This is a genomic window from Bacteroides sp. L10-4, assembly GCF_013373675.1.
Taxonomy (GTDB): Bacteria; Bacteroidota; Bacteroidia; order Bacteroidales; family Bacteroidaceae; genus Bacteroides; species Bacteroides muris.
In genome coordinates this window covers 1-57,671 of the sequence record NZ_JABXJH010000022.1, presented here as the reverse complement: position 1 = coordinate 57,671, position 57,671 = coordinate 1, and the positions used below count along the sequence as shown (strand labels likewise).

The 57,671-nt window shown below is 47.0% G+C and carries 37 protein-coding genes and 1 pseudogene (1 of these 38 running past the window's edge); 32 read left to right on the top strand and 6 right to left on the bottom strand.

Annotation, left to right across the window (positions count from 1 at the left end):
- The 12 genes and pseudogenes from HU824_RS09070 to HU824_RS09015 all read left to right on the top strand — a co-directional run.
- Positions 1 to 288 carry the final stretch of a transglutaminase domain-containing protein gene (locus HU824_RS09070; RefSeq protein WP_176468665.1) on the top strand. It extends 1,248 nt beyond the left edge of the window, so 288 of the gene's 1,536 nt are visible here — the last part of the coding sequence; its start codon lies off the left edge, out of view; it ends in the stop codon at positions 286 to 288.
- Positions 289 to 296: 8 nt separating this feature from the next.
- On the top strand, positions 297 to 1,190 hold the full coding sequence (gene lepB, locus HU824_RS09065; protein WP_176468664.1) for a signal peptidase I: 894 nt from the start codon (positions 297 to 299) through the stop codon (positions 1,188 to 1,190).
- Positions 1,191 to 1,491: 301 nt separating this feature from the next.
- On the top strand, positions 1,492 to 1,731 hold the full coding sequence (locus HU824_RS09060) for an NVEALA domain-containing protein (RefSeq protein WP_176468663.1): 240 nt from the start codon (positions 1,492 to 1,494) through the stop codon (positions 1,729 to 1,731).
- 206 nt (positions 1,732 to 1,937) lie between these two features.
- Positions 1,938 to 3,005 (top strand): BF3164 family lipoprotein, encoded by a 1,068-nt coding sequence (locus HU824_RS09055; RefSeq protein WP_176468662.1) that lies wholly within the window; start codon positions 1,938 to 1,940, stop codon positions 3,003 to 3,005.
- Between the two features lie 157 nt (positions 3,006 to 3,162).
- Entirely contained in the window at positions 3,163 to 4,782 is a 1,620-nt protein-coding gene (locus HU824_RS09050) for an O-antigen ligase family protein (protein ID WP_176468661.1), read from the top strand.
- A gap of 158 nt (positions 4,783 to 4,940) precedes the next feature.
- Positions 4,941 to 6,020 (top strand): efflux RND transporter periplasmic adaptor subunit, encoded by a 1,080-nt coding sequence (locus HU824_RS09045; protein WP_136010068.1) that lies wholly within the window; start codon positions 4,941 to 4,943, stop codon positions 6,018 to 6,020.
- A 48-nt stretch (positions 6,021 to 6,068) separates the two neighbouring features.
- Positions 6,069 to 9,197, top strand: a complete 3,129-nt coding sequence (locus tag HU824_RS09040) for an efflux RND transporter permease subunit (RefSeq protein WP_176468660.1) — start codon at positions 6,069 to 6,071, stop codon at positions 9,195 to 9,197.
- A 2-nt stretch (positions 9,198 to 9,199) separates the two neighbouring features.
- Complete coding sequence (locus HU824_RS09035) at positions 9,200 to 10,675, top strand: TolC family protein (RefSeq protein WP_176468659.1); 1,476 nt, start codon at positions 9,200 to 9,202, stop codon at positions 10,673 to 10,675.
- Between the two features lie 25 nt (positions 10,676 to 10,700).
- Positions 10,701 to 13,901, top strand: a complete 3,201-nt coding sequence (locus HU824_RS09030; protein ID WP_176468658.1) for an efflux RND transporter permease subunit — start codon at positions 10,701 to 10,703, stop codon at positions 13,899 to 13,901.
- A gap of 570 nt (positions 13,902 to 14,471) precedes the next feature.
- The gene (locus tag HU824_RS09025) at positions 14,472 to 14,660 is read left to right on the top strand and encodes a hypothetical protein (protein ID WP_120139074.1); all 189 of its coding nucleotides are present in this window, start codon (positions 14,472 to 14,474) and stop codon (positions 14,658 to 14,660) included.
- Complete coding sequence (locus HU824_RS09020) at positions 14,657 to 15,376, top strand: hypothetical protein (protein ID WP_255260489.1); 720 nt, start codon at positions 14,657 to 14,659, stop codon at positions 15,374 to 15,376. The genes HU824_RS09025 and HU824_RS09020 overlap by 4 nt, the downstream gene beginning before the upstream one ends.
- Positions 15,377 to 15,588: 212 nt before the next feature.
- Positions 15,589 to 15,981 (top strand): annotated as a pseudogene (locus HU824_RS09015) (HlyD family efflux transporter periplasmic adaptor subunit); the annotation flags it as partial.
- A 5-nt stretch (positions 15,982 to 15,986) separates the two neighbouring features.
- Here HU824_RS09015 and HU824_RS09010 read toward each other — a convergent pair.
- From HU824_RS09010 to HU824_RS08995, 4 genes are all read right to left on the bottom strand, one after another.
- Positions 15,987 to 17,009 carry an AI-2E family transporter gene (locus tag HU824_RS09010; protein ID WP_136010079.1) on the bottom strand — a complete coding sequence of 341 codons (1,023 nt, stop codon included), beginning with the start codon at positions 17,007 to 17,009 and terminating at the stop codon, positions 15,987 to 15,989.
- Between the two features lie 77 nt (positions 17,010 to 17,086).
- Positions 17,087 to 17,701: an L-threonylcarbamoyladenylate synthase gene (locus HU824_RS09005; RefSeq protein WP_136010080.1), complete on the bottom strand. Its 615-nt coding sequence runs from the start codon at positions 17,699 to 17,701 to the stop codon at positions 17,087 to 17,089.
- A 63-nt stretch (positions 17,702 to 17,764) separates the two neighbouring features.
- A complete protein-coding gene (locus HU824_RS09000; RefSeq protein ID WP_136010081.1) occupies positions 17,765 to 19,507 on the bottom strand; it encodes an ATP-dependent RecD-like DNA helicase in 1,743 nt (580 codons plus the stop codon).
- Between the two features lie 37 nt (positions 19,508 to 19,544).
- Entirely contained in the window at positions 19,545 to 20,333 is a 789-nt protein-coding gene (locus tag HU824_RS08995) for a Cof-type HAD-IIB family hydrolase (protein ID WP_136010082.1), read from the bottom strand.
- 94 nt (positions 20,334 to 20,427) lie between these two features.
- On the opposite strand from HU824_RS08995, the gene HU824_RS08990 reads away from it, so the two are divergent.
- The 5 genes from HU824_RS08990 (at position 20,428) to HU824_RS08970 (ending at position 27,659) form a co-directional block, all read left to right on the top strand.
- Positions 20,428 to 21,321 carry a prenyltransferase gene (locus tag HU824_RS08990; protein ID WP_136010083.1) on the top strand — a complete coding sequence of 298 codons (894 nt, stop codon included), beginning with the start codon at positions 20,428 to 20,430 and terminating at the stop codon, positions 21,319 to 21,321.
- Positions 21,318 to 21,932 (top strand): CPBP family intramembrane glutamic endopeptidase, encoded by a 615-nt coding sequence (locus tag HU824_RS08985; RefSeq protein ID WP_176468657.1) that lies wholly within the window; start codon positions 21,318 to 21,320, stop codon positions 21,930 to 21,932. The genes HU824_RS08990 and HU824_RS08985 overlap by 4 nt, the downstream gene beginning before the upstream one ends.
- 230 nt (positions 21,933 to 22,162) lie before the next feature.
- Complete coding sequence (locus HU824_RS08980; RefSeq protein WP_176468656.1) at positions 22,163 to 23,332, top strand: MalY/PatB family protein; 1,170 nt, start codon at positions 22,163 to 22,165, stop codon at positions 23,330 to 23,332.
- 114 nt (positions 23,333 to 23,446) lie between these two features.
- Complete coding sequence (locus HU824_RS08975) at positions 23,447 to 25,081, top strand: hypothetical protein (protein WP_176468655.1); 1,635 nt, start codon at positions 23,447 to 23,449, stop codon at positions 25,079 to 25,081.
- A gap of 172 nt (positions 25,082 to 25,253) precedes the next feature.
- Positions 25,254 to 27,659, top strand: a complete 2,406-nt coding sequence (locus HU824_RS08970; RefSeq protein WP_176468654.1) for a TonB-dependent receptor domain-containing protein — start codon at positions 25,254 to 25,256, stop codon at positions 27,657 to 27,659.
- A gap of 60 nt (positions 27,660 to 27,719) precedes the next feature.
- Here HU824_RS08970 and HU824_RS08965 read toward each other — a convergent pair whose 3' ends face one another.
- Together HU824_RS08965 and HU824_RS08960 are read right to left on the bottom strand one after the other, a co-directional pair.
- Positions 27,720 to 29,273 carry a cellulase family glycosylhydrolase gene (locus tag HU824_RS08965; RefSeq protein WP_217994188.1) on the bottom strand — a complete coding sequence of 518 codons (1,554 nt, stop codon included), beginning with the start codon at positions 29,271 to 29,273 and terminating at the stop codon, positions 27,720 to 27,722.
- Positions 29,274 to 29,368: 95 nt separating this feature from the next.
- Positions 29,369 to 33,313 (bottom strand): hybrid sensor histidine kinase/response regulator transcription factor, encoded by a 3,945-nt coding sequence (locus HU824_RS08960; RefSeq protein ID WP_176468653.1) that lies wholly within the window; start codon positions 33,311 to 33,313, stop codon positions 29,369 to 29,371.
- A 234-nt stretch (positions 33,314 to 33,547) separates the two neighbouring features.
- On the opposite strand from HU824_RS08960, the gene HU824_RS08955 reads away from it, so the two are divergent.
- The 15 genes from HU824_RS08955 (at position 33,548) to ccsA (ending at position 57,267) form a co-directional block, all read left to right on the top strand.
- A complete protein-coding gene (locus HU824_RS08955; protein ID WP_176468652.1) occupies positions 33,548 to 36,733 on the top strand; it encodes a SusC/RagA family TonB-linked outer membrane protein in 3,186 nt (1,061 codons plus the stop codon).
- A 49-nt stretch (positions 36,734 to 36,782) separates the two neighbouring features.
- The gene (locus tag HU824_RS08950) at positions 36,783 to 38,462 is read left to right on the top strand and encodes a SusD/RagB family nutrient-binding outer membrane lipoprotein (protein WP_136010090.1); all 1,680 of its coding nucleotides are present in this window, start codon (positions 36,783 to 36,785) and stop codon (positions 38,460 to 38,462) included.
- Positions 38,463 to 38,492: 30 nt separating this feature from the next.
- Positions 38,493 to 39,743 carry a hypothetical protein gene (locus tag HU824_RS08945; protein ID WP_136010091.1) on the top strand — a complete coding sequence of 417 codons (1,251 nt, stop codon included), beginning with the start codon at positions 38,493 to 38,495 and terminating at the stop codon, positions 39,741 to 39,743.
- Between the two features lie 21 nt (positions 39,744 to 39,764).
- Positions 39,765 to 42,020, top strand: a complete 2,256-nt coding sequence (locus HU824_RS08940) for a glycoside hydrolase family 3 C-terminal domain-containing protein (RefSeq protein ID WP_176468651.1) — start codon at positions 39,765 to 39,767, stop codon at positions 42,018 to 42,020.
- 156 nt (positions 42,021 to 42,176) lie between these two features.
- Positions 42,177 to 44,771 (top strand): xylan 1,4-beta-xylosidase, encoded by a 2,595-nt coding sequence (gene xyl3A / locus HU824_RS08935; protein WP_176468668.1) that lies wholly within the window; start codon positions 42,177 to 42,179, stop codon positions 44,769 to 44,771.
- Between the two features lie 198 nt (positions 44,772 to 44,969).
- A complete protein-coding gene (locus tag HU824_RS08930; RefSeq protein ID WP_136010093.1) occupies positions 44,970 to 45,926 on the top strand; it encodes an SPFH domain-containing protein in 957 nt (318 codons plus the stop codon).
- A gap of 12 nt (positions 45,927 to 45,938) precedes the next feature.
- Positions 45,939 to 47,297: an alpha/beta fold hydrolase gene (locus HU824_RS08925; protein WP_176468650.1), complete on the top strand. Its 1,359-nt coding sequence runs from the start codon at positions 45,939 to 45,941 to the stop codon at positions 47,295 to 47,297.
- 59 nt (positions 47,298 to 47,356) lie between these two features.
- On the top strand, positions 47,357 to 47,566 hold the full coding sequence (locus HU824_RS08920; protein ID WP_005835322.1) for a hypothetical protein: 210 nt from the start codon (positions 47,357 to 47,359) through the stop codon (positions 47,564 to 47,566).
- 313 nt (positions 47,567 to 47,879) lie between these two features.
- Positions 47,880 to 49,262, top strand: coding sequence for a hypothetical protein (locus tag HU824_RS08915; protein ID WP_176468649.1), 1,383 nt, complete (start codon positions 47,880 to 47,882; stop codon positions 49,260 to 49,262).
- Positions 49,263 to 49,291: 29 nt separating this feature from the next.
- Positions 49,292 to 50,443, top strand: coding sequence for an imelysin family protein (locus HU824_RS08910; RefSeq protein WP_117703459.1), 1,152 nt, complete (start codon positions 49,292 to 49,294; stop codon positions 50,441 to 50,443).
- A gap of 110 nt (positions 50,444 to 50,553) precedes the next feature.
- On the top strand, positions 50,554 to 51,987 hold the full coding sequence (locus tag HU824_RS08905; RefSeq protein ID WP_176468667.1) for a di-heme oxidoredictase family protein: 1,434 nt from the start codon (positions 50,554 to 50,556) through the stop codon (positions 51,985 to 51,987).
- 29 nt (positions 51,988 to 52,016) lie between these two features.
- Positions 52,017 to 53,228, top strand: a complete 1,212-nt coding sequence (locus HU824_RS08900) for a porin (RefSeq protein ID WP_176468648.1) — start codon at positions 52,017 to 52,019, stop codon at positions 53,226 to 53,228.
- Between the two features lie 24 nt (positions 53,229 to 53,252).
- A complete protein-coding gene (locus tag HU824_RS08895) occupies positions 53,253 to 53,969 on the top strand; it encodes a hypothetical protein (protein ID WP_176468647.1) in 717 nt (238 codons plus the stop codon).
- A gap of 65 nt (positions 53,970 to 54,034) precedes the next feature.
- A complete protein-coding gene (locus HU824_RS08890) occupies positions 54,035 to 55,189 on the top strand; it encodes a Rid family hydrolase (protein WP_176468646.1) in 1,155 nt (384 codons plus the stop codon).
- A gap of 29 nt (positions 55,190 to 55,218) precedes the next feature.
- Positions 55,219 to 57,267, top strand: a complete 2,049-nt coding sequence (gene ccsA / locus HU824_RS08885) for a cytochrome c biogenesis protein CcsA (RefSeq protein ID WP_176468645.1) — start codon at positions 55,219 to 55,221, stop codon at positions 57,265 to 57,267.
- Positions 57,268 to 57,671 lie beyond the last annotated feature (404 nt).

The window sequence follows — 57,671 nt, the reverse complement described above, 5'->3', positions numbered from 1 at the left end:
GCGCACGGGCATATACGCAAGTTCATCCCCCGCCCGGACCGGCCACAGGCGTTTACGTTCCCGAAACGGAAAAGGCTGCTCAAGCGGCCTTACACGCTGCACTACTGGGATGTGGATGCGGCCGCGTTCTCGCCGTTGGAATACGGCGGCACCTCCGATTCCACCCAGAGCTATACGAACATACCGGAGAATGCGCTGTTGTGGTTCACCGTGCCCGACCGCATCGTCAACCAGCGGGTGTTCTTTCTGGAAAACGACAGTGTGATAACCATGAACCTGATAAGATAGGAGGAGAGATGGAGGAAGGGAAGAAGCAAGGATCCATGAGGACGTGGCTGGAGAGGCTGACGAACATCGCTTTCGGGGTTTGTGTGCTTGTGGTGGTCTATTGTGTGCTGCAAGTGTTTGTGGTGACCTCCTTCAAGATTCCCAGCGACTCGATGTCTCCCACCTTGCTGCCGGGCGATTATGTGCTGGTTGACAAGTGTTCGGCAGGCGCACGCCTGTTCGACGTGCTCGACGCGGTGGAAGGGAAAGAGGTGGACATACACCGTCTGCCGGGCTGGAGGAAGTTCCGCAGGGGCGATGTGCTGGTGTTCAACTTTCCTTATCGGTCGGGGCGCTGGGACAGCATCGCCTTTGATGTGATGCGCTATTATGTGAAGCGCTGCGTGGCCGTTCCGGGCGACACTTTGGCAATCAGGAAAGGCTATTACCGGGTTGCGGGCCACGAAGGAAACATCGGCTTTCTGCCTGCCCAGAAGTGCATCTCCATGCTGCCCGACAGCGGGGCTACGGGGGTACAGATGGAAACCTTTCCCTGGGACAAGCGTTTGGGGTGGACGGTGAAGGAGTTCGGTCCTTTTCCTGTTCCGGCCCGTGGGCAGACGGTCGGGATGGATTCCACTTCGTGGCGGCTTTACAGGCAATTGGTGGGCTGGGAACAGAAAAAGAGGTTGCGTATAGATGCGGAAGGTCATGTCTTTCTGGGTGACAGCCTGATACATGAATACCGCTTTCGGGAAAACTATTACTTCGTGGCAGGCGACAAGGCGGAGAATTCGCAGGACTCCCGTTACTGGGGGCTGCTGCCCGAACCGTTTATCGTGGGGCGTGCAGTGAGGATATGGAAATCGGTCGAACCGGATGAAGATACAAGATGGGATAGGATATGGAAAAAGATAGAATGAACAAGGTGAAGTAATGAACCGGAAGGAATCGTTTATGACACAGATATAAACAAAGATGAATCGATTATACGCTATCGAATAAAATAAAAGAGGAAAATATAAATGGGACTGGAGAGGAATGGAGGGATAACGTTTTGTTGGCACACTACGACCCGCTCGTTCCATAACCCACCCAAGAAAGGAGGTACAGGCAAAGATACAAAATTAGTTTAAACAAGCAATGTGTTTGCTTTTTCCGTTGAAAGGATAGATGCGGAAATTGGTAAAAATCAAAATTTTTACCAATTTAAAAGAAAGAATAATGAATGCGAAAATTATGAAAGCTGCATTTGTTGCAGCGATTGCAGTAGTTGCCAGTTATGGAGTTTATGCAAATTTGAAAGCAGATAATATGTCAGATTTGATGTTGGCTAATGTGGAAGCGTTGGCAAGTGGCGAAAGTGGTCAAAATGTATATTGCTGCGGTAATTATGGTGATTGTATGCTGATTCTAGGAGGGGGAGTGGTTAAAGGCATTAAATTCTTTAGTCCATGTCCTTAACTAGCATGATTCTTTTATAATCATTTCCTTTTATAAGCAAGTAAGAAATTCCTATTCTCTTTGGGAATAATAAGAATTAGTTCTGAATAAAACTAAAAATAGAGTGTATAGCTATTGTGAATGGTTACTTGCTAATATAAAACTTGTAATAAGCATGTTCGATAAGGCATGCTTATTACTCTGTAACTTTAAAATATTAATAATGTATGATGAAAAAAAACTTTTTATTTATGCTTTTGCTAATATGTATGTTAGGAGGGTGTAAAGATGAAAAACATGATTCAGTATTAAATCTGTTTTCTGAATCTCAACAATTATTTCAAGAGAAAGAGAATCTAATCAAAGATGAGTTTTTGGCTGTAATAGAGGGGATGACTTGTAATGAAGAATATTTGATTGTTTACGATCTTCATTCTGGTGATAGCTATACTCTTTTTGATAGAAAAACAGGTGCATATATTACTCGTTTTGGAACTATAGGACAAGGGCCGGGTGAAATACCTGCAGGCTGTTATGGCTATATGTTGAACAAATGCTTTTCTGTGTTTGATAATCAAACACGGGTAGTAATGAAGTATAAACTTGATGCTTTGCGCAGTGACAAAACGGATGGGGAAAATCCGGTTCGTTTAACGAAATATGACATTCCGGATAGTCAAATATCAAGACTTATTGCAATTGATGACAGTACTTTTTTGGGCGCTGGCACATACCAATCTCGTTATCAATACTTGTTGTTTAATAAAAATAGTGACGTATTAGATTATGGAGTAGACATTTATAATGCTTCTGATGAGCCCTTTAATCAATATACTAAATATTTATCTAATCAAGGGGATTTGGTTATGCAACCGGAGAAGAAGTTTTTTGCTTATTCTCTTAATTTCTCATCCAATTTGGATATTATAGAGAATATTAATGGAAAAATTAAGTTGAAAAAGTCATTAAGATTTGGTAATCCGATATACAAACCCGGGGCGGAAGCAGATGGCTTGTACCAAAGTGTGGATATGACAGAAGATACCCAAGTGGGGTATATCAATCTCTGTGCTACAACCAAGTATTTATATGCTTTATACTCTGATAAGAAAATATATGAAAATGGTCGTAAATCCAACCTTGTGTTGGTCTTTGATTGGGAAGGTAATGCTATAAGAAAATATCTATTGGATGCTGATGCTCATTATATTGCTGTTGATGAAATAGGGCAAAAAATTTTTGCTGCAGTGAAAAATACAGAAGGAGGTTGGAGTATAGCATCTTATGTGCTATGAATTAATGATTTGTTCTCTTTATATTCCTGCACAGGAAGGTGTTGAAACAAGTCTGCTGCCCGAACGGTTTATCGTGGGCGTGCAGTGAGGATACGGAGATTGGTCGACAGCCGAGGGAAGATACGCTGGGAAAGAGTATGGAAACAAGTGGAGTGAAATGGCGATAAGAAAATATGTAATAGGGTATGCGGGAGATGGTCTGCGCGTAGCAGCTGTGATAGCCGTGCTTTCTATGGTTTGCAGCGTTAGCACCGGACTGCCTGCGGATGAAACGATAGGGCAATGGGTGTGGTTCGACCGTGCCTCGTTAGGGGTGCTGCCTTGCATCTTGCTTTCGTTTCTTTGGAGACGTGGCGAAAAAGGCATGTCGTTTGGTACGGCCGTGGTATGGGCTTTGATGCTCTTGGGCGGTGTAGAGGCGGTGTGGGGGCTGTGTCAGCTCTATGGCTCAGTGGCTTCCAGGCACTCCTTGTATGCTTTGACCGGAAGTTTCTTCAATCCGGGTCCCTATTCGGGTTATTTGGCTATGACGCTTCCGGTATGTTTGCACCAATGGCTTGCAAGAAGCGGACCTGCAAAGAATGTAGCAGGAGGAGTGGCATTGCTTATCCTTTGTGTGCTTCCGGCGGGTATGAGCCGTTCGGCATGGTTGGCTGCGGGCTTCTCCTGCTTGTGGGTGTATGGCGGCGTGAAAGGGTGGAAAGAGCAAATGGCTGTTTGGTGGCGGCAGCACCGGAAGCATATACCGGTGGCTGTAGCTATCGGTCTGTGCTTGCTGTTGGTGGCGGGCTGGTGCCTATTTTCCTTGAAGCCCGATTCGGCACGCGGACGCCTGTTTATGTGGAAAATGGCTTGTCGTGCTATTGCAGAAAAACCTTTTGCCGGATATGGAATCGGCGGCTTCTCTTCGGCTTACGCTGATGCGCAGGAGGCCTATTTCGCCACGGGGGATTATGCCTTGTGGGAGGAATATGTGGCGGGAAGCCCCGAATATGCCTTCAACGAGTATCTGCAGGCGGCTGTGGAATTGGGAATTCCCTTGACGGCAGGATTATTGATTGTCGTTGCTTTCTGCCTCTGGATGGGTATGCGGAAAGGACGGTTGGGGCTTTGTGGCGCTTTGCTCTCGCTGATGATTTTCTCTTTCTCCTCCTATCCGTTGCAGCTTCCGGTGGGTATAGTAACGTTTCCGGTGTTGCTGTGGGCGTGTGTGGAGAGTGGAGGGCGTGGGGCATGGCTGTTGTTCGCCTTGTTGGCAGGAGGAACAGGGCTTTTCCGGTTGCAGGACGATAGGCAGATGGAACGGGCTTGTCGGGAATGGGCGAATGTGCGGGTGCTGTATCGTGCCGGTGCAAGCCGTCCGGTCACGGAAGGGTACGAAAAACTTTATCCTGTGCTGAAAGAGCGTGCTGCCTTCCTGTTTGAATACGGGCATGCGCTTCATAAGTCGAAGCAGTTTGAAGCGTCCAACCGCATCCTGCAAGAGGCGTTGCTGCATAGCAGCGACCCGATGATACTGAATATCATTGGCAAGAACCATCAGGAGATGGGGGATTACCCGTCTGCGGAAGCATGGCTTCTTCGCTCCACACACCGGCTTCCGGGACGCATCTATCCTTACTATCTGCTGGCAAAGCTCTATGCACTTCCAGCCTACCGACAGCCGGATAAGTTTGAAAAGATGAAACAGTTGGTGCTGACGAAAGAACCGAAGGTACATTCCACGGCGGTCAGGCAGATGAGGGAGGAAGTGAAAGGATTAAAGATTAAGGATTAGGGATTGGTTGGCAAGGAGGCAAAGCTGTGAGGAGGTAGATGTGGTTGTTCTCAGATAGATTTTCTTGAATATGATAAATAATCTGAATTAATCGATCTAAATGCCGTATTTGTTAAACAAAAGATTTATTTTAGCCTAATAGAAAAAATGATAGAAATATGAAAACACGAAATTACCGATACTTACTGTGCTTGGCGGTTGTTTTGCTGGCGGCTTGTTCTGATGCCGGCAAAGAGAAGAGCGCGGAAGAGGGGGTGACAACCGTATTGCCGCAGGACCATAATGAAGTGACGGTGCAGACCTTGAAGTATGAAATCTTTGAACATGAACTGGTGAGCAACGGGAAGACGTCGGCAGGAGCAATGGCCGATTTGAAATTTGAAACGACGGGCGTGGTGGCTCATATTTATGTGAAGAACGGCGACCGCGTGGTTAAAGGACAGAAGCTGGCCGAGCTGGATAAATTTCGTTTGAAGAACAAGACGGCACAGGCGGAAGATGCCCTTGAAAAGGCCAAACTGGAGTTGCAGGATGTGCTGATAGGACAGGGCTATCCGGCAGATGACCATTCGAAAGTGCCCGAGGACATCATGAAGTTGGCACGGGTGAAGAGTGGTTACGACCAAAGCCTTTCGCAATACGAACTGGCGTGTTATGAGGAGGAGCATGCCACGCTGACCGCACCGTTTGACGGGACTGTGGCGAATCTCTTCTCCAAACCTTTCAATGAACCGAGCGCCGCGGAACCATTCTGCACCATAGTAGGCTCGCAAGGCATGGAGGTGGACTTTACGGTACTGGAAAGTGAACTGCCGTTGATAAAGAGCGGTGACAAGGTAATCGTTACCCCTTATTCGGATGCCGGTTCCAAGCAGGAAGGGCGTATCACTCAAATCAATCCGCTGGTGGATGACAAGGGGATGGTGAAGGTAAAGGCATCCGTCAACGGCAAAGGACGGTTGTTCAGCGGGATGAATGTGCGGGTGAACGTACACCGCTCTCTGGGCGAGCGATTGGTAATCCCGAAGAGTGCCGTGGTGCTACGTTCGGGCAAGCAGGTGGTCTTCACTTTGAAAAAAGGAAAAGCACAGTGGAACTATGTGCAGACCGGACTGGAGAATGCAGAGAACTACAGTATGGCCGATGATGCCTTGAAAGAAGGCGATACGGTCATCGTGACGGGAAATGTGAACCTGGCTCATGAGGCACCGGTGAAGGTCGTTGGAAATGGAGAATAATAAGTGTTTCCTCACTTATAAATCATAAATCTTAAATCTGAAAATTTTGTGATAAAGTTCTTAATACATCGTCCCATTGCCGTATTGATGGCGTTTACGGCATGTTTCATTGTCGGGTTGGTGACTTATTTCACCCTGCCGGTGTCTTTGTTGCCCGATATTGCCATTCCGGAAATCACCGTGCAGGTGTCGGCGCAGAACACTTCGGCACGCGAATTGGAGAATACGGTGGTGAAGCCCCTTCGTCAGCAGCTTATCCAAGTGGCTAAACTGAAAGATATGAATAGCGAAACGCGCGACGGGGCAGGCATCATCCGCCTGAACTTTGACTATGGTACGAATACCGACCTTGCCTTCATAGAAGTGAACGAGAAGATTGACGCTGCCATGAACTATCTGCCCAAGGATACCGAACGGCCGAAGGTGATAAAAGCAAGTGCGACGGATATTCCGGTGTTCTATCTGAACCTGACTTTGAAGAATGATGCGGCGGGAATGCAACGTGAAGAAGTGGGAGGGGAGTATGAGGAGACTGGTGCGTTTCTTGATTTGTGCGAGTTTGCCGAGAGTGTGATAAAGCGCCGCATCGAGCAGCTGCCGGAGGTGGCAATGGTGGATGTTACCGGTCTGGTGGAGCGACAGTTACAGATTGTTCCCGACCCCGATAAACTGGCTGTATTGGGGCTTTCCATAGAAGACATAGAAAGAGTGTTGGCGCAGAACAATGTGGAACCGGGCAGCATGACCGTGCGCGATGGTTACTATGAATACAATATCAAGTTTTCCACCCTTCTGCGCACCGAAGAGGACGTGAGGGATATACTTCTGCGCAAAGAAGGACGTATCATCCGTTTGGGTGACTTTTGCGAGGTGGATGTTGTGCCGGCCAAGGAGAAAGGCGTTTCTGTGGCAGGCGGCAAGCGTGCCGTTACGTTGGCCGTCATCAAGCAGGCGGATGAAAACATGGATGATATGAAATCTGCCCTTAATCATACGATGGATTATTTCAAGGAGGTATATCCCGATATTGATTTCAGCATCAGCCGTAACCAGACGGAATTGCTGGACTATACTATCTCTAATTTGCAGCAGAACCTTTCGTTGGGTTTTCTCTTCATCTGCATCGTAGCGGTGCTTTTCTTGGGGGATGTCAAGTCGCCGTTTATCATCGGACTGAGCATGGTGGTGTCTATTGTGATTTGCTTCTTGTTTTTTTATCTGTTCAAGATGTCGCTCAATATCATTTCTTTGTCGGGGCTGATTCTGGCATTGGGTATGATGATTGACAGCAGCATCATTGTGACGGAGAATATCTCGCAGTATCGTGAACGGGGCTATTCGCTGAAGCGGGCTTGTGTGGCAGGCACGAGTGAGGTGGTGACACCGATGCTCAGCTCGTCGCTAACTACGGTTGCTGTATTTGTGCCGCTGATATTCATGAGCGGCATTGCAGGGGCCCTTTTCTACGACCAGGCATTTGCCGTCACGGTGGGGTTGCTGGTATCTTATTTTACAGGCATCATGCTGCTGCCGGTTCTTTATATGCTGGTCTATCGCATGGGGCTGCGCGGTAAGTTGCGCTTTTTCCGTATTCGCATCAACAATCCGTTGAAGGAGCATACGCTCGACCGTTTCTATGATGCCGGTGTCGACTGGATATTCGCTCATAAGACGATTAGTATGGTTTTCTGTGTGGTTTCCGTTCCATTGTGTGTCTTTCTATTTTATTTCATCGGCAAGGAACGTATGCCCGAGATAGACCAGAATGAACTGATAGCCCGTGTGGAGTGGAATGAAAACATTCATGTGGATGAAAACCGTCATCGGGTAGATGCACTGTTCGGGCAGTTGGAGGATGAAACGGTGGAACAGACGGCGTCCATCGGGCAGCAGGACTATTTGTTGAATCGTGAACAGGCGCTCTCGTCTTCGGAAGCGGAATTGTATTTCAAGACTGCCTTGTCGGCGGAGATTGCTCCTTTGCAGGAGAAAATCTACCGTTGGCTGAAACAGGCATATCCGTTGGCGGTGGTCTCTTTCTCTCCGCCCGAAACGGTATTCGAGAAGCTTTTCGTGACAGGAGAAGCGGATGTGGTGGCTGAACTTTATGCACGCAACAAGGAGAAGACTCCGGTGGCCGACGAACTGCGCGGTCTGGAACAGCGGTTTGCCGACCTGACCGGTGTGGCTCCTACTGGCATTGCGTTTGAAAATCAGTTGGATATAAGTGTCTTGCAGGAGAAATTGTTGCTCTACAATGTTTCCTATGAGGAACTTTACCGCACATTGAAGGCTGCGTTCAAGGAAAACAGCGTGGCAATGCTTCATTCCTACCAGCAGTATCTGCCTATCAGTATTGTAGGAGAGGAACAGACGGTGAGTGATGTCTTGCAGCAGACATTGATACAAACCCGTCCGGACTATAAAGGGAGAATAGAGTATGTTCCGTTGCGCGAGCTGATAAGGATTCGTCCTGCCGAAGACCTGAAGACCATTACGGCAGGGCGCAACGGTGAATATATCCCGTTCCGTTTCTATGATGTGGCCGATGCTCCGGAGTTGATGGAGAATGTGAAGCAGGAAGCGGACGCTACGCAAGACTGGGATACCACCTTTTCCGGAAGCTTCTTCTCCAACCGGAAGATGTTGGATGAGCTGGTGGTGATTCTTTTTGTTTCCATCCTGCTGATGTATTTTATCCTTGCAGCTCAGTTCGAGAGTTTTGTACAGCCGCTTATCGTGTTGCTGGAAATCCCGATAGATGTGGCGTTTGCCTTGTTGCTGTTGTGGGTATGCGGACATACGTTGAACCTGATGTCTGCCATCGGAATGATTGTAACGTGTGGTATCATCATCAATGATTCTATTCTGAAGCTGGATGCCATCAACGAATTGCGGAAAGGGGGAATGCCGCTGCTCGAGGCAATTCATGAGGCAGGACGAAGGAGGCTTCGTCCCATCATCATGACATCGCTTACCACTATATTTGCCATGGTTCCGTTGCTGTTCTCGTTCGACATGGGGTCGGAATTGCAGAAACCGCTTTCCATAGCCATGATTGGAGCGATGTTCATGGGGACATTGGTCAGTTTATTCATTATCCCGTTGATATATTGGTTTATATACCGACGTGCTGCCGGAGAGAAAATTTCCTGCGGCATAAAAGAAAGTAAATGATTATGAAGAAAGGAATACTTGTATTACTCGTGAGCTTGGGCATCACGACTTGCTTGGCACAACAGCAGATAACCCTTGACTTGCAACAGACCATTGCATTGGCAAACGATAGTTCGCTGGAAGCTTTTCGTACCAAGAACATGTATCTGGCCGGTTATTGGGAGTACCGCACTTATAAGGCGAACCGGCTTCCCAGTCTGACCTTGAACATGACGCCGGCCCAATACAACCGCGATATCACCAAGCGCTACGACTCCGAGCAGAATCTTGACATCTACCGCAGTCAGCAGTCTTTCTATGCTTACGGGAACCTTGCCATCAGGCAGAATTTTGATTTGACGGGAGGTACGTTCTATCTGGATACAGAACTGGGATATATGCGGAGTTTCGGCAATAACAAGTCCACTCAGTTCACCAGTGTGCCGGTGCGTGTGGGCTATTCTCAGAGTCTGGTCGGTTATAATCCTTTCCGTTGGGAGCGCAAGATTGAACCGTTGAAGTACGAGAAGGCGAAGAAAGAGTACCTTTATAATGCCGAACAGGTGTCCGAGCAGGCCACCACCTACTTCTTTGCCCTTGCCATGGCGCAGGCCGAATATGACTTGGCAAAGGAAAATGCAGTGTCTACTGATACGCTTTATCGCATCGGCATGCAGCGCCTGAAGATAGCTGCCATCAGTAGGGCAGATTTGCTGACGCTGAAACTTGATGTGGTGAATGCACGCAATACGTTGCAAAACGCTATCAGTTCCTTGAAGCGTGCCATGTTCTCGCTGGCATCTTTCCTGAATATGGAGAAAAATGCAAGTATCCGGGTGACGCTTCCGGGACGCCCGCAGACTTTGGTTATACCCGTGGATGAGGCGTTGCAGGCTGCGCAAGCCAACAATCCGCAATTTCTGGGACTCCGTCAGGGAGTGTTGGAGGCCGAACGGAATGTAGACAAGACCAGGAAGGAATCGCGTTTCAATGCCAGCATCAATGCCAGTGTAGGTTTCAACCAGGTGGCGGAGAAGTTCGGTGAGGCATACAAGCACCCCATGCAGCAGGAAATGGTGTCGGTCAGCATATCTGTTCCGTTGGTGGATTGGGGTGTGCGTAAGGGAAAATACAACATGGCGAAGAATAATCTGAACGTAGTGAAGACCTCTGCCCGACAGAACGAAATCGGCATCGAGGAAGAGGTCATTATGACGGTGAACGATTTCAATGTGCAGCAGGACCTAGTGGCAAGTGCCGAAGAAGCGCTCGACCTTGCCGTGCTGGCATACAATGAAACCCGCCAGCGCTTCATCATCGGCAAGGCAGACATCAACAGCCTGACTCTGTCGCTGAACCGCCAGCAGGAAGCTCAACGCAACTACATCTCAGCCTTGAAGGACTACTGGCTGAACTATTACAAAATCAGGAAGTTGACCTTGCACGACTTTGCATCGGGATTCTCACTTTCGGAGAAATTTGATTATAACCAATATTAACCACCTGTTCTTCACTAGTTGCTTAATGAAATCAGCCTCTTCTTTTACCCTTATTGTGGCTTTCGTCTGTCTGGCTTTGGTGGGCGTGGCGTTGATACCGCTGCTCCCCGTCAAGTTGAATCCGTCACGCAGCTTGCCCGGATTCACAGTGGGATTCAGTATGCCGGGCACTTCGTCACGGGTGGTGGAGATGGAGGTCACCAGCAAGTTGGAGTCCATGCTGGCACGTATTCGCGGAGTGAAGAATCTGAACTCTATTTCCGGTAATGGATTCGGTCGTATTACGGTGGAGCTGGACAAGCATGCCGATGTAGATGCGGTCCGCTTTGAGGCATCTACCATTATCCGGCAGACGTGGTCGCAACTGCCCGATGGGGTAAGCTATCCTACCATTCGGATGAAAGTGCCCGATGAAAACGCTTCACGTCCGTTCTTGTCCTTTACGCTGAATGCCCCTTCCACTCCGATATTGATTCAGCAGTATGCCGAGGAGCATATCAAGCCGCGGTTGGCATCTCTGCCGGGCATTTATAAGGTAGAGCTCAGTGGAGCCACTCCGATGGAATGGAGGCTGGAATACGACAGCGAGCAACTGCGCATGCTGGGTGTCACCTTGGCAGACATCAGCGAGGCTGTGCGGCGGCACTACCGGAAAGAGTTTCTGGGGACACACAATGTGGATACCGGCAAGGGTTGTGAGCAGTGGATACGTCTGGTATTGATTCCCGAAGATGATTCCGATGGATTCGACGCGGCTTCGGTCACGGTGACTGCTGCCGGAGGAAAGTTGCTCCGTCTGGACGAGTTGGTGTCGGTGGTGCGCATGGAAGAGTCTCCGCAGAGTTATTTCCGCATCAATGGGCTGAACTCTATTTACCTTTCCATTACTGCGCAAGAGTCTGCCAACCAGTTGCAGCTGAGCAGGGCGGTCATGGACGAGATGGATGAGATTCGCCGGGTGCTTCCCGTCGGCTATGAAATACATACCGGTTATGATGCTACCGAATACATCCGGGAGGAGCTGGACAAGATTTATTTCCGTACCGGGTTGACGGTGCTGATTCTGCTTGTGTTTGTATGGCTCATTACGCGCAAGTTGAAATATCTCTTTCTGATTGTCACCAGTCTGGCGGTGAACATTGCGGTGGCGCTTATTTTCTATTATCTTTTCGGATTGGAGATGCAGTTGTATTCGCTGGCTGGAATCACTGTTTCGCTGAATCTGATGATAGATAGTACGATTGTGATGACCGACCATATCCTGCACAGGCGCAACCTGAAGGCTTTTATGTCGGTATTGGCGGCTACGCTTACCACAATGGGGGCGTTGGTCATCATTTTCTTTTTGGATGAGAAGATACGGCTCAATTTGCAGGATTTCGCGGCAGTGGTGATTATCAATCTGGCAGTATCCTTGATGGTGGCGCTGTTCTTTGTTCCGGCCATGATTGAGAAGGTCAAGCTGACAAGGAAGGGGAGAGGAAGCAGGCGAGGCCGTAAGCGTTCGTTCCCTCGTCCCCTCGTTCTTTTGTTTTCTTTTCAGAAACGTTTTCCGGTCTATTTCGCGCGTTTCTATTCCGTCCTTATCCGGTTTCTTTGCCGTTGGCGTTGGGCGGTGTGCTTGTTGCTGCTTCTCGGCTTCGGTCTGCCGGTTTTCTTGTTGCCCGATAAACTGGAAGGAAAGGGCAGATGGGAAACGCTTTATAATGAGGTTTTCGGTTCTTCGACTTATAAGGAGTCTGTGAAACCTGTTGTAGACAAGGCTTTGGGAGGCAGTTTGCGCCTCTTTGTGCAGAAGGTGTACGAGGGCAGCTATTTCACCCGCAACGAAGAAGTGGTGCTTTACGCCAATGCCAATCTGCCCAATGGCAGCACGCTTGAACAGATGAATACGCTGATGAAGCGCATGGAAACCTATCTGAGCGGCTTTAAGGAAATCAAACAGTTTCATACCTCCATCTATAATTCGCGGCGGGCAAGCATCGCAGTCTATTTTAAGAAAGAAGCCCAGAACAGCGGGTTTCCCTATACGTTGAAATCCAATATGATAAGTAAGGCGCTTGAATTGGGTGGCGGTAGCTGGGGCATCTACGGATTGCAGGACCAGGGATTCAGCAATGATGTCCGCGAAAATGCGGGCTCCTATCGCATTAAGATGTACGGTTACAATTACGATGAATTGTATGAATGGGCAGAGAGGCTGAAAGCCAAGTTGCTGACGCATCGCCGCATCAAGGAAGTGCTTATCAATTCGGAATTCTCATGGTGGAAAGACGACTATCAGGAATTCTACTTCAACCTGAACAAAGAGCGCATGGCGCAGGAAGGCATTGCCGCACTGGATGTCTTTGCCGCAGTGCGTCCTATCTTTGGCAGGAATGTAGAGGTCGGTTCGGTGACGACGGAGCAGGGGACGGAAAAAATCAGGCTCTCTTCCCGCCAGTCGCAAGAGCGTGATATCTGGGCGATGCAGTTCTTCCCCTATAATGCAAGTAGCGACAAACACTACAAGCTTTCCGAACTGGCTACGGTGGAAAAGGGGCAGATGCCGCAAGAAATTTCCAAGGAAAACCAGCAGTATCGCCTCTGCATTCAGTACGAATATATCGGTTCCAATGAGATGGGGAATAAAATGCAGAAGCGGGATTTGGAGGAGTTCAACAAACTGCTGCCGATGGGCTATACTGCCGAGTCGGACAGTAACAACTGGGCGTGGGGCAAGAAGGACAATAAGCAATATTTGCTTCTGCTGGTGGTGATAGCTATCATTTTCTTTACTTCCAGTATCCTGTTCAACTCGCTGAAACAGCCGCTTGCCATCATCTTTGTAATTCCCGTTTCCTACATCGGCGTGTTCCTTACATTCTACTGGTTCCGGCTGAACTTCGACCAAGGCGGCTTTGCCTCGTTTGTCCTGTTGTGCGGTATCACGGTGAATGCCAGCATCTATATCCTGAACGAGTACAACAGCATCCGCCGCCGTTTTCCCCGTCTTTCCGCCCTGCGTGCCTACGTCAAGGCGTGGAATGCGAAGGTCGTTCCTATTTTCCTCACGGTAGTTTCTACCATTCTGGGATTTATCCCTTTCATGATAGGTGAGGACAAGGAGGCTTTCTGGTTTCCATTGGCGGCGGGTACCATTGGCGGACTGGTGATGTCCGTCATCGGTATCTTCTTTTTCCTGCCGGTGTTTGTGCTGAGGCGGCGTAATTTTCTTAGGAAATGATTACTTTTGCTCGATTTTGTTACCAGAATGGATTATTGCTTTTAAGGGAAAATAATCTCTGCCTAGTTTTATCATTTTTGCTTCCACAGCGGAAATGCGCCGAAAAGTAAGTTAATATCTTGTTTGTTAGTGTATTAATAGAATGTACAGCATTTTGCAAATATCTTGTTTACACGATAAGCGTTTCGTGTAAACACGGTATTAACTTCGTAAAAGACCGTTTACCGATAGACTGCAGCTGGGCTCATAATAGGAATAAGATAGGTGCACAGTATGGGGAAACTATGAGTATAATAGGTGTTCAACGGTTATGAAGCACCTTGTTGACGGTCGTTAGTCGAGTGGTTGACGGCCGTTGGCAGAGCGCATCACGGCTGATAGGCGCTGATAACTCCGTACAGAAAATGGAAAGGAAGCCTATGTAAGGGGAAACAAGCTCTGAGCTATTTGTTTTGTTTGTCACATTTATCTTGTTTCTGTACATTATTGAAGCGTTTTTTTGTATCTTTGAAGGGAGGGGCCGTAAAAAAGCTTGTTCTCATCCAAAGTTTAATTATATATACATGAATTATGAAGCGATGTATAGTGCTGTTCATAACATTCTGCTGTACAGTTATTTTTAATGCACAGGCAAATGGCATTGTGACTGATGGAGAAAAAGGATTGCCGTTGGCTGGTGTGAATATTTATCTCCAAAAGGATTCTGTGGGCATAGGAGTTATACGTAATGATAATCTGGTAAAGAACATGTTCATATGAAAAAACTGCTATATCTTGGACTTTTGTCCGTTTGCGTACTGTTAGGTTCTTGCGTAGAGAAGAACGTATCCAATGTTTTTGATAAGGTAGAGGGGTATATGGATGTATGTCCTGACAGTGCATTGCTGCTGTTGGAGCAAATCCCTCATTCGGAGGAGCTTCGTGGGAAGCAGCGGGCGGACTATGCACTGCTGCTGACGCAAGCGCGTGATAAGAACTATTTAGACAGCTTGCAGTCGGACTCGTTGATAAAAATTGCGGTAGATTATTATAAGAATGGGGAGGATAAGGTGAAAGCGGGGAAGGCATTGTTTTATTATGGTAAGGTGATGCATTTGCAAGATAATGATACATTGGCTATACAAGCTTATTTGAGCGCTTTGGCTAAATTGGAGAAGACGGAAGAATATAAGTTGCAGGGATTTGTACATGAATATATCGGTGTTTTGAATACGGACAGAAAGCTATATAAAGATGCTCTCGACAATTATCAAAGTTCAGCGTATTGTTTTCAAAAGGCTGTTGATACTTTAGGAGTTATATATGTTTATCGGGATATTGCTCGTATTTATTATGTAGAACAGAAATATGACAGTGTTTATACATTTATACAGCGGAAAATAAAAATTTCTTTAGAGAGTATGTCTACTTGGATATGCAAGATATATTGGCTGCCCCTATTGATAGAAAAACGATATTTAGGCATCGGACTTTGAATGATAATTTTTTCGGTAAGTTAACAATTTATCCTTCGGGAGAAGTCTATGCTAATGTGAATTGCAGTGTATTAGGAAATATACAAGATTTATCTTTAAAGGAACTTCTCTATAAAGAAATAACAGAAGGAAATGCTTGGCTTAGAATTAGAGGCAATGAAAAACCTTGTAACCAATGTGTTAATAGGGATTTATGTCCCTCTGTCATGATGGTTTGGAGTCGTAACCAGAATGTGAAAGCCGGTGAAACGGTTTTCACGATTCAGCCATCCGACAGTTCAAGGGTATTAGGTAAGGCTCTACTTCCTTTGCAGGGTTCGGGTAAGGTACATGTGGGACAGCGGGTGCATATACGTCTGAATAATTATCCCGACCAGGAGTTTGGCTATGTAAAAGGGCAGGTCGCAAGTATCTCTCCTGCTCCAACGGAAGAGGGAATGTATATAGTGGAAATATCTTTGCCTGACGGCATGCAGACCAACTACGGCAAACAGCTGCCTGTTTCGCGTGAGTTGAAAGGTACGGCAGACATTATCCTTGCTGACAAGAATGTACTGGAAAGGTTGTTGGTTCCGTTGAGGAAAGTGGTGGAATATGAAAAATGAAGTACTTATTCCGTCGTCTTCCCCCTTGCATCCAAATACCCTCTTTTAAACATATCCACGAACAGAAAGAATAGTGACAAGAGCAGTGGCCCGAAGATGATACCCATAAATCCGAAGAGGGACAAGCCGATTACAACTCCGAAGACAGTGATAAGCGGATGAATGTCTGCCATTTTCTTCTGGATGATGAAGCGTATCAGGTTGTCGAGCTGTGAAATGACTGCACCGCCATAGATGGCCAGCCCGATAGCTTGAACCCAGTTGCCTATCAATGCCATGTAGACAGCTATCGGAAACCATACCAGCGCTGTTCCTACCATTGGGATGATGCTGGCGAAGCAGGTCAGGAAACCGGCGAACAAGATGTTGGGAGCACCGAAAATCCAGTATCCTGTCATGGCCACACTGCCTTGTATGACGGCAAGTAATGGGATGCCGATGGCATTGGAACGGACAATCATGTTGATTTCGTGGATGACGTTTTGTGTATTGTCATCGTTGAACGGCAGTAGGTCGTTGACGTACTGTTCCATCTTTTTGCCCCCTATCAGCATGAAGTAGAGTACAAAGACCAGTACGAATATGTTGACGGCAAAACTGCTGATACCTTCCATGATGGCTTGCCCGATGCGGGGAAGAATTGAAATGACGTATGCCACCGTGTCTTTCCCCAAGATATAGTAGCCGGTTTTGGCTTTAATGATGTTGGCCGCTTCTTCGAAAGGAGTTATAATGGCTTGCGGGTCCAGATTGATGTTTTGCAGATTGATTACGGCCAGCCATACCACCAGTCCAAGCGGAACCAGAAAGCAGAGAACGGCCTCTGCTGTGATAAGGGTGGCGGCTATGCTGCGTTTCATTTTCCGTCTGTCCGACAGGTATATCATCTGTTTCCTTACCAGGATGTAGATGGTCAGTGCTCCCAGCAGGCCTCCCAGGAATGGAGCGATTTGTCGGAAAAGGATGATTCCCAGTCCGAGGATGATAGTTATTAGCGAATATTTCCAGTATAGTTCTTTTGTACTCATAATATTTATGCTTTGTCTGAATAAGAAACAAAAGAAGCATCGGAAAGGTTGGAAAGCAGTAGTCGGAAAGCAGAACTTTATCCTTCGTCCAGCCAGCCTGTCCCCTGACGTATAATTTCAGCTTTTCCGTTGGTGCAGTCCACTACAGTGGAACCTTCCGTCCCGCCAATACCGCCGTCGATTACCAAATCGACGATATTGTTGAACTTTTCTTCAATCAGTTCCGGATCTGTGCAGTATTCAATGTCTTCATTGTCATCATGTGGCAATGTCGTTGTCATGATGGGGGCATCCAGCAGGCGGGCTATTTCTTGAATGATGGAATTGTCGGGCATGCGGATGCCGACTTCTTTACGGTTGCGGAATATTTTGGGTAGCCGGGTGGTGCCGTTCAGGATAAAGGTGAAGGCCCCGGGTAGATTACGTTTCATTAGTTTGAAGGTGCTGTTGTCTACTTTGGCATATTCGCTTATTTTGCTTAGGTCGTAGCAGATGATGGAAAGATTGTTCTTCTTGGGGTCGATATCCTTGAGACGGCAGATGCGCTCGATGGCTCGCTCTTTCAGACCGTGGCAACCGATAGCATACATGGTGTCGGTGGGATAGATAATGATACCCCCGTCGTTCAGTAGATTGATTACTTGTTGCAAATCGGCAGGATTGTTGTTTTTCTCATAAAGTTTCAGAAGCATGGCGACAATGGATTTGAGTAATACATGCAAAAATACTAAATAATCGGCTTATAAACAAGAGAATCACCTTTTTAGCATCTCTTTTTCCAGTTTCTTTATTTTTTTCCAGGCCTCCTTGAATTTGGGACAGAGGGTGACGGCTTTTTCATAGTTTTTCATGGCCGCCTCCTTCATGTCATGTTTCAGGCATTCGTCACCCATAAGGATGTATTCGCGGGCATACTTCACGAGTGCTTTCTCTTTCTCCAATGCTGCTTGTTTCAGTGCACGGTTTTCCTCTCTCAGCCGGTTGATGATGTTCAGCTTCCGGCGGATGAGGCGCTGCACGTTGGGCTTCTCGATGTCGTAGCGGGAATGGATGGCTTTGAAAAATTCATCCAGGAAAGTGCCGAAGTCCCCTTTGTCGAAGGCTTTGGCGGCAGCAACGTATTGAACGTCTGCCTGTGCTTGCTTCAAGGCGCGGTCGATGGCGGTGCGGTTGTTGAAGCGTTCGGAGAAACTGACAATCTCCGGACGCACGAATACATCGGCACGGCTGATGGGCTTTTTCAGCTGGATGCCTTCCAGCGAGGTACAGCGGCTGAGGGCTACATATGCCTGCCCACCGGCAAACACGCCACCGGTAAAGTCGATGACTACCCGGCTGAAGGTCAGCCCCTGGCTTTTGTGGACGGTGATGGCCCATGCCAGGCGCACGGGATATTGTGTAAAGGTACCCAGCTCTTCCTCTTCAATCTGTTTCTTTTCTTCGTTGTATTTGTAGCGGATGTTTCGCCACGACTCTCGTTTGACGTCACATTCCTTGCCGTCGTCGGTGATGACGTAGAGGGTCTCTTCAATAGGGTCGAAGCCGCTGATGACGCCGATGGTGCCGTTCACCCAGCGGCGGTCGAAGTCATTCTTGATGAAGATGATCTGTGCGCCCGGTTTCAGTACCAGCTCTTGCGAGGTGGGGAGGCTGCTTTCGGGAAAGTCTCCCATGATTTCGCCGTAGAAGGTGACCGGTTCACCGGGAAGTTCCGCCAGTTTCTTGTCGTTGATGTAGTCCACATTGTCGCGGCGGGTGGCGAGGGTGATGTACATGTCGGCTTCCGATTGTTCTATTGAGGTACCATAGCGGGTGTTGAGCAGTTGAAGTTCGGTAGAGCCGACGGTATTGTTGCGGATGTGGTCCAGCACATGGATGAATTTGCTGTCCGTTTGCCGGTATACTTTTTGCAATTCGATGGAGACAAGGTCTATCTGACCGAATACCCTGGCAGAGAAGAAATAAGGAGTAGGATAGAAGCGGTTCAGTATTTCCCGCTCATCTCCTTTCACAACGGGTTCCAGCTGGAACACATCGCCTACCAATAGTATCTGTTTGCCGCCGAAGGGTTCGCGCAGGTTGCGGGAATAGACTCGCAGGATGCGGTCTACGGCATCGATGATGTCGGCACGTACCATGGAAATCTCGTCGATGATGACCAATTCCAGCTCTTCCAGCAGTTTGCGGTGGGGCTTGGTGTATTTGAAGAATTCGTGGATGCGTCCCCGTTGCAGACTGAAGTTCGGGTCGTCGGGCAGCAGGGGGTAGAAGGGCAGTTTGAAGAAACTGTGCAACGTGCTGCCTCCGGCATTGATGGCAGCTATTCCGGTAGGGGCAAGCACTACATGCTTTTTCTTCGTATTCGCGCAGATGTACTTCAGGAAGGTCGATTTGCCCGTACCTGCCTTGCCTGTCAGGAAAACAGATTGACGGGTGTACTGGATAAGTTTCAAGGCATCTTGAAACTCTTTGTTCTGTGTGTCTGGGACGAAGTTCAAAATTCAATAGCTTAAAGAACCGACAACTCGGGAATTCTCAAATTATGTGGAAATGTTTCAGCGCGTTGGCTATTCCATTCTCGTCCACACTGGTAGTGACGTAGTCGGCAACGGCTTTCACGTCATCGTTGGCATTACCCATGGCTACGCCGATACCGGCATGGCGCAACATGCTGATGTCGTTTCCTCCGTCGCCGAAGGCCATGGCTTCTTCCAGCTTGATGCCGAAGTGGCGGATAATCTGGTCGATACCGTTCTGTTTGGTGTTTCCTTTGGCTGTCACGTCTGCGAAGGCGGGATGCCAGCGGCCCATCTCGCAGTGGGGGACGGCGGGCAGGATGATTGCTTCTTCTTCGGCATTGATAAAGGGAGTCAGCTGGAAGAAGGCTTTGTCCGCATGGCTGTCGGTATAGGGTTTTGTCTCGATGGGGTCTACTTTCAGTTGGCGGTGGAAGATTTCCTCCACTGCTTCGTCGGGCTGGTTCACGCAGATGTCGTGCTCTCCCACCAGAATGCAGGGGATGCTGCGTTCGTGGCAGAAAGCTGTCAAGGCATCCACTTCCGCTGTCGGTATGGGGCTTTTGTAGATAACGGTATCTTCTACAAAGCAATAGGCGCCGTTCATCGTAATGTAGCCGTCTATCAGATTCCGTTCCTGCAAGGCGGACAAGTTGTTGATGATGACGCGCGGACGTCCGGTAGAAATGAAGATATGTATGCCTTTGGCCTTGGCGGCGGTCAGCGCTTCAATGGTGGAAACGGGAATTTCGTGGGTCTTGAAGCTGACCAAGGTTCCGTCGATGTCAAAAAACAGAGCTTTTATCATAAGAGTTTCTTTTATCTTGTATCTTGTGCGCGAAATTACTTAAAAAAGCGAAGATATTTCGTACTTTTGCGCGCAAATAAATGATAAATAACAAATGAAGAAACATTCTTTTAAAGATTGGATGATAGCGGTGCGTCCGTGGTCATTCCCCGCCTCCTCGATGCCGGTGGTGGTGACGTTGGCATATCTGTATTGGATGCGGCAGGACATAAACTGGGTGAACGGTCTCTGGGCATTGCTGAACATTATTGTGTTTCATGCTGCCGGGAATACCTGGAGTGATTACTTTGACTATAAACACAAGGTCGATGCAAAGGACACCTTCGGTGCCAAGACCCTGACCGACGAGATGTTTACGCCGCGCGAGATATACCGCTTGTCGATGGCATTGCTGGCAGTTGCCTTTGTTGCGGGTATCGGCCTGCTGTGGCGTACTGGGTTGCCGTTGCTGTACATCGGTATAGGCGGCGCGGCTTGCTCGTTGCTTTATCCGCCGCTCAAGTATCGTGCGTTGGGCGATGTCGTCATCTTTTTGGCGTATGCCTTGCTGCCGACGTTAGGCACCTGCTATGTGGCTACGGGAGCAGTTGACTGGAATGTCTTGTGGATAGCTCTGCCGGTGGGACTGATTACGGTGGCCATTCTGCATGCCAACAATACACGGGATATGCGTACCGATGCCCGTGCCAAGATTCAGACATTGGCGATGAAGCTGGGAGGAAAGGTGTCGATGTACGTTTATTGTGCCGAAGTCCTTTTCCCTTTCGGCTGGATAGCCGGACTGATAGCTGCGGGAATTCTTCCGCTATGGACACTGCTGGTGATGCTGGCACTGGTTCCTGCCATTGGCAATGTCAGGGTGGTATCCCGTTTTCCCGGAAAGGGGGAAGGTGCCATAGCCGGTCTGGATGAGATGACGGCAAAACTCCAGTTGCTGTTCGGTCTGCTCTTCACGTTGTCGTTCGTTGTGGCCGGTCTGCTGTCATGAAGAAACTGATTTTTACCATTCTGCTGGCTGCCGTGCTGTGGACGGTCATGTTCTCGCCTTGGACGGCTCCTTTCGTGAATTTCTGGTGGATGATGACCGGTTCTGCGCTCACGCTGTCCGTGTTTGCTACCTTGTTCAATCCCGGCTGGTGGCGGGAGGTGAAATGGAGTTTGCCGAATGCCTTGTTGGGAGTTGGCATTGCTGTTGCTTTGTGGGGTGTTTTCTGGTTGGGCGACAAGGTGTCATCTTGGATGTTCGATTTTGCCCGTCAGCAGGTGGACTCTATTTATGGGATGAAGGAGGGAGAATCTCCCTGGCTGCTGGCGGCATTACTGCTGTTGCTGATAGGGCCGGCGGAAGAGATTTTCTGGCGAGGCTATGTGCAGCGTATACTTTCCGAACGCTGGAATCCGAATGTGGGTTTTGTGGTAGCTACTTTAATTTATGCGTTGGTGCATGCCGGTTCCTGCAACTTCATGCTGGTCATGGCGGCTTTGGTGGTGGGAGCGGCATGGGGAGCGCTATACCGTTTTTTTCCGAATCGCTTTGCTGCTATCATCTTGTCTCATGCAGTGTGGGATGTGGCGGTATTTATATTTTTCCCGATATGATTATTGTTTACAAAAGATAAGGCAGCGGTAATGGGGTGCATACTGAGCCCTATTCAGTCGTATACTGAGCCTATTTCAGTCGTATACTGAATAGGGTTCAGTATACGACTGAAATAGGCTTTATTTATACATACTGATAATCAGGTAGTTGTAAATCTGCTTTCGGGTGGTATAAAAACAAAACAAATTGATTCGTTGAATTAGTGAAACTACAATAAAAAAACAAGCATATGACTTACAATTTTGATGAAGTAATAGAGCGCCGTGGTACCGACTCCGTGAAATGGGATGGCGTGAAGAATGTATGGGGGCGCGATGACCTCCTCCCCATGTGGGTGGCGGATATGGATTTCCGCACGCCTCCGTTTGTGATGGAAGCCTTGCGGAAGCGCCTTGAGCATGAGGTGCTGGGCTATACGTCTGCGTGCGAGGAGTGGTACACTTCCATTTGCGGTTGGCTCAGTCGTCGCCACGGTTGGAACGTCACTCGCGAGATGCTGACGTTTGTACCCGGCATTGTCCGCGGTCAAGCCTTCGCATTGCAATGTTTCACCAATCCCGGTGACCGGGTGATGGTGATGCCTCCCGTCTATCATCCCTTCTTCCTGGTGACGCAGCGCATGGGGCGTGAAGTGGTCTATTCTCCGCTTGACCTGAAAGACGGATATTATCAAATTGATTTCGACCGCTTCCGTAAGGATATACAAGGATGCAAAGTATTGATTCTCTGCAATCCCCATAACCCGGGCGGGCGTGTATGGACGGTGGAAGAACTGAAGCGGATAGCCGACATCTGTAAGGAAAGCAATACATTCGTCATTTCCGATGAGATACATGCCGACTTGACTTTACCGCCTTATAAGCATCATCCGTTTGCCACGGTTTCAGAAGCTGCGGCGCAGAACTCCCTCACCTTCATGGCCCCCAGCAAAGCATTCAATATGCCGGGATTGGGAAGTTCGTACGCCATTATCCTCAATGAAGACATCCGCCACCGTTTTCAAGGGTTCATGGAAGCAGGCGAGTTCTGCGAGGGACACATGTTGGCCTATATCGGTGCGGCGGCTGCCTATATGCATGGTGAGGAGTGGTTGGAACAGCTGTTGGACTATATAAAGGGTAATATCGACTTCACGGAGAACTACCTGCGCGAGCATATTCCGGGCATCGGCATGATACGTCCACAGGCTTCCTATCTGATTTATCTGGACTGCCGGGGATTAGGGCTGACTCAGGAGGAACTGGTGCGGCTGTTTGTGGACAAGGCGCATCTTGCACTGAATGACGGAACCATGTTCGGTGAACCGGGCAGGGGCTTTATGCGGTTGAATATCGGTTGCCCGCGTTCGGTACTGGAGCAGGCATTGAAGCAACTGGAAGCTGCGGTTGCAGGCAGATGACAACTGCGTTTGACGGATTGAATAAAGAATGATTTAGACAGAGGAACATAGGAACAAAAACATAAGAACAGAAGGAAAAAAATGTTCTTTTGTCTGAAAACACATCTCCTATATATGAATCGATTACCTTTCCTGGGACTGTTGTTTGCATTGCTGTGCCTCGTTTCCTGCCGGCAGATGAACGATGTGCGTCTGCTGTATCTGGCAGAAGAGCAAGTGGAAATGAATGTGGACAGCATTTCTGCGTTGCTGTCGCAGATAGAGAAACCCTCGCAGCTCTCGGGTGAAGAGCGGTTGTTGTATGGATGGCTGAATGCCTATGTGCACTGTAAGCGGAAAAACTCGATGACGGAAGATTCCCTGATATTGCCTGCTTCCGATTATTATGCTTTTTGCAACGACACAGCGAAGAACCTGCTCTCCTACCAACTGAAGGCCTGGTATTGGCATTGGCTGAAAAAGCACGGACAGTGTATGGCTGCCATTGACAGTGGCATAGCTCTTGCCAAAGCCTTGCAGGATACCGGAAGAATGGCTGATATGCTGAGTGATAAGGCATATTGGTATGTGTACGTCTGGAAAGATTATGAGAAAGCCATAGAAACTTTCCGTGCTGCCATAGCCCTGAATGCAAAGGCCGAGAACTTCTTCTCCATGGGTATTGCCCTGGGGCTGAATAAGAATGATTCTGCACCTTACTACATGGAGCGTAGCATAGGATTGGCAATGCAGTCGGGAGATACTAACCGGATAGTGCATTATTTGCGCAATTATGCCCAGTTGCAGGCCTATTCCTTTGATGAACCTTCGGGGGCGATAGCCACCATTCGCCGTATGGAACAGTATGTCGTCGATCCGGTGCAGTTGCGTATGGGAGATTTGGTAAAAGTGGAGGTGTTCTTGAAAGAAGGACTGATTGATTCGGCAGAATACTATTTGAATAAGGAGAGAGAACACAGTGAAGGCAGGAACAGGTTTCTGACGGAAGAGAATATGGTGGCAGTATACAGGGCATTGATAGATTATACACGTTACCGTACGTTTGATGTGCTGGATGTGGCTCGTTATAACGATTCTGTGGCCAATGCCCTTACCGCAGTGCAAAGCACAGTCCGGCGTAAGGATGAGTCGAAGGAGACGCTTTCGCAAGCCAACCTGATACTGACGGTGGAACGGAAGCAGGCACAGTTGAATTTGTTGCTGGCACTGTTGGTACTGGTACTTGCGGGTGGCGGTGCATTTCTTTATGTCCGTAACCGGCGCGATAGGCTGATTGAAGCGGAAGAACGGGCGGAAACACTGACCCGGCTGTTGGAAGATGCGACAAAGAGCCGGTCGAAGGAGGAGGACGGACAGTTTTTCCGGAAAATACTGTTGCAGCAATTAGGCATGATACGGCTGGTGGCTAAACAACCTACCTCACAGAATCAGGAGCTGCTTCGCCGCATTTCGGGTATTACCAGCCATGAACTGCCGGTAGAGAGTTTGCTGGTTTGGGAGGATTTGTACCCCATCATAGACCGGATTTATGATAACTTCTACACAAAAATGAACAGCCGTTTCGGTGATGTGCTCATCGACAAGGAGAAACAGCTTTGCTGTCTGCTTTGTGCGGACTTCTCGACGAAGGAGATTAGTGTGGTGACACAACAAAGCATTCCCACCATCTACCAACGGAAAACGACTATCCGCAAGAAGCTGGGGATGGGAGAGAAAGAGGGCATTGTAGAGTTTATGAAGAGCATATAGACCGGAAAAGGCCTGATATAGACTATTGCAAATTTAAAGTGCTTCTATACAGTGATTTGTAGTCTGAAAATATAGACTTTTTATTCCTCGATATAGACCGTTTGAGGCATGTTTTACCCCTACCTTTGCATCAGTGAAATACAAAAGGTGAAACATTAAAATCAAACGCATAATGAAAAAGAATCTACTGAACAACGTTAGAAAAAGAGTGATGGTATGGATGGCCTTGGCAAGTATGGCCACTTTCCTTTCCGCCCAGACTTATCGGCTTTCCGGTTGTGTGCAGGACGAGAACCGCCAACCGGTAGAGGTGGCGAATGTGCTGCTGAAGCAGGCAAAGGACAGCACCTATATTACCGGCATGCTGACCGACACACAAGGCTGTTTCTCTTTTGACCGGCCACGGGGAGAATACTTGCTGCATATCACCCTTATCGGGAGTGAAGACCTCTACCTGCCCGTTGTGTTGCGAGGAAACAAAAACGTTGGCGAATTGACATTGAAATCTTCTTCCGCCTCGCTGGACGAAGTGACCGTTACGGCCGCGCGTCCCGTTATCAAGCGTCTGGTGGATAGGGTAGTGTTCGATGCACATAATACCATAGCCTCTGCCGGAGGCAGTGCACTCGACCTTCTGCGTGAAGTGCCCGGTCTGCAGGTTGGACAAAACAGCATTGGTATTATAGGTAAAGGGGGGATTAGGGTTTATATCAACGACCGTGAGACGAAGCTGTCGGGAGATGAACTGATAGATTACCTCCGTTCCTATGACACCTCCCAGATACTGAAGGTGGAGGTGATTACCACGCCTCCGTCCAAGTACGATGCCGCCGGAAATGCAGGCATCATCAATATTCGCTTGAAGTCACGTCCCAAAGATTACGTGGGTGGTACGGCTTCCGCTTCCTACAGCGCTGGTGAAAAGGACAATTACGGATATGGAGGGGTAAGCCTGAACCTCAGCAAGGGGCGCGTGTCATCCTTCCTCAACGGGGGTACTACGCAGGGCAACTATGAGACGCGTGAGAAGAATTACCGCTATTTTCCGCAGAACATCTGGAACAGCCGTGCCGACTACACCAATTACATGAATAGCTTCTACCTTCAGGGAGGTGTGGATGTATCGTTGGAACGGGACTGGAGTGCAGGTATGCAGGCCATCTATAATCACAGTGCCCCCAAACCGGGCAACGCCCTTTCATGGACGGAAGTTTACGATGCCTCTACCGCCGTACTGGATTCTCTGCTGTACTCCAACAGTGACAAGGATACCGGTTCCGACCGCCTCAATCTGAACTTCCATACCGATAAGGTCTGGGATGACAAAGGCAAGAAAATGACTTGGGATGTGGATTACCTGCGTGACAACCGGGACGAAAATATGGGCTTTCTCTCGAAAACCCTCCTGCCTGACGGTACGGAGATTCCGGGTACAAACTTCGATTACAACTATCTGCAACATCGCAAGGTGGATGTAGTCTCCTCCGCTCTTGATTTCATCCTTCCTTTTGAAAAGTACAAGATAACGGCAGGTGCCAAGGTCTCCTTTACCAACACTCGCAACGATATCAATTACGATACGTCGGACCCTACGCTGGTGCAGGATGATTATTTCCGTTACAAGGAGCAAATCTATGCCTTATATGCTGATTATAGCCGTGAATATTCCGAACGTTTTTCCATGCAGTTGGGCTTGCGTATGGAGCACACCCGCACTACCGGTATTTCCGAAGCGAAGGATACGGAGGACAAGCACGACTATACGCGCTTGTTCCCTACTGTCTATCTGCTTTATTCGCCTACAGACGGGAATGCGCTGAACTTCAGTTTCTCCAACCGCATCTCCCGTCCGTCGCAGAATATGGTCAATCCTTTTCCGTTCTATCAGAACAAATATACGTATGCCTGCGGGCGTGAGGACTTGAAACCCAGCTACACTTACAATGCAGAACTGGGATATACGTTGAAGAACAATTTCAATGTTTCCGCTTATTATTCTTATTCGGACGATGTATTCTTCCAGGTTGTGGACTTGGATGCCGAAACGAATGTGACTTCTTTCCTTTGGGAGAATTTCATGAAGACGCATGCTTTCGGGCTTAACAATTCGTACACTTTCCGTACCAAATGGCTGCAAGCTTACGCCCAGCATGGAGTGAGCTATCGCCGGACTACCTCCAGCGCTGTCACCACCTCTCCCGAGGAGAAAGGATGGGCTTATGACGCCAGTCTGCGCAACACTTTCTTCTTCAATGAAAAGAAGACTCTTCTGGCTACGTTGTCCGGTTCCTATTCTTCCCGGCAGTATCGGGGCATCTATCTGATGAGCCCCACTTACAGCGTCAGTGCAGGTATGCTTTACCGGTTGTTGGACAATAAGCTCAACCTCAGCCTGAATGTAAACAATCTGTTTGTCAGCCATTCCAAATTGGAAACCATGTCCAACGGGCTGAAGATAATTGCCGACAATCAGTTTGCCTTTACCGGTTTCCGTATCGGTGTATCCTATACTTTCGGTGGTGATATACGTAGCAAGGGCCAGCGGAACAGTAACGAGGATATTCAGAGGAGGCTATAATGCGGAAAGGATGCTACCCGGTTTCTCCCTTTTGCTGCTAAGTAAGAGATTGTCGTACTTTCATTGTGGAGCGTTATTGTATAGGCTTTCTAATGTATATGAAGGGTCATTGGAGAAATACCCTTTGGTCATGACATCTATCACATCCTTTCCATTGTTGACATAAGTTCCTGTGGCGTGATTCATCAGCCCGGAACATTCCCGTCCGGCACCGGCATTGCCGTTATCCCAATAGAATACGGCCATGCCATTGGTGCGTGCAGCTTTGCATACATATTCCAGGTAGTATTTGCGGAATGCTTCAGAACGGTTGTTGTTGCGGTGTACGCACCCCATTTCTCCAATGTATACGGGAATCCCTTTTTCTACATAAGCGGTTCTTAGTGCTGCAAAGATTTTCTCAAGATGCTCTTCGTCTCCCCATTTCTCTTTTTTGCTGAGGGCGCCGGTGTGTCCCCACTCTGCAAATTTATCTTCCAATGCGAAGGTGGCAGGGTCGTAGTAGTGTACCGATATTAACAGACGGTCTTTTGTCGGGTCTGTTGGGAGCTGCAGGTGTTTTATGGTAAGATCAGGGTTTGTGCAATAGCCGCTGATACCTAAGTAGCGGGTTGCATTGTTGCCGCCGGTGGCACGGACGGCATCTACAAAAACTTGTTGCCATTCATTGAGTATGGCATATTGTTTGCCTCCATCGGTGGTGTTGGTGCCGGTACCCCATCTTCCGTCATGAATCTCATTGAGGCCTTCGAAAATTAGGAATTCGCCTTTGTTCTCGAAACGTTGGGCTATTTGTGTCCACATGGATTTGAGTTGCTCTTTGATGGCGTTATTTACGTCTTTGTTTCGTGCTGCTTCTACGATATCAAGCCAGCGGTGCTCATCAAAACCGTCTTCGTGGATGTGGCGGTGTCCGTCGTGATGGATGTTGATAATGGCTTTCAGCCCGGCTCTTTCAGCATATTCCACCACTTCTGCCACGCGGTTCAGCCGGTCTGCGTCAATATGATAGTGCGGGGCTTCGCCTACTTTTCCCAACCAGGTAACGGGGATGCGGACTGATGTAAATCCGGCTTGTTTTACTTTCAAGAGTGTCTCTTGTGTAACTTTGCCGTTACCCCATGAAGTCTCGTCGGCTATTTCGTTTACATGAGCGTCAAGCTGGTTACCCAGATTCCATCCGAGCCCCAGCTCCCTTGCCACTTTTACGGCAGGCAGATTTTCGTCTATGGCAGGTTTGTTCTCTTGTTCATTATTTGCAGCTTGGGTGATGATGATGACGGTTTCCTTTTCACCGGCCGTGATAGTTATGCCGGCTTTACGCGCATTCCCTTTATTGGCTTCTGCTGTAAATGTAAATGACATAAGGTTATCGGAAGAAGTCTTTGATTTCGGTGTCATCCACTCGGCATTGGATTGGGCTGTTGCGACGGGATAGGATGAAACACGGATGGTTATTTCTCCACCGGCAGCTGCGAGGTTCTGAGGGTATACACTTTTCACTGTGAGATAGGGCAACTCCTCTATGGAGGAATTGGAGCTGGAACAGGACAAAATGTTTATGGACAATAGTATTGCCATTACATTCTTCAAGAAGATGAACTTTGTGCTCATAAAATCAGTTTTATAGGTTTATGGCGACAAAGTTAGCGGTAATGGGGTTATGTATAGTTTGAAATTCTGCATATAGAGGTTTGAAATCCTACAAATCAGCCTATATTCATTCTTTGCCCGGTGTATCGGCTGGGTTGGACACCGAAATATTTCTTGAATAGGGTGCTGAAATATTTGGAGTTCACAAAGCCCGTTTGTATGGAAACATCGGTCACCGGTATTCCTTGTTGCAGTAGGGCGGCAGCCTGCTCAAGGCGGATAATACGGATGAAATCTTGCGGGGTATGCCCGGTAAGAGCTTTCAGTCGTTCGTGGAAAAGAGTCCGGCACATGGCCATATCCCGGCAGAGTTGGTCAATGTCGAATTCAAAGTTACTTATGTTTTCTTTCACGATTTGAGTCGCTTTCTCTACAAAGGCACTGTCTGCACTATTGGGCATGCTGGATTGTATAGTAGGCATTTCCTCAATAGTCTTGCTTGTTGGAAGGTCATGCCGCAGTGCAATCTGTGTGTAATATTGCCGCAGGCGTTTGCGGTTTTCTATTTGTGTCTGAATTTTGGCTTTCAGTATATCTATGTCAAAAGGCTTGGCTATGTAGTCATCGGCTCCTTTGTGCAGCCCTTCTATGATGGAAGTTCTGAAGGTCCTGGCAGTGAGCAGTATGACAGGTATGCCCGAAGTGGCAGGATTGCTTTTTATCCGGTTGCACATTTCGTCACCCTGCATGCCGGGCATCATTATATCGGACAATACTAAACTGGGGTATTGCGTTTCCATATATTCCAATGCTTCTTGTGCATTGGATTTGTCTATGACGCAGTAAATAGGTTCAAATATGCGGCGCATATAGAGGCGGAGTTCGTCATTGTCTTCTACTATAAGCAATGTGTCTTTGTCCGAGTCGCAGAGCATGGGGGCTTCCATAGTGACAGGCCTTTCCATAGCAGGAGTGGCAACGGATGCCGCAGAATTTGTGATTGTAGCTTTATTGAGTATGAGCGTAAATTCCGAACCTTGATTCACGACGGAGCTAACCTTGATGTCGCCTTTCAACAAAGTGGCAAGCCGCTTGGCTTGCAATAGCCCCAGACCGATGCCCGGAGTACCGGAACTGATGGCATTGCTGGCACGGAAAAAGCTTGTGAACAGTTTCTTTTGTTCTTTTGGGGAGATGCCGATTCCGGTGTCACTCACGATAATCTTTACTTTGTCTGCTTCGGCTTTCGCTCTGATGCTGATTTTTCCTCCTGCAGGGGTATATTTTAGGGCATTGGATAAAAGGTTGGTGAGTATCCGGTTCAATAATTTCGTGTCGGCCCATACTCCCAACTGACAGTCGATGTTACTCGTCTGCAATGTTTTTTGTTGTTGCTGGCAGAGGGGTTGAAAGATGGTAAGGAGATTGTCTGTAATCTGTTTTAGCGGCACAGCTTCTATCTGGGGTTTCATGCTGGAATGATCTATCCGTTCAAAGTCAAGTAACTGTGATAATATATCCAATAGCTTGTTGAGATTGGAATGTGCCAGTCCGATGGACCGGACGGCATCTTCATGAAGTGTGGAGTCATGGCGTAGTTCGTCCAGAGGAGCCTTGACAAGTGTAAGTGGGGTACGGATATCATGGGCTATGCTTACGAAAAAGGCGATTTTTTCGTTCATATAGTGGCGTACCAACTGTTGTTGTTTACTTTTTATAACTGCTCCTATTATACCCCATAGTGTCATGATGTATAATATCCATGCCCACCAAGTGTTCCACCATGGCTGGCAGATTGTGATACACGTAGTCCGACTGCTCAGTATGAGTCCGCTATTGAGGCTGTATGAACGTATGCAAAGCCGGTATCTGCCTGGCGACACATTTGTGTAGCGCAGTTGTTCATTATTTCCCAGTTTGTTCCAGTTACGGTCGAATCCCTGAAGCATGTATTCGTATGCAATGTCTTCCTGATAGCGGAAGCTTACAGACTCGAATCCCATTGTGAATGAATTATGGCGATATGATAAAATAATGGTGCTATCTGCCAGCATTTGCATGAGTTCTGGGCGCATGCCCGCAGACTCCCTGGCATCTATATTGTCTATTCGGAAGTCGGTGAGTTGTAAGGATGGAGACTGATAGGAAGTCAGTGAAATGTGAGGCTTGAATATCAGTACACCAGTGGTACTTCCCAGTGCTATGCGTCCGTCGGCTAAAAGAGTGGCTGCGGAACGGTTGTAGAACCTCGACATTACTTGCTCGAAATTCTGGTTGTATATCTGCATGGATGGCTGCGGAGGAAGGCATGCCAAACCGTGATCAGTAGTAATCCATAACATATTGCTATGGTCGATGAGCAAGGCACTCACACGGTTGGACGGCAGACGCTGTTCGGTAGAGAATGCCTTTTTTTCAGCAGTTTGTAAGTTATATAAATAAAGGCCTCCACCGTCAGTTCCCAGCCAGACCTGCTCATCGTCTACGAATACTATGGATTGGATGAAAGCATTGAAGTCTTCTCCTTTATTGTCAGTACTCTTAAACAAATGTGTGGATGTTCCGGTCTGTTTGTTTATCAGTACCAGTCCGTCTACTGTACCTACAGCAATGGTATGTGCATCCTTTTGTGCTATGCAGCGTACTTTGATTACGTTGTGTAACTTCCATTGCCGGGTGGAGCATTCCAGTTGCAGCAACTGATTTTCCATTGTCCCTATCCATAAATCTCCGTCTGTATCAAACAGTACTGTAGAGAGGTAGTCGGATGGTAAGCTGCTATTGTCGCTAAGGTAATGGTGTAAAATTTCTCCTTGGCTGTTGAGAAGAAATACCCCATTACCATAAGTACCTGCAGCAATATTATCCTGAGAATCAATGGAGATGCTTAATACCACATTACCTGCAAGTATCTGTCTGCATCGGTTATTTTGGGGATTGTATATGTTGATACCGTCATCGGTGGCAATCCACAGTTCACCGTTGCGCTGCTCACAGAATGCATTTACATTGTCATCGGCTAAGGAGGGCTCTTCTCCTTTGTGATGTCTTAGTAAAGTGGTGGTGGTTTCTTCGGGCATCATGAGAAATGCGCCGCCAGTGTAGGTTCCTATCCATATGTTGTCTTCATAATCCAGGCATAAGGAATATACTCCCATGGCAGTAAGCATTCGGTTGGCACGTGTGAAGAGTGGTTCTGTCTCGCCGGTCAGGTAGTTGTAGGTGTAGACTCCATCTCCGTCAAATCCCAATAGGATGGTAGAAGGTGTCATTTCTATCATGGAACGGATAGGAGTATGAGGAAGAGTTACGGCACCGGTTGCCTGTTCTTGCCATGAGTTGAGGTTGACGCTTTTTATTCCACTATTGAAAGTGCCTATCAATAATGTATCACTGCCTGATGGCACTAAAAGGCTTTGTACATAGGTGCCTGGACAGAGCTTATGCAGTAAAACTCTATCCTTGGAATAGATACGCAGGCCACATGTGCTACCGGTGGCAATACCTTGAGGCAATTCGGTGATATAGGTCACATGGTTTTCTGAATCGATAAGTTGAGGCATTTCACCAAATCGGCAACAATAGAGCCCGGTGCTCAGTCCTATCCACAATTGTTCTTGCGAGTCGATAAGAAGGTGCTGGAGAATCAGGCCCATGTAGATATGTTCTGCTAAATCAAGCCAGAGTTCGAATTGGTCAGTAAGCAAGTTGTATTTGTAAATCTGTCCTACATTGTTATAAGCATAAAGTGAATTGTTAGGACTTATAGCTAACATTGTGGTGCTTCCTGAAGCATCGGATAATTTCTGATTGGTTCCTAGTTGATAGCTTTTCATCGAACGCCCATTGAAACGGTTGATTCCATCAAGTGTGCCCATCCATATAGCTCCCGACTTGTCTGTTGCGATGGAAAAGACCCGTAGGCTGTTCAAACCCTCTTCTGTACCAAATTTCAGGCTGGAAAAGCGCTGGACATACTTGTCTGCATAGGCTGTGGTTGAGAACAGCATGAAGAAAAGTAAGACCAGAGTCTGGAGAGTTTGTTTAGTGCAGATATACATTTGCTATGCAATGTTGGTTAACGAGTACAAAAGTACATTAACTCTGTGAATGTTCAAAACAATAATCCAAATAAGTTCGAATTGTTGAAAGTTTTTGTGTTGAAAATCAGTATTTTGTGATAAAATGTAAGAATTCAAACCTGATATGTAGGGATTCAAACCTGATGAATGGATACTTTGGTGAACTTTGTGACCTGACCAAGAATCTGGCTTACAAATTTTATTATTAATATTATGAAAGTAAAGAAATGTAAAAACACGTTACTCTGTGGTACACTTACTCTCTGTTTATGGGGAGGTTTTTCGCAAGTGAGAGCTGCTTCATTTGAAAATTTTGCAATAGAACAGCAAAGCAACAAAGTAATAGGTACTGTGAAAGATGAGTTTGGTCCGGTGATAGGGGCCTCTGTCGTTGAAAAAGGAACCAGCAACGGTGTTGTTACCGACTTAAACGGCAAATTCAGTTTAAACGTCAAACCCGGCGCAACGTTAATCATCAGTTTTGTGGGATACAAGCAGCAGGAGGTGAAAGCAGGCAATGCTCCACTGAATATTGTACTTGAAGAAGACAGCAAGATGCTGGGTGAAGTGGTAGTAACCGCTTTGGGCATCAAGCGCGAGCGCAAGGCTTTGGGATACGGTGTGGCCGAGGTACAAGGTGAGGCATTGACCAAGGCCAAAGAAACGAATGTTATCAATTCAATGGCAGGTCGTGTGCCGGGTTTGGTGGTGAGCCAGACCGCGGGTGGAGCCTCAGGCTCTTCGCGTGTAATATTACGTGGTAGCACAGAAATGACCGGTAATAATCAGCCTTTGTATGTGATAGACGGCGTGCCTTTGGATAATACAAATTTTGGTAGCGCCGGTACTTATGGTGGTTTTGACCTTGGCGACGGTATTTCCAGTGTAAATCCCGATGACATTGAGAGCATGTCGGTATTGAAGGGACCCGCGGCATCGGCTCTTTATGGTAGTCGTGCCAGCCATGGGGTAATCCTTATCACTACCAAGAAAGCCAATAAGGATAAAATCAGCGTGGAATACAATGGAACTATGACTTTTGATACCCAGTTGGCCAAATGGGATGATGTCCAGCAGATTTATGGTATGGGCAGTAATGGTACTTATCCCATCAATGCGGTGTCTAATACTAACATGAGTTGGGGGGCCAAAGCTGACGGTACCAATATGCTTAAGTACTTCGATGGTGTGGAACGTCCTTATCTGATAGTTCCAGACAATACTTCCCAGTTCTTCCGCACAGGCTTTACTGCAACTAACAGTGCTATCATTGGGGTGAATAATGGTAAGACCGGTATTCGTTTCACCTATACTGATATGCGTAATAAGGATATTGTACCAAAGACTCACATGAGCCGGGACATCTTCAATTTGCGTGCCAATACCACAGCCGGGAAATTTGACTTGGACTTCAGTGGCAACTATACCCGTGAAGATGTGAAAAACCGTCCGGCATTGGGAGACAGTAAATCAAATATAGGCAAGAATCTGATGACTTTGGCCACCACTTATGACCAGAAATGGCTTAAGACCTATCAGGACGCTAATGGTGAGTACTCCAACTGGAATGGCATGGATCCTTATAATGTGAATCCTTATTGGGATATTTACAAGAACTCAAACAACTCCAAGAAAGATCAATTCCGTTTCAATGGTAAAGTTGTCTGGAACATCACTCAAAACCTGAAGGTACAGGGGACAGCAGGAGCCGAGCTTAATTGGTTTACTTTTGAAGACTATAAGGCTCCTACCACACCGGGATATGAATCCGGCTACTTGCAGAATAATAATTTTCGTAATCGCATGTATAACTTTGAACTTCTGGCCCTCTATAATAACTCTTGGGGAGATTTCGACTTTAATGCGACATTGGGCGGTAACTTGTACAAGGTGAATAACCAGACTATAGTCACTACTGCCAAGGACATGAAGATTCGCGATGTGGTGGCTTTGATGAGCTTCAATGAAGTAAGTGTAGAGCCTTACAGTTATCGTAAGCAGATTAACTCTATTTATGGTGCCGTTAACCTGGGTTGGAAGCACATGCTTTACTTTGATGCAACCCTTCGTGGCGACCAGTCTTCCACATTGCCCGTCAGTAATAACATGTATATCTATCCTTCTTTCTCCGGTAGCTTTGTATTCTCCGAGTTGCTGAAATTGGGTGACAAGCTTCCTTATGGTAAAGTGCGTATGTCGTGGGCGCAAGTTGGTAGTGATACCGATCCGTATCAGTTGGGATTGGTGTATACCAAGTCTAAGTTTGCTTATCCGGGTTATACTATTGGTTATATCAGTAACGGCACTATTCCCAATAAAGATTTGAAACCTACCAAGACCAATTCGTTCGAAATGGGTCTGGAACTGAAATTCCTGAAGAACCGTATCGGCTTGGATTTCACCTATTACAGTCAGCTTAGTAAGAATCAGATTATGGGTATGGCCAGTTCCTCGACTTCCGGTTATGGCTATCGTTTGATTAATGCAGGTGAAATAGAGAATAAAGGTGTGGAAATAGCTTTGAACACTCGTCCGATCCAAACGAAAGATTTCTCTTGGGATTTGAATTTCAACTTCTCGAAGAATAGTAACAAGGTGAAGAAACTGGTGGACGACATGGATATGTTTGAACTGGAAAAGGCTACATGGCTTGACGTACAAGTGGCTGCCAAGGTAGGTGAGAATTTCGGTTCTATCGTAGGTCCCGACTTCCAGCGTAACGAAAACGGTGATATTCTTATCGATCCGTCAACCGGATTGCCTATGTACGACAAGAGCAACCATGTACTGGGAAATGCCTCCTGGGACTGGACCGGCGGTGTCCATACCAACTTCTCCTATAAGAATATTTCACTTTCTGCTGTCTTTGATGTGAAGGTAGGGGCTGATCTTTATTCTATGTCAGCTCGGGCCGCGCATGAGACGGGCAAGAGCATGGCCACTTTGGAAGGCCGCGAAGCATGGTATAAGTCCGAAGAGGCCCGTCAGGCAGCAGGCTATGCCAAAGATTCTCCTGATTGGATGCCCACCGGCGGTTTCATTGCTCCGGGTGTGATAGACAATGGTGACGGTACTTATCGTGAAAATGACATTGTGATTAATCCCGAGAAGTATTGGATGAGTGTCTGTCGCAATGCGCCTTCCATGTTTATCTATGATAACTCTTATGTGAAGTGTCGCGAAATCACATTGAGCTACACCTTGCCCAAGGCTTGGCTGAAGAATGTGGTAGATGGACTGACAATATCGTTTGTTGCTCGTAATCCGTTCATTGTCTGGAAGAATATTCCTAACATTGACCCGGACTCCAACTACAACAATACCACCGGTATGGGTATGGAGTATGGCTCGTTGCCTTCACGCAAGAGCTACGGTTTCAATGTCAATGTGAAATTTTAAGAGACCCCATGAAATTTATCAGATACATTTACTAAAAAAGATATATACAATGAGACACTATAAATCATATATCACAATGGCGTTGGCTGCATTTGCTTTGTTTTTCGTTTCTTGCAGCGATGAGTATATGGAGAACATGAATACCGATCCCTCAAAGGCTGACACCATCGATCCTAACGCACAACTTACCACCGCCCAGCTCCATACTTATGGAGACTTGGAGGTGAGTGAAACTTACCGTAGTTATATTTACGCCTTCAACCAGCAGTTGATGGGCTGCTGGAATACTACAAACTATGGTGGCCGCCATACACTTGACCTTAACGAGATGGGGCATATCTGGCAGAACTACTATTTGAAAAATATCAAGGACCTTACCGATGCACAGGCACGTACTACGGATGATGAAGAGAAGGTGAACATCAATGCGGCTGTCCGCATTTATCGTGTCTATCTCATGTCTCATCTTACTGATATTTATGGCGATGTGCCTTACTTTGAAGCGGGAAGAGGTTTTATTGATGGTAAGTTTACGCCTAGATATGACACACAAGAAGAGATTTATAATGACTTTTTTGTGGAGCTCGACGCTGCCGTAACAGCTTTTGATGGCACCAAAGACCGTATCACTGGGGATGTCATTTATAGCGGCGACATAAACAAATGGAAAAAGTTTGCCAATTCACTCCGCCTGCGTTATGCTATGCGTATCTCGGATGTCAACCCACAGAAAGCTCAGGAAGAATTTGAAAAAGCTTTGGCGGCAGATGGAGGTATCATTGCCTCCGGTGCTGATGACGCACTGATTCCTTATTTGGATATTGCTTTTGACTTTGGTGGCGAAAGCTATTCCGACTATCGTCGTAATGCTTTGTCACAGCGTTTGTATGGTAACGATCCTCGCAATAACCCCAGTTTTATCTGCTCTACTTTTTATAATCAGCTGTTCAATACTGGTGACCCTCGTTTCTATGCTATCATACGGTTCTACTTTGACCAGATAATGAGCACAACCAGTACCGAGGGCCGCATTGACATCACTGAAGAGGTATTGGCGAAAAATATGGCGCATCCACGCGATCCGGGTGCATTTTTCTATGAACCTTGGCCCGAAGCTTATGAGAGCGACCTTATAAAAGAACTGCAGGAAAGCAATCCTGCCATTGAAAAGATTTCCATGGATACGGAAACGGAACCCAAGTTGGCAAGTAACTTTCTAGAGGGTGAAAATCCGGGTGTGGTTATAACTTCGGCCGAAGTGGAGTTTCTGCTGGCAGAGGCTGCTCTGAAAGGATGGAATGTGGCAGGTTCCGTAGAAGAGCATTATAGAAAAGGTGTACGTGCGGCTATGGACTTCTTGACGGACAATTACGGATGTGATAAAATAACTGACGAAGAGTTCGATAACTATATGGCCAATAACATTATTGGTTATACGGCAGAGCAGAAAAAGGCATCTATCAATACGCAGGCATGGATTCTGCATTTCACAAATCCGTTGGAATGTTGGGCTAATTTGCGCCGTTCCAACTACCCACAGCTAAAGTCTCCTGCAGAGTATGGCTTCAGCCAAGTTCTTACGGGGGGGGCAGCTATTCCGGTTCGTCTGTGCTATCCTGTGCTGGAATCTTCATACAATAAGAAAAACTATGAGGAAGCGCTGGAGCGTATGGGAGGTAATAATAGCTGGAACACTCCTGTGTGGTGGGATAAAAATAATGTTCAATAATTTCTGTTCAACATCAAATAAACTATCAATATGAAAAAGATATATGTTATGCTATTTGCCATATTGGCATTCAACGCCTTCGTGGCAAGCTGCAGCGACGAAGAACCGTTCTCTACGGCTACGCTCGATGATGAGCCTCGTATACTCGATCCTACCTTTCCGGACCGGGTTAATGGAAATCTGGCTACATTTGCCAATTTCAGTCGTGATGGCAAATTTTCGATGAAACTCACAGTGACTCCCGCAGACTATACTACCGTAACTTGGTTTGTGGATGGAGAAGAAGTGGCTACCGGTACTGAAATAGAAAAGGAATTTATGGCAGGAACTTATCATCTTAAAATAACAGCTACCACCACTGTCGGAAAATCTACTTACCGTGAGGGGCTTATCCAGGTAAATCCTTTAGCGGATGACCCCAGTGCCACTGAAGTAGCATTCGAACGTATTGTGGCTCCCGGCAATAAAGCTTGTCTTTACGGTGATAATCTGGATAAAGTGGAAAGCATTCTCATTGGTGGAATGGCTGCCATGGATATTACTTATGTGGAGTCGGAAGATGGCAATTATGTGGAATATACTGTACCTGCCGGCTTGTCGGAGGGAGACTATCGGGCTGTTTTTATCGATGCCGAAGGTAATGAATACGGTGCCAATAAAGTGAAAGTGACTAAAGGGGCTATGATTACAATGGGTGCCAACCGTGCTACCGCCGGTGCGGCATGGATAATGACCGGTATAAATCTTGATGCTGTTGCCTCGATTACAATAAATGGTGTGGATGTAGTGGAATTTGCAAAGCAAACAGCCACTTCTCTCACGCTGATTTGCCCGGAACTGGAAGAAGGAGAATATACAGTGACTGGTAAGACTAAGACAGGTGAAAGTATACAATTCTATGCCAACGGCGAGGTTACTACAGAACAGAAAGTTACTATCTCTTCTGAGAAAGCCTTGTGGGAAGGTCATCACTATGTGTCCTGGGACAAAGAGGACGGTGATCCTAATAAGACATTTAATCTGATTCCTCAAGAAGTGATGACTGCCCTTAAGCCAGGGACTGTTTTGCGGGTTTATTACTCGATAGAACCTATGGCGGAATATCATCAGATGCAACTTGCTACCGGTTGGTGGTCAGGGCTGATGGATACGATAGAATTTGGCAAAGGTGGTGTTTACGAACTGATTATTACCCAAGAGATTATTGACAAGATAAAGGCTGAGGCCGGATTCCTTTGTGTGGGACATGGTTACTATGTCGACTTGGTAACGGTTCAATAATTTCTAATAAAGAGCATAAAAATGCATACTTATATTTTACGATTTTTTCTTTTGTTCGCTGCATCTGCCACAAATCTTTGTGCGCAGATGCCCATATATCAAAATCCTGATATGCCTATCGAAGTGCGCGTTGAGGATGCGTTAAGCCGTATGACACTTGAAGAAAAGGTGGCACTTTGCCATGCACAGAGCAAGTTTTCATCGGCAGGTGTGCCCCGTTTGGGTATTCCTGAGTTGTGGATGAGTGATGGCCCTCATGGAGTTCGCCATGAGTTTGAATGGAATACTTGGAATTATGCGGGTTGGACTAACGATTCTATTACGGCTTTTCCTGCTCTTACGGCTCTTGCTGCCACTTGGAACCCGGAGATGGCTGCACGTTATGGCAAGGCTGTTGGCGAGGAGGCACGTTATCGTAAGAAAGACGTATTGTTAGGTCCCGGTGTCAATATCTACCGTACTCCCCTTAATGGGCGTAACTTTGAGTATATGGGTGAAGACCCTTATCTTGCCGGTGTGATGGCGGTTCCTTATGTCAAGGAATTGCAAAAGAACGGTGTTGCGGCTTGTGTGAAGCATTTTGCATTGAACAATCAGGAGCAGTGGCGTGGTACCGTTGACGTTGAAGTGAGTGACCGTGCTCTTTACGAAATCTATTTGCCTGCTTTCAAGCAGGCAATAGTGGAAGGGGGAGCATGGAGCGTCATGGGAGCTTATAACAAGTATCGTGGTCAGCATTGTTGCCATAATGCCCGTCTGCTCAATGATATTCTACGTGATGAATGGGGGTTTGACGGTTGTGTCATTACAGATTGGGGAGGAGCTCACGACACCAAAGAGGCTGCTCTTAATGGTCTTGACATCGAAATGGGGTCTTATACCAACGGTTTGACTTCGGATAATAGCTTGGGGTATAATCTCTACTATTTGGCAGACCCCTATCTGGAGATGTTGAAGAAGGGGGAGTTGCCGATGGCGTCAGTGGATGCGAAAGCGAGGAATATACTGCGCCTGATTTTCCGGACTTCATTGAATCCGAATAAGCCGTATGGCTCACTCTGTACCAAGGAACATTATGATGTGGCTAAGGTTATAGGTGACGAGTCCATCGTGCTGTTGCGGAACAAGGGCATTCTTCCATTACAAGCTGATAAGTATAACCGGATATTGGTGGTTGGTGACAATGCTGTCCGTAGACTTACGGATGGTGGCGGTTCGTCGGAATTGAAACCAAAAGATATGATTTCTCCACTTGATGCACTGCGTGCCCTATATGGCGATAAGATAGAATACGCTCAGGGTTATGCATGTGGCCGTCCCTTTTTTGGGTATGAGGAGGAAATACAACAGACGGTGATAGACTCTTTGCGTGCTGAGGCTGTAGCAAAGGCACGGCGGGCAGATGTTGTTATCTATGTGGGAGGTTTGAATAAAAACGCTTTTCAGGATTGTGAATCTACTGACCGTAAGTCGTATAACTTACCTTTTTCTCAAGATGAATTGATAGAAGAGCTTGTTGCTGTGAATCCAAATCTTGTGATAGCCAATATCAGTGGTAATGCTTATGCTATGCCGTGGTTGGAGAAAGTACCTGCAATTCTGCATATTTCTTATTTGGGAACCATGGGAGGATCTTCGATTGCCGATGTTATCAGTGGTAAAGTGAATCCGTCGGGTAAACTGCCTTATTCTTTTCCGGTAAAGTTAAGCGATTGTTCGGCGCACTCTTTTGGTGAAGGGGCTTATCCGGGTATCGATACTGGCAAGGAAGATGTGTCTTTGACGGATTATCAGCGCAATGTCGGTGTCAACCCTAAAGAAGAGTATAAAGATGATATTTTAGTAGGTTATCGTTGGCACGATACAAAGAAGATTCCCGCTCTTTTTAGTTTTGGCCATGGATTGAGTTATACTTCTTTCAAATACGGCAAGTCTCGGCTGTCATCTAAGACGATGGATGAAAAAGGAAGTATTAAGGTAACAGTGCCTTTGACTAATACGGGTACGAGGATTGGTAAAGAAGTGGTGCAACTTTATCTCGGAGATCCGGTGTGTAACGTTATTCGTCCATTGAAAGAGTTGAAGCATTTTACAAAAGTAGAGGTCGAACCTGATGAAACTGTTCAAGTGGAATTTGTTATCACTCCTGATGATTTGAAGTTTTTTGATGAGGCAAGCCATCAATGGCTAGCTGAACCGGGAGTGTTCAATGTGTATGTCGGGACTTCATCTGCAGATATTCGTTGCATGCACTCCTTTAAATATATATGTGATTGACGCAATAATTCAACGGCAATTAAACATATATGTGAAGAAAACGTACTGCCTAAAAGGCAGTACGTTGCATAATGAATCATTCTTTTGAAGTTTGAAATTTAATCAATATACTTATCTTTGTCTTTTGAATAGATAATTGCCTAATATGAAACCATGATGAAACAGAAACTTCTTTACCTTTTGCCACTCTTCCTATTGTCGGGATGCGGGCAGGCTACTTACAAGAATGCATCTCTGCCGGCAGAAGAACGTGCCGGACTTTTGCTGAAGGAACTGACGCTCGAAGAGAAGGTGTCCTTGATGATGGACAGCTCCAAACCGGTGGAACGTCTGGGCATCAAGCCCTATAACTGGTGGAATGAAGCGTTGCATGGAGTGGCGCGTGCCGGGCTGGCCACAGTGTTTCCCCAACCGATTGGTATGGCGGCATCTTTCTCGCCGGAGACTGTATACGAGGTATTTACTGCTGTTTCTGATGAGGCCCGTGCCAAGAATGCCTACTATACATCTCAGGAAAGCCATGAGCGCTATCAAGGGTTGACGATGTGGACGCCTACGGTGAACATCTACCGCGACCCTCGCTGGGGAAGGGGTATAGAGACCTATGGGGAAGACCCTTATCTGACCAGCCGTATGGGTGTGATGGTTGTAAAGGGTTTGCAGGGCACGAACGATGGAAAATATGACAAGCTGCATGCTTGTGCCAAGCACTTTGCCGTACACTCCGGTCCGGAGTGGAACCGCCATGAGTTTAATGCGGAAAATATCAAGCCCCGTGATTTGTATGAAACTTATCTTCCTCCTTTCGAAGCTTTGGTGAAAGAAGGAAAAGTGAAGGAGGTGATGTGTGCCTACAACCGTTTTGAGGGCAATCCTTGCTGTGGTAGCGACCGCCTGCTGATGCAGATTTTGCGCGATGAGTGGGGATTTGACGGTATTGTCCTTTCGGACTGTGGAGCTATTGCCGATTTTTACAGAGACTATGGTCATAAGACGCATTCCGATGCAGAGTCTGCTTCGGCGGCTGCCGTACTGAGTGGAACGGACTTGGAATGCGGTTCGAGTTACGAGGCTCTGGTAGAAGCGGTGAAGCAGGGAAAGATTGATGAAGAAGCAGTGGATGTAGCAGTCAAGCGTCTTTTGACGGCCCGTTTTGCACTGGGTGAAATGGACGAGCCGGAGAAGGTGTCCTGGGCCGGCATTCCTTTTTCTGTGGTGGCTTCTGCCGGACACGACTCTCTGGCACTCGACATGGCTCGCAAGTCAATGACACTGCTTATGAACAAGGATAATACCTTGCCGTTGAAGCGCGGAGGATTGACTGTGGCCGTGATGGGGCCGAACGCCAATGATTCTGTGATGCAGTGGGGAAATTATAACGGTATGCCTCCGCACACGGTCACCATTCTGGATGGAATTAGAAAAGCCTTGGGCTTTGACGACCGGCTTATTTATGAACAAGGCTGCGGATGGGTGGAGAGAGCTCAGATACAGAGCGTCTTCAACCGTTGCAAGACTGCCGACGGAAAACCCGGATTTACTGCACGCTACTGGAATAACGTGACTCGTGACGGTGAGCCAGTCACTACTGCCCAAGTGACCACTCCTTTCCATTTCTGTACATCCGGTGCCACGGTTTTTGCTCCGGGTGTGAACCTTACTGACTTCTCGGCAACCTATAACAGCGTATTCACTCCCGACCAGTCGGGAGAGGTTGTCTTTGACATCTATGCTTATGGCTCAGGTAGATTGCGGATAAATGGGGAGGAAGTGAGAGGATTCTCCAATCAGCACGGTGGGCAGAAGAGTACTTGTACTTTGCAGGTACAAGCAGGAAAAATGTATGACATTGAACTGGATTTTGAATATTTCCGTAGCGATGCACAGCTGAATTTCGACCTTGGATTTAAGAATGAAGTGGATGTGAGGAAATCTGTGGAGCGTGTGAAGGATGCTGATGTCGTGGTCTTTGTGGGAGGAGTTTCTCCGAACCTCGAAGGCGAGGAGATGGGCGTTGAGCTTCCCGGATTCAGAGGGGGCGACCGTACCGATATCGAGTTGCCTGCTGTCCAGCGGGAACTGATTGCCGCTTTGCACCGTGCCGGTAAAAAGGTGGTGTTGGTGAACTGTTCGGGTTCCCCCATCGGTCTGGAGCCGGAAACCGGGAGGTGTGGAGCTATCCTGCAGGCATGGTATCCCGGTCAGGCGGGCGGTACGGCTGTAGCCGAAGTCTTGTTCGGTGATTACAATCCGGCAGGACGCTTGCCGGTGACCTTCTACCGTAATGTGTCACAGCTTCCTGATTTTGAAGATTATAACATGACCGGCCGGACTTACCGTTACATGACCCAGGAACCACTTTTCCCCTTCGGTCATGGATTGAGCTATACTTCCTTCAGCTATGGTGCTGTGGTGCTTGGTTCGGATAATATAAAGTCCGGCGAGAAATTGAGATTGAGTGTCCCCGTAACCAATACCGGCAAATGTGACGGTGAAGAGGTTGTGCAGGTCTATTTGAAGAAGCATGATGATGCAGAAGGACCGAGCAAGGCATTGCGTGCTTTCAAGCGGGTACATATCCCGGCAGGAAAGACGGTCGATGTAGAGTTTGATTTGGGCGATAAAGAGTTGGTGTGGTGGAATCCGCAAAGCAATACTATGTGCGTTTCCGAAGGCAGTTATGAACTGATGGTGGGCGGTAGCTCGCAGACTGCTGGTTTGCTGCGCCGGTCTTTTGTCATTCAGCCTTGATACATCACTGACAGAGTCAAAAAAAAGTTTTCCGCTTGAGGGTGAGTTATGACCCTCAAGCGGAATTTTTATATACAGGGAATACAGATTCTTAATAATCCTTAATACTATATGTTAACTCCCTTGTTTCTTTGTACTTCTCTAATTTTAATTGATATATTTGTGATATCATAATGATATCAATTAAATTTATAGAATATGGAAACAAAAGAGTATGGTTTCAGTGGTTTTAAGATGAATGGCTTTCTGGCCTTGTTCCTTCATTTGGTAGTGCTTACGGCGGTGATAATCTTTGGTTTTCTCATTTCTGTGCCTACCTTGATTCTCTCGGCGTGTCTGTGTCTGGTATGGTTCATTATGTTTGCCGGCTATATAGAGCTGGAACCGAACGAGGCGCGTGCCATGGTGTTCTTTGGCAAATACAAGGGAACATTCAAAGAGACCGGTTTTTTCTGGGTAAACCCATTCCTTAATAAGAAGAAGCTTTCGCTTCGTGCACGCAATCTGGATGTGGAGCCGATAAAGGTGAATGATAAGATTGGTAATCCTATTCTCATAGGACTGGTATTGGTGTGGAAGCTGAAGGACACTTATAAAGCCATGTTTGAGATTGATTCACAAACAATGGCTGCATCCGCTCCGACAGCGGGTAATGCCAACCAGGTGAGCCTTGGCAATGCGGTGGCCAACCGTATGAATGCATTCGAGAATTTTGTCATGATACAGAGTGATGCCGCCCTCCGTCAGGTTGCCGGTCAGTATGCCTATGATGATAATGAGATTGATACGGAGGAACTGACTCTTCGTTCGGGCGGTGAGGAAATCAATGAACAGCTGGAGCAGAAACTGAATGAACGCCTGGCTATGGCGGGTATGGAAGTGGTGGAAGCCCGTATCAACTATCTGGCTTATGCACCCGAAATTGCCGCTGTGATGCTGCGTCGCCAGCAAGCATCTGCCATTATTACGGCACGCGAGAAGATTGTGGAAGGGGCAGTCTCTATGGTAAAAATGGCGCTCCATAAACTTTCTGAAGAAGAAATTGTTGAACTGGACGAAGACAAGAAAGCGGCAATGGTCAGCAATCTGTTGGTAGTGCTTTGTGCGGATGAGGCTGCTCAACCGGTAGTCAATACGGGAACGTTGAACCATTGATAAAGGATACGGATGAAAGAGATGGGGGTTATAGGACGATGGGCTCTTATACTGCTCTTGCTGGGCAATGTATACGGGGGCTTTGCACAAGATGCGAATACTGCGCGCGCGCAGCACATTTATGAATTGTTTGTGGCAGGGCAAGGTGACAGTATCCATGCGGCATTGAACCGGGAGTTGCAGGAGAAACTGGCTCCGGCACTCTTCAATGATTCTTTCCGGCAAGCAGAGAAAATGTTTGGTAAATTCATATCAAAAGGAGAATGGAAGACCGATTCTGCCCAGGGAATTACTATCTATTATTCCGATGTGGAATTTGAACGTTATAATCTCCGTTTTCTGGTGGCTTTTGATGCTGACGGGGCACTGAATACAATCCGGCTGGTCCCTGCACCTGCTGTTAGCACTGCCCGACCGGTAGCCTATGATAAGACAAAAATGGATGAAAGGGATATTACACTGGGAGCCGACGGCTACAAGCTTCCCGGAACGTTGACTTTGCCCAAGCGGGCAGTCGGTCCGGATGCATGCAGGGTTCCTTGTGTTATTCTGGTACATGGTTCGGGGCCTCACGACCGTGACGAGACGATAGGTCCCAACAAGCCTTTCCGTGACCTTGCCTGGGGATTGGCGGAACGCGGCATTGCTGTCGTCCGCTATGAAAAACGGACAAAGGTATATGGTGCGGCTTGCGTTCCTGCCGGTCGCGAACTCGATTATGATACTGAGGCCGTGGACGATGCCGTTGCCATAGTGGAGCAGGTAAGGGCTTTGCCCGGGCTGGCTCCTGACAGTGTGTATGTGTTGGGGCACAGCCTGGGAGGTACATTGGCTCCCCGTATTGCCGGGCGTTCGAGAGGTTTGGCAGGTATCATTATCCTTGCCGGACTGGCAAGACCGCTTGAAGATGCTCTTGAGGAACAGGTTTATTATACCTCTTCTTTGACGGATTCTTCAGTCAATGTAAAGGCTCAACTTGATGAGCTGAAACAACAATTGGCTAATGTCAAAAAGCTTGGTACGGAAGAGTTTGATGAAACGATTTCCTTGCCATTGGGGCAGCCCCGCTCATATTGGCTGTTTGCCAATGCTTACAAACCGGTGGAAGTTGCCGCTAAACTAAAGCTGCCTATATTTGTTCTTCAAGGGGAGAGAGATTATCAGGTGACTATGGAAGACTTCGGTTTATGGCGTTCCGGCCTGTTGCGTTGTAAGAATGCGTACTTCAAATCTTATCCGAAATTGAATCACTTGTTGCAGGAAGGCAGCGGCAAGGCGACTCCGTTTGAGTATAGCCATGCTTCGCCCGTCCCGGCATATGTTATGGATGACATTGCCTCCTTCGTGCGGGGCAAGCAGAATACTCTTTGATTGGTACTTGGTTATATCAAAGTAACTTCAATCGTAAATTGTTAAATAGTAAATAAATAGTGGCTAAAAAAGAAACTTCAACCAAAAGCTTTGTCCTTCGTGTGGATGCTGCAACGATGGATGCCATTGAAAAATGGGCAGCCGACGAGTTCCGTAGTACCAATGGACAGCTTCAGTGGATTATCGCTGAAGCATTGCGGAAGAGTGGGCGGATGAAGAAGTCCAAGAATCCTCCTCCGTCTGAAGAGAAAGCAGAGGAGGATTCGTAATAACAGATTCTAAATCGCAGATAGTATGATTAATCTTGGTCCTTATTCCGGCAAGAATTGCCCTAATGTCCGTTTCCAACCCACTGTGCTTGACCGTATTCTGGAAGGTACGGCCCTGCTTATCGTGCTCGTTACGTGGATTAGCATTTTAATAGTTCTTTTACCACTTACCCTCCTTTCTCATCTTTATTTGTTGTTATAAATCTGCCATTACCTACTAATGGTTACTTTTTCTCTTCTTTTCGCAATTTTTAGGTATTGTTCTCCTTTTTAACTACCTCTACCTTTGCCCCAACAAAATTTAAGATAAAAGATGAGAAAATTAACAGGCTTATTCGTTTTATGTTTTCTGCTTTCTGCCAATGCTTTGCAGGCTGCTGAACCTGAAAAAGTTACTTCTGAAGCAGAGAGTACGGAGATTTCAACAGACAAAGAGAAAAAGGAAAAAGTAGCGAATGATGGCGACAACTACAAGAAATTCCGTTTCGGTGGATACGGAGAAATGGTTGCAAGTTTTAAGGATTATGGTATTAACCGTTTCTATGGTGCGCCCGAAGGCAATCCGGACAAACATAGGAATACAATTTCTATACCCCGTTTCGTGTTGGCTCTGGATTACAAGTTCAATTCCAAATGGATACTCGGTGCTGAAATCGAGTTTGAATCCGGTGGTACGGGTACTGCTTATGAACTTGAGAATACGGAAAACGGTGAGTATGAAACGGAGGTGGAAAAGGGTGGCGAAGTGGCTATCGAGCAATTCCACATTACCCGTTTAATTGTTCCACAATTCAACATACGTGCCGGTCACATCATTGTCCCGGTAGGATTGACCAACGCCCATCATGAACCAATCAATTTCTTTGGAACTTATCGGCCCGAAGGAGAGACAACCATTCTTCCTTCTACGTGGCATGAAAACGGACTCGAGGTTTTTGGTTCTTTTGGAAAAGGATATGCCAGCTTTGATTATCAGGCCATGATAGTGGCAGGTCTGAATGCCAATGGCTTTGACCGTAACACCTGGATAGCAAGTGGCAAACAAGGCATCTTTGAAGAAGACAACTTTACTTCACCGGGCTATGTGGCTCGTCTGGACTATAAGGGGGTTCCGGGGTTGCGTATAGGCGCTTCGTTCTATTACTGCGCTGATGCCGGTTCCAATTCTGACAAAGCCGATACTTATTCGTCTACCGGTAAGATTCCGGTAAGAATCTACACGGCAGATGCCCAATACCGTAATAAATATGTGGTTGCCCGTACCAATATGGTATACGGAAATTTGGGCAATTCAGCGAAGCTTAGTGAGGCAAATACCAAATTGTCGAATAAATCTCCTTACAGCCGTATAACCCCCATTGCAAAGAATGTAGTCAGTTATGCAGCCGAGGCCGGTTTGAATATCAGCGCTTTCTTCAAAGGAAACAGGAAAGTTCCGGTTATCTACCCCTTTGCACGTTATGAATATTATAATCCGCAAGAAAAGGGAGAGGCCAGCCAGATAATGGAGAAACGTTGTCAGGTAAGCATGTGGACTGCCGGATTGAATTGGTATGCCTTGCCTAATCTGGTGGTAAAGGCTGATTACACTACCCGCCAAATCGGAACAAACAAGGTTTTTGGAACTGGCAAGTATAATAGTGAAAATGAGTTTTCGATCGGTATTGCCTATATCGGTTGGTTTGTCAAGAAGTAGATGAATAGTAATCAATTAATTTTATACAGATGAAGAAAAATTTCTTTTATGCGACAGCTTTGGTATTAGGGCTGGCATTTACGGCTACTGCTTGTAGCGATGATGATGACAACAGTACAGTTAATCCTGCTGACATTGAGTATAATTCGGAGAATGCGGCAAGTTGGCACAACTACATGAGAAATGTGGCGGCTTTGTTGAAGACAGATGCCACCAATCTTTATGATTCTTGGAATACGAGTTATAAGGGTGGGGCAAGTTTTGCAACTTCCTTCAAAGCTCATAATGGTGCCTATAACTTTTCAAGTGCCTGGAACTGTATAGAGCAGGTTATCGACGGTTGTGTTGAAATCTCCAATGAGGTAGGTGAGACGAAGATTGGTGATCCATATAATAAATATATGGCAAACAATGTTATAGAGGCCCTCTATGCTGTTGAGTCATGGTATAGCTGGCATTCCCGTGATGATTATACCAATAATATTTACTCAATCCGCAATGCCTATTACGGCTCTTTGGACGGTAAGGTGAGCGACAAGTCAATTTCAAAATTGGTGGCTGGAGTCAATGCGGAGTTGGATACGAAAGTGTCGGCAGCTATCACTACGGCAGCATCGGCTATTCAGGCTATTCCCCAACCTTTCCGTAATAATATCAACAGTCAGGAAACGGTAGCGGCTATCAAGGCTTGTGAAGAACTGGAAAGTGTATTGGATAAGGAGTTGAAACCTTATATCAGGGACAATAGCACCATTAACAGCAATGAAGCACTTGACCCGATTGTTGAAAATTATGTCAATGTTGTGGTTTTGCCTACCTATAAGGATTTGAAGGAGAAGAATAGTACGCTGTATGACGCTGTGGTGGCTCTTGCCAACAATCCCTCTAACAGTGCTTTTGAGACGGCATGCAATGCTTGGATAACAGCCCGTGAACCTTGGGAGGAAAGTGAGGCGTTCCTATTTGGGCCGGTGGATGAGCTGGGACTTGACCCGAATATGGATAGTTGGCCTTTGGACCAGAACGCCATTGTCCAGATTCTGAATTCCCAGAAATGGGGCGATTTGGAATGGAGCGAGGGTGATGATGATGCAAAAGTTGAATCTGCTCAAAATGTACGCGGATTCCATACTTTGGAATTCCTGCTTTTCAAGGATGGCAAGCCTCGTACAGTTAAATAAGAATTATTTTATAAACAATACTCAAGAAGTAAAGGGGAGGATTTGGAGAATCCTGCCTTTACTTCTTTGGCATGTTTGGATATGCCATTATTAAAAAGTAGATAAAGATGATGAATCGTTTAATGAGATATTCATGTCTTCTCCTTTGTTTGTCGGCAGGTTTGACTGCTTGTGATGATGATGGGATTGACGTGTTGGATATAGAGATTCCTGAAGGATACGCTCTGTCTGCCGGAACGTCCACAATCTTCATGAATTCATCCAAGGCCTATGATTCACCGGCAGACTGGGTGTCGGGTGTTTACAACAGTCGCTTTAATGATGGTGACGGGCTTTACGATGATGTGCGTACGAGTAGCAATGGCATGGGAGGTGGTCTTGGCCCGGTCTATGCGGGGTATTCCTGTGGCAGTTGTCATCGTAATGCCGGCCGTACCAAACCGACGCTGTGGAGTGAAGGCGGATCGGGTAGTTACGGGTTTTCTTCGATGCTGGTTTATATAAGCCGCAAGAATGGTACGTTTTTTCAGGATTATGGCCGTGTTCTCCATGACCAGGCCATTTATGGAGTGAAACCGGAGGGAAAACTTTCTGTGGAGTATACTTATGAGACTTCTACCTTTCCCGACGGAGAGAAGTATGAACTTTGCAAACCGGCTTATTCCATATCCGAATGGTATGCTGACAGTATAAAGCCCGAAGATATGTTCTGCACGGTGCGTATCCCGTTGAGACATGTCGGTATGGGGCAAATGATGGCTTTGGAACCTACGGAGATTGAAGCGCTTGCTGCAAAAAGTAATTATCCGGAGTATGGTATAAGTGGCCGTTGCAATTACATTACCGAACGTGGTGTGAGAAGCTTGGGGCTGTCGGGAAATAAGGCTCAACATGCGGATTTGACTGTTGAACTTGGTTTTTCAAGTGATATGGGTGTTACCAATAGCCGCTATCCGGAAGAGATATGCGAGGGGCAGTCCCAGGTGAATCAAGGCAGCATGATGGGGCTTTCTTATGCCCGGTTGGATGTTTCTACAGAAGATATGGAAGATGTTGACTTGTATATGCAGAGTCTTGGTGTTCCTGCACGGCGTAATGTGAATGACCCGCAGGTGATAAGGGGAGAACAGAATTTCTATAAAGCCAAGTGCCATCTTTGCCATGTCACCACGTTGCATACCAGGCCTCGGGGCTCCGTGCTGTTGAACGGTACCCGTTTGCCATGGTTGGGAAGTCAGACAATTCACCCCTATTCGGATTTTTTGCTGCATGATATGGGCTCCGAAATTATGGGAGTCGGTCTGAATGATAACTATGTAAGTGGGTTGGCGCGTGGCAATGAATGGCGCACTACTCCGCTTTGGGGTATCGGGCTTCAGGAAAAGGTAAACGGACATACCTACTTCTTGCACGATGGTCGTGCCCGCAATCTTGTTGAAGCCATAATGTGGCATGGGGGAGAGGGAGAAGCATCGAAAAATCTCTTTAAGAACATGAGTAAGGATGACCGTGATGCCCTGATTGTATTTTTAAATTCACTTTAGAACTAATAAGCTTTATATAAAAAGTAATTATGAAGAAATTTTTATATGTCGCCATGCTGGCTGTTTTGCCTTTGACCGCTATGGCGCAACATGAGGAAGATACGGAGAATGGTGTAGTGTCATTGGCCGGAAGAGAAGGTTTTACCATTGAAACAAAGAAAGGTGACTTTGTTTTCAAGCCTTATCTGTTGGTACAAACGAGTGCTAATTTCAATTGGTATGATGATGAAGGCTTGGATAAGGCTTATAACCAAGATAATATTGCCAATTCGGGTTTTTCCATTCCTTATGCCGTACTTGGCTTTACTGGCAAGGCTTTTGGAAAAGTAGCTTTCAATCTGTCCGTCAATGCTGCTGCAAGTGGAGGAGCGCTGTTACAGCAGGCGTGGTTTGATGTACAGCTGAAAAAACAATTTGCGATTCGTGTCGGAAAGTTCAAGACTCCATTCTCGCATGCCTATCTGACAACTCTTGGCGAAACACTGCTTCCCCAGTTGCCGGTTTCTCTGACGTCTTCTGTAATTTTGCCTTATTCGTTGAATGCCGTGACGCCTAATATCGGTACGGGATTTGACCTGGGTGTTGAAATTCACGGTCTGGTGGCAGATAAGTTCGGTTATGAAGTCGGCTTGTTCAATGGAACCGGAGCTTCCGTGAATACAGCTTCAAAGACGATGAGTGATGACTGGCATATCCCTTCATTGCTGTATGCCGGACGTCTGACTTATATGCCCAAGGGGGTGATGCCTTCCACACAAGGTAATCCTAACCGTTTGAACGAGGATAAGATATTATTCGGTCTTTCGGGTTCTATCAATGTGGAGAGTGAAAATGAGAGTACCAATGATACCCGTGTGGGGTTGGAATTTGCCATGTTGAAGAACAAGCTCTATCTGGCGGCTGAAGCTTATTATATGAATGTAGGTTTCACCAAACGGCAAAAGATAAATGAATCGTATAGCTTTTTAGGCGGTTATGTGCAAGGTGGTTACTTTGTCGCTCCCCGCCTACAGCTTGCCGCACGCTACGATATCTTCAATCGTAACGGTACGGATGACGACGGTTTCCTGAATATGCCTGCTGTAGGTATGAATTACTTTTTCAGAGGATGCAACTTGAAATTGCAGGCAATGTATCAGTATGTAGCCCGTTGGGGACACGACACGCAGCTCGATCGTGATAATGATAATTTAGGTCTGGCCACTCACTCTGCCACGGTGATGCTTCAATATACATTCTAAATGAAGTCAGGAAAGGATTCGTCTATGAAAAAATACATTCTTTTCTTTTTTCTGCCCGTGCTTCTTATAGGTCTGCATGCATGCGATGAGGGGAGAATTTATGAGAATGCCGTAGTGGCCACGGGTGAAGGACGCACAGTGAAGATGACAGGCCGGATTAGTGGTGTGGATAAGTGGTCGGGCGACTATAGTGTGGTAGTGGCAGGATTTGATGATGAAAGCGATTATGCCATTGTTTCAAAGGTTGTTCCGGTATCCGAATCGGATAATGATGAAATCCGGTTGACAATGTCCGGCATAACGGATGAGGTGACAACAGTCGAGCTATGTGTAATCAATAAGTTGAGAAAGCGCATTGTCAGTTTGGTGGCAATGGAATGTACTGAAATCGCTGATACTATACTTATGGATGCAGGAACAGTTGATGCAAGTATGTACAATGCCATTCAACAAAAAATATTCAATTCCACTTGTACGGCTTGCCATGGTCTTAGCACCACTCCGGGTGGTGGCTTGAATCTGCTGGAAGGACATAGCCATGCTGATCTGGTCAACCGGGCTTCAACGACGGTGGACGGTAAAATGAGGGTTATGCCCGGCAATGCGTCAGAAAGTGTCTTGCATCTCATATTGGGTACGGACATCAGCTCGGATTGGCGTATAGACCATTCTCAGATGATAACCTCATCCGATATGCAGTCTTTGATTGGCAACTGGATTGACGATGGTGCACAGCCGTAATAATGATGGGTCTTACTGGTAATACCGGTACTTTTCTGAACAACAACGACTAATTGATATTTAATATGAAAGATAAACAACAACAAACTAATCAATCGGAGAATACCTTAACCGAAATCTTTAAATATGAGGTAGAAGCGGGTGTTTCGGAATATCATGTAATGATTCATGCCACCAGACCGGAAGCGACTTATGAAGAACAGCTGAATGCGGTGGTCGACACTTACTGCCAACTGCGTGAAAGCGAACTACAAGGTGCTGTTGCCGTCTTTAAACGCTACTTTCTAAGTGACGCCGCCAATCAGGCGGATATGCTACTGGGGCTTTCGGCAGAATGTTCGGACTGTGCACTCTCTGTGGTAGAGCAGCCGCCGTTGGACGGTACAAAGATTGCACTGTGGGTCTATCTGCAGAAAGGTGTGGAAACACAGGTGCTTCATAACGGATTGTTCGAAGTGAGACATGGCGCCTACCGTCACCTTTGGGGAGGCGGCTCTTTCAATCGTGCCGCCAATTCGGAATACCAGACCCGTCTGCTGTTGAATGACTATGTGATGCAGCTGATGGAACAGGGCTGCAAGCTGGCTGATTATTGCATACGTACCTGGTTTTTTGTACAGAACGTGGATGTGAATTATGCCGGAGTGGTGAAGGCACGTAATGAGGTGTTTGTTACCCAGGGCTTGACGGAGAAGACTCATTATATTTCCAGTACCGGTATCGGTGGCCGTCATGCCGACCCGAAAGTGACGGTTCAGATGGATACTTATGCTGTAGATGGTTTGAAATCTGAACAAATTCACTACCTTTACGCACCGACACATCTGAATCCCACATACGAATACGGTGTGAGTTTCGAGCGAGGTACGTATGTGGATTATGGCGACCGTCGCCAGGTGTTTATTTCGGGTACTGCGAGCATCAATAATAAAGGTGAGGTGGTATATCCCGGAGACATTCGCAAGCAGACGGAACGTATGTGGGAGAATGTGGAGGTTTTGTTGAAAGAAGCTGGCTGTACGTTTGATGATTTAGGACAGATGATTGTTTATCTGCGGGATGTTGCAGACTATACCGTGGTCAAAGGCATGTATGACAAGCGTTTCCCGGATATTCCGAGAGTGTTTGTATATGCTCCCGTATGTCGTCCGGGTTGGCTGATAGAGATGGAATGTATGGGAGTCAGGTCTTTAGAAAACAAGGAGTTTGCTCCATATTGATTTTTTCACTTTTAATTGATAGCTCTTAATTGAAAAAGTTTCTCATAGCTGTTTATGGTTGTTTGCTGCTCTTGCTTGCTGCAACTACGTTTGTAGAGCAGACGTACAGTACGGATTTTGTAGAAAAGCATGTTTATCATACGATTTGGTTTTGTTGCTTGTGGGGAGCCCTTGCTGCGATAACTGTTGTTGTGCTTGTAAGACAGCGGTTGTGGCGGCGTCTCCCGACGTTGTTGTTGCATGGCTCCTTCCTCGTGATTTTGGCGGGAGCCATGATTACGTTTCTTTGTGGTCGGAAAGGATATGTGCATCTTACTGTCGGCAGTGAGGTGAACTGCTTTTTGGAACAAGACGGCAGGCAGGTTGTAGAGTTACCGTTCACCTTACGTCTGGACAGTTTCCGGATTGAGTACTATCCGGGTACGGATGCTCCTGCAGATTATATCAGCTATATTCACGGCAAGAAGCCCGTCTCCATGAATCGTATTCTTTCACGGCAGGGGTTCCGCTTTTATCAGTCTTCCTTTGATGAGGATATGCAGGGAAGCTGGCTGACAGTGAATTATGACCCGTGGGGGATAGCTATAACCTATAGTGGCTACCTCTTGTTAGGTGTCTCCATGCTTTGGATGCTGATTGCCCGGGGCGGAGAGTTCCGTAGGCTGCTGAGGCATCCGTTGTTGAAGAAGGGAGGAATGTTTGTCCTATTATTGCTGTGCCTGGGAAGTGGGGCACATGCGCAGAAGAGAAGCCTTCCGGCACTGGCACGCAAGCAGGCGGATAGTCTCGCCCGTAAGCAGGTGATTTATAATGATCGTGTGGTTCCTTTCAATACCCTTGCGCGCGATTTTGTACTGAAACTGACGGGAAAACCGTCTTATGGAGGCATGACACCGGAGCAGGTGATTGGCGGATGGCTTCTGCGTCCGGAGGTTTGGCAGAATGAGCCGATGATTTATATCAAAAACGAGGCACTCCGTCACCTGCTTCATTTGAAGACGCCCTATGCACGTCTGGCTGATTTGTTCGACGGTGAGAAGTATCGCTTGCAGAAGTACTGGAAGGAGGAGCAAGGCCATCGTCAGAAAATGACTTCTCTGGAAAAGGCCATTGTAGAGGCGGATGAAAAGGTGGGACTGATTTTGATGCTCCAAAATGGTACATTGATTCGTCCTTTGCCGGAAGACGGAAGTGTGGAGCCTATTTCCGATACTAAAATACAAGCCGAATTGCTGTATAACCGTGTTCCTTTCAGCAAGCTGCTGTTCATGTTCAACCTTACGGTGGGATTGTTGGCTTTCTTCCGTTTGTTGTACCGTGGCTTGCGCCGTTCGTCTGCATCAGGCTCTTCCGGTCGGATTACGGTGTTTGCTTCTTTTTCACATCTGACAGATGTTTTCTTTCCGGTTGCACTTTATGCAGCGTTTCTCTTTCAGCTCTTCGGGTATAGTCTGAGATGGTACATCGGCGGGCGAATTCCGTTGGGTAACGGATACGAAACAATGCAGTTCATGGCATTGTGTGCGCTGTTCCTGGCTTGTCTGTTCCGGCGGCGTTTCCCGTTTATGGTGCCCTTCGGCTTTTTGTTGTCCGGTTTTTCCTTGCTGGTTTCATACTTGGGACAGATGAATCCCCAAATCACTCCCTTGATGCCCGTACTCGTTTCTCCATGGCTCAGTATGCATGTGTCATTGATAATGATGTCTTATGCTTTATTCGCTTTCATGATGCTGAACGGTATACTGGCACTGTGTCTCCGTCGTTCGGTCCGGATGTTGATGCTGCTCAGCCGACTGCTGCTTTATCCTGCCGCTTTCTTTTTGGGAGCCGGCATTTTTCTGGGTGCAGTTTGGGCCAATGTTTCATGGGGGCGTTATTGGGCTTGGGATCCAAAGGAGGTATGGGCGCTGATTACTTTCATGGTCTACGGGGTGGCGTTCCATGCACGTAGCCTACGTATTTTTCGCCGACCGTTGTTTTTCCATATCTATATGATTGTTGCCTTTCTGACAGTCTTGATGACCTATTTCGGGGTGAACTACATCCTTGGAGGAATACACAGCTATGCCAATGCCTGATTTTCGGGTGGTTCTACCTATTTATAATGACCGGCTTGTTTTATTATACCTAATTTAAGTGATTGCGTACTATCTGCCGATGCCTTATCTTTGCAGCGTCAGATTTGAATGAATTAGTTAGTCATAATTACGTAACCACTTTTATGAAGATAAAAGGATTCCCGCTTCCCGATGTGATATTGTGAAGCGGGGATTTTGTTACTATCGTGTAAACACGAAACGAATACCTTGCCGGCACGATATTTGTTTCTTGCATCACACGTTGTTAATTTCCTGTATGACATGTTATTGATATCTTGTGCCCTGCTTAATCAGCTTCCCGTACTCCGCTTCTCCCTCGCCAGTACCGAGATGATGTACCCTCCCTTGCTGTTCACCTTGTTCCAGTTCGTCCCATTGAATAT

Bases quoted from the DNA above. Each gene is read 5' to 3' on its own strand.
- lepB (WP_176468664.1), top strand. From the start codon at position 297: ATGGAGGAAGGGAAGAAGCAAGGATCCATGAGGACGTGGCTGGAGAGG.
- HU824_RS09060 (WP_176468663.1), top strand. From the start codon at position 1,492: ATGAATGCGAAAATTATGAAAGCTGCATTTGTTGCAGCGATTGCAGTA.
- HU824_RS09055 (WP_176468662.1), top strand. From the start codon at position 1,938: ATGATGAAAAAAAACTTTTTATTTATGCTTTTGCTAATATGTATGTTA.
- HU824_RS09050 (WP_176468661.1), top strand. From the start codon at position 3,163: ATGGCGATAAGAAAATATGTAATAGGGTATGCGGGAGATGGTCTGCGC.
- HU824_RS09045 (WP_136010068.1), top strand. From the start codon at position 4,941: ATGAAAACACGAAATTACCGATACTTACTGTGCTTGGCGGTTGTTTTG.
- HU824_RS09035 (WP_176468659.1), top strand. From the start codon at position 9,200: ATGAAGAAAGGAATACTTGTATTACTCGTGAGCTTGGGCATCACGACT.
- HU824_RS09030 (WP_176468658.1), top strand. From the start codon at position 10,701: ATGAAATCAGCCTCTTCTTTTACCCTTATTGTGGCTTTCGTCTGTCTG.
- HU824_RS09025 (WP_120139074.1), top strand. From the start codon at position 14,472: ATGAAGCGATGTATAGTGCTGTTCATAACATTCTGCTGTACAGTTATT.
- HU824_RS09020 (WP_255260489.1), top strand. From the start codon at position 14,657: ATGAAAAAACTGCTATATCTTGGACTTTTGTCCGTTTGCGTACTGTTA.
- HU824_RS09010 (WP_136010079.1), bottom strand. From the start codon at position 17,009: ATGAGTACAAAAGAACTATACTGGAAATATTCGCTAATAACTATCATC.
- HU824_RS09005 (WP_136010080.1), bottom strand. From the start codon at position 17,701: ATGCTTCTGAAACTTTATGAGAAAAACAACAATCCTGCCGATTTGCAA.
- HU824_RS08995 (WP_136010082.1), bottom strand. From the start codon at position 20,333: ATGATAAAAGCTCTGTTTTTTGACATCGACGGAACCTTGGTCAGCTTC.
- HU824_RS08990 (WP_136010083.1), top strand. From the start codon at position 20,428: ATGAAGAAACATTCTTTTAAAGATTGGATGATAGCGGTGCGTCCGTGG.
- HU824_RS08985 (WP_176468657.1), top strand. From the start codon at position 21,318: ATGAAGAAACTGATTTTTACCATTCTGCTGGCTGCCGTGCTGTGGACG.
- HU824_RS08980 (WP_176468656.1), top strand. From the start codon at position 22,163: ATGACTTACAATTTTGATGAAGTAATAGAGCGCCGTGGTACCGACTCC.
- HU824_RS08975 (WP_176468655.1), top strand. From the start codon at position 23,447: ATGAATCGATTACCTTTCCTGGGACTGTTGTTTGCATTGCTGTGCCTC.
- HU824_RS08970 (WP_176468654.1), top strand. From the start codon at position 25,254: ATGAAAAAGAATCTACTGAACAACGTTAGAAAAAGAGTGATGGTATGG.
- HU824_RS08965 (WP_217994188.1), bottom strand. From the start codon at position 29,273: ATGAGCACAAAGTTCATCTTCTTGAAGAATGTAATGGCAATACTATTG.
- HU824_RS08960 (WP_176468653.1), bottom strand. From the start codon at position 33,313: ATGTATATCTGCACTAAACAAACTCTCCAGACTCTGGTCTTACTTTTC.
- HU824_RS08955 (WP_176468652.1), top strand. From the start codon at position 33,548: ATGAAAGTAAAGAAATGTAAAAACACGTTACTCTGTGGTACACTTACT.
- HU824_RS08950 (WP_136010090.1), top strand. From the start codon at position 36,783: ATGAGACACTATAAATCATATATCACAATGGCGTTGGCTGCATTTGCT.
- HU824_RS08945 (WP_136010091.1), top strand. From the start codon at position 38,493: ATGAAAAAGATATATGTTATGCTATTTGCCATATTGGCATTCAACGCC.
- HU824_RS08940 (WP_176468651.1), top strand. From the start codon at position 39,765: ATGCATACTTATATTTTACGATTTTTTCTTTTGTTCGCTGCATCTGCC.
- xyl3A (WP_176468668.1), top strand. From the start codon at position 42,177: ATGAAACAGAAACTTCTTTACCTTTTGCCACTCTTCCTATTGTCGGGA.
- HU824_RS08930 (WP_136010093.1), top strand. From the start codon at position 44,970: ATGGAAACAAAAGAGTATGGTTTCAGTGGTTTTAAGATGAATGGCTTT.
- HU824_RS08925 (WP_176468650.1), top strand. From the start codon at position 45,939: ATGAAAGAGATGGGGGTTATAGGACGATGGGCTCTTATACTGCTCTTG.
- HU824_RS08915 (WP_176468649.1), top strand. From the start codon at position 47,880: ATGAGAAAATTAACAGGCTTATTCGTTTTATGTTTTCTGCTTTCTGCC.
- HU824_RS08910 (WP_117703459.1), top strand. From the start codon at position 49,292: ATGAAGAAAAATTTCTTTTATGCGACAGCTTTGGTATTAGGGCTGGCA.
- HU824_RS08905 (WP_176468667.1), top strand. From the start codon at position 50,554: ATGAATCGTTTAATGAGATATTCATGTCTTCTCCTTTGTTTGTCGGCA.
- HU824_RS08900 (WP_176468648.1), top strand. From the start codon at position 52,017: ATGAAGAAATTTTTATATGTCGCCATGCTGGCTGTTTTGCCTTTGACC.
- HU824_RS08895 (WP_176468647.1), top strand. From the start codon at position 53,253: ATGAAAAAATACATTCTTTTCTTTTTTCTGCCCGTGCTTCTTATAGGT.
- HU824_RS08890 (WP_176468646.1), top strand. From the start codon at position 54,035: ATGAAAGATAAACAACAACAAACTAATCAATCGGAGAATACCTTAACC.